This window comes from uncultured Oceanisphaera sp. (genome assembly GCF_947495715.1).
Taxonomy (GTDB): Bacteria; Pseudomonadota; Gammaproteobacteria; order Enterobacterales; family Aeromonadaceae; genus Oceanimonas; species Oceanimonas sediminis.
In genome coordinates this window covers 57672-114534 of record NZ_CANLZU010000017.1, presented here as the reverse complement: position 1 = coordinate 114534, position 56863 = coordinate 57672, and the positions used below count along the sequence as shown (strand labels likewise).

54 protein-coding genes, 2 tRNA genes and 1 other RNA gene (1 of these 57 running past the window's edge) are annotated in these 56863 nt (G+C 59.0%); 15 read left to right on the top strand and 42 right to left on the bottom strand.

Annotation, left to right across the window (positions count from 1 at the left end; all coding sequences use genetic code 11):
- The first annotated feature begins 150 nt into the window (after positions 1 to 150).
- The 3 genes from Q0753_RS12095 to Q0753_RS12085 all read left to right on the top strand — a co-directional run bounded on the left by Q0753_RS12095 (position 151) and on the right by Q0753_RS12085 (position 1352).
- Positions 151 to 236, top strand: a tRNA-Leu gene (locus Q0753_RS12095).
- 162 nt (positions 237 to 398) lie between these two features.
- Positions 399 to 692 carry a hypothetical protein gene (locus tag Q0753_RS12090; protein WP_298721192.1) on the top strand — a complete coding sequence of 98 codons (294 nt, stop codon included), beginning with the start codon at positions 399 to 401 and terminating at the stop codon, positions 690 to 692.
- Between the two features lie 99 nt (positions 693 to 791).
- Positions 792 to 1352: a CBS domain-containing protein gene (locus Q0753_RS12085; protein WP_298721189.1), complete on the top strand. Its 561-nt coding sequence runs from the start codon at positions 792 to 794 to the stop codon at positions 1350 to 1352.
- Between the two features lie 39 nt (positions 1353 to 1391).
- Here Q0753_RS12085 and Q0753_RS12080 read toward each other — a convergent pair whose 3' ends face one another.
- From Q0753_RS12080 to Q0753_RS12070, 3 genes are all read right to left on the bottom strand, one after another.
- The gene (locus Q0753_RS12080; RefSeq protein WP_298721186.1) at positions 1392 to 1592 is read right to left on the bottom strand and encodes a hypothetical protein; all 201 of its coding nucleotides are present in this window, start codon (positions 1590 to 1592) and stop codon (positions 1392 to 1394) included.
- Positions 1593 to 1654: 62 nt separating this feature from the next.
- Positions 1655 to 3001, bottom strand: a complete 1347-nt coding sequence (gene rlmD / locus Q0753_RS12075; protein WP_298721184.1) for a 23S rRNA (uracil(1939)-C(5))-methyltransferase RlmD — start codon at positions 2999 to 3001, stop codon at positions 1655 to 1657.
- 226 nt (positions 3002 to 3227) lie between these two features.
- Positions 3228 to 3312, bottom strand: a tRNA-Leu gene (locus tag Q0753_RS12070).
- 172 nt (positions 3313 to 3484) lie between these two features.
- Here Q0753_RS12070 and Q0753_RS12065 point away from each other — a divergent pair.
- Positions 3485 to 3979 carry an RDD family protein gene (locus Q0753_RS12065; protein ID WP_298721181.1) on the top strand — a complete coding sequence of 165 codons (495 nt, stop codon included), beginning with the start codon at positions 3485 to 3487 and terminating at the stop codon, positions 3977 to 3979.
- A gap of 90 nt (positions 3980 to 4069) precedes the next feature.
- Here Q0753_RS12065 and lptG read toward each other — a convergent pair whose 3' ends face one another.
- Together lptG and lptF are read right to left on the bottom strand one after the other, a co-directional pair.
- Positions 4070 to 5140 carry an LPS export ABC transporter permease LptG gene (gene lptG / locus Q0753_RS12060; RefSeq protein ID WP_298721178.1) on the bottom strand — a complete coding sequence of 357 codons (1071 nt, stop codon included), beginning with the start codon at positions 5138 to 5140 and terminating at the stop codon, positions 4070 to 4072.
- On the bottom strand, positions 5140 to 6249 hold the full coding sequence (lptF, locus tag Q0753_RS12055; RefSeq protein ID WP_298721175.1) for an LPS export ABC transporter permease LptF: 1110 nt from the start codon (positions 6247 to 6249) through the stop codon (positions 5140 to 5142). The genes lptG and lptF overlap by 1 nt, the downstream gene beginning before the upstream one ends.
- A gap of 161 nt (positions 6250 to 6410) precedes the next feature.
- Between lptF and pepA the strand changes: the two genes are divergently transcribed.
- The 3 genes from pepA to Q0753_RS12040 are packed head-to-tail and all read left to right on the top strand — an operon-like array spanning position 6411 to position 11228.
- The gene (gene pepA, locus Q0753_RS12050) at positions 6411 to 7922 is read left to right on the top strand and encodes a leucyl aminopeptidase (protein WP_298721173.1); all 1512 of its coding nucleotides are present in this window, start codon (positions 6411 to 6413) and stop codon (positions 7920 to 7922) included.
- 2 nt (positions 7923 to 7924) lie between these two features.
- Positions 7925 to 8371: a DNA polymerase III subunit chi gene (locus Q0753_RS12045; protein WP_298721170.1), complete on the top strand. Its 447-nt coding sequence runs from the start codon at positions 7925 to 7927 to the stop codon at positions 8369 to 8371.
- 4 nt (positions 8372 to 8375) lie between these two features.
- A complete protein-coding gene (locus Q0753_RS12040) occupies positions 8376 to 11228 on the top strand; it encodes a valine--tRNA ligase (protein WP_298721168.1) in 2853 nt (950 codons plus the stop codon).
- An 86-nt stretch (positions 11229 to 11314) separates the two neighbouring features.
- Here the strand turns inward: Q0753_RS12040 and Q0753_RS12035 are convergent, their stop codons facing one another.
- A complete protein-coding gene (locus tag Q0753_RS12035) occupies positions 11315 to 12613 on the bottom strand; it encodes a PAS domain-containing methyl-accepting chemotaxis protein (RefSeq protein WP_298721165.1) in 1299 nt (432 codons plus the stop codon).
- A 225-nt stretch (positions 12614 to 12838) separates the two neighbouring features.
- Between Q0753_RS12035 and Q0753_RS12030 the strand changes: the two genes are divergently transcribed.
- Positions 12839 to 13315: a CAP domain-containing protein gene (locus Q0753_RS12030; protein ID WP_298721162.1), complete on the top strand. Its 477-nt coding sequence runs from the start codon at positions 12839 to 12841 to the stop codon at positions 13313 to 13315.
- Positions 13316 to 13359: 44 nt separating this feature from the next.
- On the opposite strand, the gene Q0753_RS12025 is transcribed toward Q0753_RS12030, so the two are convergent.
- The 3 genes from Q0753_RS12025 to Q0753_RS12015 form a co-directional block, all read right to left on the bottom strand.
- Positions 13360 to 13587, bottom strand: a complete 228-nt coding sequence (locus Q0753_RS12025) for a glycine zipper 2TM domain-containing protein (protein ID WP_298721159.1) — start codon at positions 13585 to 13587, stop codon at positions 13360 to 13362.
- Between the two features lie 127 nt (positions 13588 to 13714).
- Positions 13715 to 14122, bottom strand: coding sequence for a hypothetical protein (locus Q0753_RS12020; protein WP_298721156.1), 408 nt, complete (start codon positions 14120 to 14122; stop codon positions 13715 to 13717).
- Positions 14123 to 14152: 30 nt separating this feature from the next.
- Positions 14153 to 16429: a DUF6351 family protein gene (locus Q0753_RS12015; RefSeq protein WP_298721153.1), complete on the bottom strand. Its 2277-nt coding sequence runs from the start codon at positions 16427 to 16429 to the stop codon at positions 14153 to 14155.
- A gap of 95 nt (positions 16430 to 16524) precedes the next feature.
- On the opposite strand from Q0753_RS12015, the gene Q0753_RS12010 reads away from it, so the two are divergent.
- Positions 16525 to 17058: a GNAT family N-acetyltransferase gene (locus Q0753_RS12010; RefSeq protein WP_298721150.1), complete on the top strand. Its 534-nt coding sequence runs from the start codon at positions 16525 to 16527 to the stop codon at positions 17056 to 17058.
- A 3-nt stretch (positions 17059 to 17061) separates the two neighbouring features.
- Here the strand turns inward: Q0753_RS12010 and rraB are convergent, their stop codons facing one another.
- The 23 genes from rraB to rsmI form a co-directional block, all read right to left on the bottom strand.
- Positions 17062 to 17406, bottom strand: coding sequence for a ribonuclease E inhibitor RraB (rraB, locus tag Q0753_RS12005; protein WP_298721147.1), 345 nt, complete (start codon positions 17404 to 17406; stop codon positions 17062 to 17064).
- Positions 17407 to 17438: 32 nt separating this feature from the next.
- The gene (locus Q0753_RS12000) at positions 17439 to 18158 is read right to left on the bottom strand and encodes a 1-acylglycerol-3-phosphate O-acyltransferase (protein ID WP_298721144.1); all 720 of its coding nucleotides are present in this window, start codon (positions 18156 to 18158) and stop codon (positions 17439 to 17441) included.
- Positions 18159 to 18323: 165 nt separating this feature from the next.
- A complete protein-coding gene (locus tag Q0753_RS11995; RefSeq protein WP_298721141.1) occupies positions 18324 to 19994 on the bottom strand; it encodes a methyl-accepting chemotaxis protein in 1671 nt (556 codons plus the stop codon).
- A 206-nt stretch (positions 19995 to 20200) separates the two neighbouring features.
- Positions 20201 to 22927 (bottom strand): preprotein translocase subunit SecA, encoded by a 2727-nt coding sequence (secA, locus tag Q0753_RS11990; protein WP_298721138.1) that lies wholly within the window; start codon positions 22925 to 22927, stop codon positions 20201 to 20203.
- 50 nt (positions 22928 to 22977) lie between these two features.
- Positions 22978 to 23835 (bottom strand): M23 family metallopeptidase, encoded by an 858-nt coding sequence (locus Q0753_RS11985; protein ID WP_298721135.1) that lies wholly within the window; start codon positions 23833 to 23835, stop codon positions 22978 to 22980.
- Between the two features lie 69 nt (positions 23836 to 23904).
- Positions 23905 to 24828 carry a UDP-3-O-acyl-N-acetylglucosamine deacetylase gene (lpxC, locus tag Q0753_RS11980; protein WP_298721130.1) on the bottom strand — a complete coding sequence of 308 codons (924 nt, stop codon included), beginning with the start codon at positions 24826 to 24828 and terminating at the stop codon, positions 23905 to 23907.
- A 96-nt stretch (positions 24829 to 24924) separates the two neighbouring features.
- Complete coding sequence (gene ftsZ / locus Q0753_RS11975; protein ID WP_298721209.1) at positions 24925 to 26067, bottom strand: cell division protein FtsZ; 1143 nt, start codon at positions 26065 to 26067, stop codon at positions 24925 to 24927.
- A gap of 49 nt (positions 26068 to 26116) precedes the next feature.
- Complete coding sequence (gene ftsA, locus Q0753_RS11970) at positions 26117 to 27373, bottom strand: cell division protein FtsA (RefSeq protein WP_298721127.1); 1257 nt, start codon at positions 27371 to 27373, stop codon at positions 26117 to 26119.
- Entirely contained in the window at positions 27333 to 28100 is a 768-nt protein-coding gene (locus Q0753_RS11965) for a cell division protein FtsQ/DivIB (protein WP_298721125.1), read from the bottom strand. Before Q0753_RS11965 ends, ftsA begins: the two co-directional genes overlap by 41 nt.
- A 1-nt stretch (position 28101) precedes the next feature.
- A complete protein-coding gene (locus tag Q0753_RS11960) occupies positions 28102 to 29019 on the bottom strand; it encodes a D-alanine--D-alanine ligase (protein ID WP_298721120.1) in 918 nt (305 codons plus the stop codon).
- Positions 29016 to 30479, bottom strand: coding sequence for a UDP-N-acetylmuramate--L-alanine ligase (gene murC, locus Q0753_RS11955; protein ID WP_298721113.1), 1464 nt, complete (start codon positions 30477 to 30479; stop codon positions 29016 to 29018). The genes Q0753_RS11960 and murC overlap by 4 nt, the downstream gene beginning before the upstream one ends.
- Before the next feature lie 14 nt (positions 30480 to 30493).
- Positions 30494 to 31567 carry an undecaprenyldiphospho-muramoylpentapeptide beta-N-acetylglucosaminyltransferase gene (gene murG, locus Q0753_RS11950; RefSeq protein WP_298721110.1) on the bottom strand — a complete coding sequence of 358 codons (1074 nt, stop codon included), beginning with the start codon at positions 31565 to 31567 and terminating at the stop codon, positions 30494 to 30496.
- Positions 31564 to 32739, bottom strand: coding sequence for a cell division protein FtsW (gene ftsW, locus Q0753_RS11945; protein WP_298721107.1), 1176 nt, complete (start codon positions 32737 to 32739; stop codon positions 31564 to 31566). Before ftsW ends, murG begins: the two co-directional genes overlap by 4 nt.
- The gene (gene murD, locus Q0753_RS11940) at positions 32736 to 34049 is read right to left on the bottom strand and encodes a UDP-N-acetylmuramoyl-L-alanine--D-glutamate ligase (RefSeq protein ID WP_298721105.1); all 1314 of its coding nucleotides are present in this window, start codon (positions 34047 to 34049) and stop codon (positions 32736 to 32738) included. Before murD ends, ftsW begins: the two co-directional genes overlap by 4 nt.
- 4 nt (positions 34050 to 34053) lie before the next feature.
- Positions 34054 to 35136 (bottom strand): phospho-N-acetylmuramoyl-pentapeptide-transferase, encoded by a 1083-nt coding sequence (mraY, locus tag Q0753_RS11935; RefSeq protein ID WP_298721102.1) that lies wholly within the window; start codon positions 35134 to 35136, stop codon positions 34054 to 34056.
- Positions 35130 to 36470, bottom strand: a complete 1341-nt coding sequence (murF, locus tag Q0753_RS11930; RefSeq protein WP_298721099.1) for a UDP-N-acetylmuramoyl-tripeptide--D-alanyl-D-alanine ligase — start codon at positions 36468 to 36470, stop codon at positions 35130 to 35132. The genes mraY and murF overlap by 7 nt, the downstream gene beginning before the upstream one ends.
- Positions 36467 to 37939 (bottom strand): UDP-N-acetylmuramoyl-L-alanyl-D-glutamate--2,6-diaminopimelate ligase, encoded by a 1473-nt coding sequence (gene murE / locus Q0753_RS11925; protein WP_298721096.1) that lies wholly within the window; start codon positions 37937 to 37939, stop codon positions 36467 to 36469. Before murE ends, murF begins: the two co-directional genes overlap by 4 nt.
- Positions 37923 to 39668, bottom strand: a complete 1746-nt coding sequence (locus Q0753_RS11920) for a penicillin-binding transpeptidase domain-containing protein (protein WP_298721094.1) — start codon at positions 39666 to 39668, stop codon at positions 37923 to 37925. Before Q0753_RS11920 ends, murE begins: the two co-directional genes overlap by 17 nt.
- Positions 39665 to 39979 carry a cell division protein FtsL gene (gene ftsL, locus Q0753_RS11915; protein WP_298721091.1) on the bottom strand — a complete coding sequence of 105 codons (315 nt, stop codon included), beginning with the start codon at positions 39977 to 39979 and terminating at the stop codon, positions 39665 to 39667. Before ftsL ends, Q0753_RS11920 begins: the two co-directional genes overlap by 4 nt.
- A complete protein-coding gene (rsmH, locus tag Q0753_RS11910; RefSeq protein WP_298721086.1) occupies positions 39976 to 40920 on the bottom strand; it encodes a 16S rRNA (cytosine(1402)-N(4))-methyltransferase RsmH in 945 nt (314 codons plus the stop codon). The genes ftsL and rsmH overlap by 4 nt, the downstream gene beginning before the upstream one ends.
- A gap of 1 nt (position 40921) precedes the next feature.
- Entirely contained in the window at positions 40922 to 41380 is a 459-nt protein-coding gene (gene mraZ, locus Q0753_RS11905) for a division/cell wall cluster transcriptional repressor MraZ (RefSeq protein WP_298721083.1), read from the bottom strand.
- 257 nt (positions 41381 to 41637) lie between these two features.
- Positions 41638 to 42021, bottom strand: an RNA gene (rnpB, locus tag Q0753_RS11900) — RNase P RNA component class A.
- 150 nt (positions 42022 to 42171) lie between these two features.
- Positions 42172 to 43014 carry a 16S rRNA (cytidine(1402)-2'-O)-methyltransferase gene (rsmI, locus tag Q0753_RS11895; protein ID WP_298721080.1) on the bottom strand — a complete coding sequence of 281 codons (843 nt, stop codon included), beginning with the start codon at positions 43012 to 43014 and terminating at the stop codon, positions 42172 to 42174.
- An 83-nt stretch (positions 43015 to 43097) separates the two neighbouring features.
- Between rsmI and Q0753_RS11890 the strand changes: the two genes are divergently transcribed.
- The 4 genes from Q0753_RS11890 to dolP are packed head-to-tail and all read left to right on the top strand — an operon-like array spanning position 43098 to position 46414.
- Complete coding sequence (locus tag Q0753_RS11890) at positions 43098 to 44915, top strand: penicillin-binding protein activator (RefSeq protein WP_298721077.1); 1818 nt, start codon at positions 43098 to 43100, stop codon at positions 44913 to 44915.
- Positions 44869 to 45234, top strand: coding sequence for a YraN family protein (locus tag Q0753_RS11885; protein WP_298721074.1), 366 nt, complete (start codon positions 44869 to 44871; stop codon positions 45232 to 45234). Before Q0753_RS11890 ends, Q0753_RS11885 begins: the two co-directional genes overlap by 47 nt.
- A gap of 8 nt (positions 45235 to 45242) precedes the next feature.
- Positions 45243 to 45836, top strand: a complete 594-nt coding sequence (locus tag Q0753_RS11880; RefSeq protein WP_298721071.1) for an SIS domain-containing protein — start codon at positions 45243 to 45245, stop codon at positions 45834 to 45836.
- Positions 45833 to 46414 (top strand): division/outer membrane stress-associated lipid-binding lipoprotein, encoded by a 582-nt coding sequence (dolP, locus tag Q0753_RS11875; RefSeq protein WP_298721068.1) that lies wholly within the window; start codon positions 45833 to 45835, stop codon positions 46412 to 46414. The genes Q0753_RS11880 and dolP overlap by 4 nt, the downstream gene beginning before the upstream one ends.
- A 79-nt stretch (positions 46415 to 46493) precedes the next feature.
- Here the strand turns inward: dolP and Q0753_RS11870 are convergent, their stop codons facing one another.
- From Q0753_RS11870 to zapE, 8 genes are all read right to left on the bottom strand, one after another.
- Positions 46494 to 46928 (bottom strand): ClpXP protease specificity-enhancing factor, encoded by a 435-nt coding sequence (locus Q0753_RS11870; RefSeq protein ID WP_298721206.1) that lies wholly within the window; start codon positions 46926 to 46928, stop codon positions 46494 to 46496.
- Positions 46929 to 46939: 11 nt separating this feature from the next.
- The gene (gene sspA / locus Q0753_RS11865) at positions 46940 to 47569 is read right to left on the bottom strand and encodes a stringent starvation protein SspA (RefSeq protein WP_298721065.1); all 630 of its coding nucleotides are present in this window, start codon (positions 47567 to 47569) and stop codon (positions 46940 to 46942) included.
- An 86-nt stretch (positions 47570 to 47655) separates the two neighbouring features.
- Positions 47656 to 48390, bottom strand: coding sequence for a cytochrome c1 (locus Q0753_RS11860; RefSeq protein ID WP_298721062.1), 735 nt, complete (start codon positions 48388 to 48390; stop codon positions 47656 to 47658).
- Positions 48387 to 49604 carry a cytochrome bc complex cytochrome b subunit gene (locus tag Q0753_RS11855; protein ID WP_298721058.1) on the bottom strand — a complete coding sequence of 406 codons (1218 nt, stop codon included), beginning with the start codon at positions 49602 to 49604 and terminating at the stop codon, positions 48387 to 48389. The genes Q0753_RS11860 and Q0753_RS11855 overlap by 4 nt, the downstream gene beginning before the upstream one ends.
- 2 nt (positions 49605 to 49606) lie before the next feature.
- Entirely contained in the window at positions 49607 to 50197 is a 591-nt protein-coding gene (gene petA, locus Q0753_RS11850; protein ID WP_298721055.1) for a ubiquinol-cytochrome c reductase iron-sulfur subunit, read from the bottom strand.
- 281 nt (positions 50198 to 50478) lie between these two features.
- Positions 50479 to 50871, bottom strand: a complete 393-nt coding sequence (gene rpsI, locus Q0753_RS11845; protein WP_298721054.1) for a 30S ribosomal protein S9 — start codon at positions 50869 to 50871, stop codon at positions 50479 to 50481.
- Between the two features lie 15 nt (positions 50872 to 50886).
- Positions 50887 to 51315, bottom strand: coding sequence for a 50S ribosomal protein L13 (gene rplM, locus Q0753_RS11840; RefSeq protein ID WP_298721049.1), 429 nt, complete (start codon positions 51313 to 51315; stop codon positions 50887 to 50889).
- A gap of 251 nt (positions 51316 to 51566) precedes the next feature.
- Positions 51567 to 52667, bottom strand: a complete 1101-nt coding sequence (zapE, locus tag Q0753_RS11835) for a cell division protein ZapE (RefSeq protein WP_298721046.1) — start codon at positions 52665 to 52667, stop codon at positions 51567 to 51569.
- Positions 52668 to 52881: 214 nt separating this feature from the next.
- Between zapE and Q0753_RS11830 the strand changes: the two genes are divergently transcribed.
- On the top strand, positions 52882 to 54240 hold the full coding sequence (locus Q0753_RS11830) for a Do family serine endopeptidase (protein ID WP_298721043.1): 1359 nt from the start codon (positions 52882 to 52884) through the stop codon (positions 54238 to 54240).
- Between the two features lie 102 nt (positions 54241 to 54342).
- Positions 54343 to 55440 (top strand): outer membrane-stress sensor serine endopeptidase DegS, encoded by a 1098-nt coding sequence (gene degS / locus Q0753_RS11825; protein ID WP_298721040.1) that lies wholly within the window; start codon positions 54343 to 54345, stop codon positions 55438 to 55440.
- Between the two features lie 81 nt (positions 55441 to 55521).
- Here the strand turns inward: degS and murA are convergent, their stop codons facing one another.
- Both murA and Q0753_RS11815 read right to left on the bottom strand, forming a co-directional pair.
- Positions 55522 to 56778, bottom strand: coding sequence for a UDP-N-acetylglucosamine 1-carboxyvinyltransferase (murA, locus tag Q0753_RS11820; RefSeq protein ID WP_298721034.1), 1257 nt, complete (start codon positions 56776 to 56778; stop codon positions 55522 to 55524).
- Between the two features lie 12 nt (positions 56779 to 56790).
- Positions 56791 to 56863: the 3' portion of a BolA family protein gene (locus tag Q0753_RS11815; protein ID WP_298721031.1), read on the bottom strand. 188 nt of this gene lie beyond the right edge of the window; 73 of the gene's 261 nt are visible here — the last part of the coding sequence; its start codon lies off the right edge, out of view; its stop codon occupies positions 56791 to 56793.

Below are 56863 nucleotides of genomic sequence, written 5' to 3'. Positions count from 1 at the left end.
GCGGAATTGGTAGACGCGCTAGCTTCAGGTGTTAGTGTCCTATGGATGTGGGGGTTCAAGTCCCCCCCTTCGCACCAGACTCCCAGGGTCTGTTAATATACTCAGATAAAAAGATGGTGGCTCATCTCAAATAGCCGAACAATCAGGTATGCGAGGGTGGCGGAATTGGTAGACGCGCTAGCTTCAGGTGTTAGTGTCCTATGGACGTGGGGGTTCAAGTCCCCCCCTTCGCACCACGATTGTTAATATTTCTCCGAAACTTCTCTTCTGCATTTCCCTATCCAGTTTATTTCTTCGCACTCTGCGGCCGATCGCAAAATTAACATCAATACTATTGCAATACAGCTCTGCTGGCGACATTATTGTAAAAGATGTTAATGAATTGTTTCTGGTGATCCATGCGTAAACTGTGCTGTGTGGTATATCTGCTGCTGCTGATGCAACCTGCTTTTGCTGCCGATATCAGCGCCGCAGGCAAGACCTTGACAGTGCTCGCTTCCCATAGCGACGACACAGGACTGCCACCACCGCTTTCCCTTGAGGATGATCCCGACTCCGGGCTGCCCTTGCCCGCCTTCAGCCATCCTGCACCGGCCCGGGAGCAAAGGCTCAACAGCAAAAACGACATTCCCAACCTCAGTGTCACCCGAGCGTTCCAGCCTCGTGCACCGCCTCATGCCTTCTTCGCCTAAACCATTCCGGCGCCGGCTGTTGCCGCACCGTCTGATTAAGTAACCTATTGAAATTCATAAGGCCCATAACGCAGCCTGTATGAAAGCGAGGAAGAAAAAATGAAAACACTGCCACTCTACGCGGTTGAAAATACCGATCATCTGGTACTGCCAAGCGACTTCGATGGCGCCGATTTGAATACACCGGCCCTTGAGCTGGTGAATGACTTCAAACACAGCGCGCCCGACATCATAGATGCCGACACGCCGGCATCCGATACGCTGGCCATGATGCAACACGAACACAGTCGGCTGAAACTGGTCGTGGATAGCAAAGGAAAGCTGGTGGGATTAATCGGGCTTGAGCAGTTATCCGGTCAAACCATCATGCGCCGGGTAGCCAATGGCGATCTGCGCCACGAAATTCTGGTGTCCGATCTAATGCGCCCTCGTGAGCAGCTTAAGGCCCTGGCGTATCAACAGTTACAGAGTTGCACTATCGCCGACGTGGTCGCCACCCTGCAGCACAGTGGTGAGTCTTATTGTCTGATTGTCGAACGGCATAGTCATCAGATCCGGGGAGTGATCTCGGCCGAGGATATCGCCGAACGATTGCATATACCGTTGAATATCAACAAGGCTCCCACATTTCTGAATATCTTCGATTCTCTGTCGTCCTGACACCATATAGCCGGTCCCGCCAGGCGTGACCGGCTATATTCACCAGTCGAAAGCCGGTAACAGCACCCCCGCCAGACCGGCCAGCCCGCCGACAGGCAGCCAGTACCAGTGACGGCTGACCGAGGGCATCAACAGCAGCAACGCAAACAGGGCGAAGCCTGTGCTAAGCCACAGGATAAGTGCCGAATGCGGCACCCACCACAACAGCAATAACCAACCCGATACCAATAGCGCCACCATAGGGCTTCCTCCCTCCCGAGTTGCTATCGATAATAATTATCATTAACTTTTATTGCAATCTCTTACTCGTCCTTTACCCGCGTCAGCAGCGCTACCGTTTCCACATGCATGGTATGAGGGAACATATCCACCGGTGTGGCCTGTTCCAGCTTGAAGCCATGCTCACACAACCAGGCCAGATCCCGGGCCAGGGTCTTGGGATTGCAGGACACGTACACCAGCCGTTCGGGCTGCATCTCGGCCAGGGTCGCCAGCAGCGCCGCATCACAGCCCTTGCGCGGCGGATCCACCACCACTACATCGGCGGTCACGCCCTCGGCATACAGCCGGGGCACCAGCTGCTCTGCCGCCCCCTGATGGAACTCGATATTGGTGATACCGTTCAATTCGGCATTGGCACGAGCGTCGGCAATGGCCTCGGGCACCAGCTCGATGCCGATCACCTGTCTGGCATGACGGGCCATAAACAGGCTGATGGTACCGATGCCGCAGTAAAGGTCGAACACCACTTCATTGCCCTGCAGCTTGGCCAGTCGCATCGCCTCCCGGTACAGCACCTCGGTCTGGCGTGGATTGACCTGATAGAAAGACAGCGGAGAAATGGCAAATTCCAGTCCATCCAGGCTATCGACGATCAGCTCTTTACCCCACAGTAGTCGGTTTTCCGGCCCCAGCACCCGATTGCCGACAGCCGCATTGATATTCAGCATCAGGCTGGCCAGCCCGGTAACGGACTCAAGCTCGGTTACCAGCTGGGCCAAGGCCTCATTCGAAGGGGCTTCGGCCACCACCAGTACCACCATCAGCTCACCGCTGTGAATGCCGTCACGCACCATGATATGGCGAACGCTGCCGCTGTGAGTGGCTTCGTTATAGGCCGATACGGCACAGCGGCGCATCCAGGCTCTTGTTCGTTGCACCACCTCGGTGGTTACCGGCGCCTGTACCCGACATTCATCGACTTCCACCAGCTGATGGCTGTGTTTGGCATAGAAGCCGACTTCGGGTCCGGGCTTTACCGCATATTGGGCCTTGTTGCGATAATGAAAGGGCTCGCTCATGCCCAGGGTATTTGCCACCGGGCAGTCCAGGCCTTTGGCCTGCAACACATCGACCAGCAGCCGGCGCTTCAGCTCGAGCTGAGCCTCATCGTTCATCACTCGCAGCTGGCAGCCGCCACAGGCGGTGTAGCGGCAAAAGTCCTCACGCCGCGCCGCCGCAGGCTGCAGTACCCGTACCAGGCTTCCCTGACAGAAGTTGGGCTTGACCAGATTCAGCTGCACCTCAACCTGTTCGTCGGGCAGCGCGCCTTCGATATACAAGGGCCGCCCTTCCAGAGTGGCGATGCCATCTCCTTTCTCGGTAAGGCTGTGAACGGAGACGCTAACCAACAGGCCGGGCTTTAACATGGCAATACACTCTAGGTAAGATGCAAAAAACAGCTCATTCTACGTGATCCCGCCGCTGGCGGGAATGGACCTTGAAAGGTCGCATGTCACCGGTCATCAGGGATAGGTGGACAGGACAGGATTAGCGCCGGCAATAGGCTGGAAACGGGTGTTTTACACGGTATCGAGCGGGAAGGTGAAGACCAGAAAGCAAAAAACCACCTCGCGGGTGGTTTTGATTATCAAGTGGTAGCGGTGGGCGGACTTGAACCGCCACGCCCGAAGGCAACGGATTTTGAATCCGTCGTGTATACCAATTTCACCACACCGCCTCTTGATAACTCACCTAGGTGAGCGGTTTGCATTATACGTATCCGCCGGCTGCCCGCAAGCAGATTATGACAACAAACGTCATGAATGCATATAAATTATGCAATCGAGTATCGATTACTCCCGGACACTGCATTTGCTAGAATACGGCCACTTTTCAGCAAACGGCGGATAATGGTAGTGAATTCTTATACGGGGCTGCCCAGGGCAGGTGTCATGCGGCGACTGGGTGCCTGGCTTTATGATTTACTGGTGGTGATATCGCTGCTGATGGTGGCGGGATTTATCTTCTTCGGCCTGACTGCGCTGGCCCTGAGTCAGGGTTGGATAACACTGGGGTCCTATCAGGATACCGCCGAGCTGCTCGGCGCCAACCGGCTGTACCAATTGTGCCTGCTGACTGTGGCGCTGGGCTTTTATTGCTGGTTCTGGCGTACCAGCGGTCAGACCATCGGCATGCGCGCCTGGCGCCTGCGGGTGCAGAATACCGATGGCAGTCGCCTGCGGCTGGCACAATGTATTATCCGCGCCGTCACTGCGCTACTGGGGCTGGGTAACTTCTGGATCTGGCTGAACCCGCGCACCAGACTGGCGCTGCAGGATAAAATCGCCGACTGCGAAATGGTGGTGATGAGCAAGGAGCTGAACAAGCAGCTGCTGGATAAATAAAAACATGTGAGGAGTGAGGAGTGAGAGGTTAACAATCAGCGAAGACACTCATTGCCCTTCCCCCTCACGCCTTACTCCTCACAATATCTGTTACGCCCGGCGGTTCAGCAAAAACAGCGCCACGCCGATAAACAGCAGGCTGGGACCCAGGGCCCCGATCACCGGCGGCACCTCATAGACCAGGCTGATGGGGCCAAACACTTCGTTGGCCACATAGAAACCGAACCCGAACAGAATCCCCATCAACAGTCGCGCCCCCATGGTCACGCTGCGCAAGGCGCCGAACACGAAGGAAGAGGCCAGCAACATCATGGCAATCACCATCACCGGCTGCAGTGCCTTGCGCCAGAATTCCAGTTCATAGAGGCTGCTGTCCTGACCGTTGTCTTCCAGATAGCCTCGGTACTCCCACAGGCCGCGCATCGACAATTCGCCCGGATCGATGGCCACCACCCCCAGTTTTTCCGGCGTCAGGCTGGAATGCCAGACCCGGCCGGCCTCTTGTTCGGTCTCGACGGACACGCCGGGGGTGAACAGGGTGTCGGTCACGCCGTTCAGCTGCCATTGCTGATCCTGATAAGTCGCACTGGCCGCCTGAGTGATACGGCTGAGTTGCATGTCATCGTTGAAGTAATAGAGAGTGATATTACTCAGGGTGCCGTCACGCCGGGCCTGGCCGATATTGATATAGGATTCGTTGTCCTTGGCCCAGACGCCGTTGACCGACAGCACCACCTGCCCGTTGGAGCGGGACTGGGTTCGCAGATCGTCCGCCGCCAGCTTGGTGGTCGGCACCGCATATTCGCCAATCAACATGATGATCAGCATCAGCGGCAAGGCCGTTTTAAGGGCGCTGGTGACGATATTGAAACGGGAGCTGCCGGAAGCCTGCATCACCACCAGCTCGCTGCTGCTGGCCAGCTGACCCAGTCCGATCAGGCCACCCAGCAAAGCCGCGATGGGAAAGAACAGCACGATTTCCTTGGGCATCGACAGCAGCACATAATAAAACGCCGTCAGCAGGGTATAGCTGCCCTCGCCCACGCTGCGCAACTGCTCCACATAACGAATAATGGCGGACAGCCCCACCAGCGTCAGTTCGCACAACAGCATGGACATCAGCACGGTACGGCCGATGTAACGATCGAGAATAGTCAGCATCAGGCCGCCTTGTTTCGTTTTAATTTTTCCCGGGTTCGGTTCCACCAGGCCGTTTCCAGCAAATTAAGCGGCACCGTCACCAGCAGCAAGAACAGCAGTGGCACCGTATAGAGACCGGGCAACACCGGCAGCTCCCCTCCCTCCACCGCCGAGCGGGAGGCACTCTGCAACAGAAAATAAGCCAGATACAGCAGTATGGCCGGCAGCAACTTGGCATAACGGCCCTGGCGCGGATTCACCACCGCCAACGGCACGACCGCCAGGGTCAGCACCAGCATCGACAGCGGCAACACCAGTCGCCACTGTAACTCGACCCTGTCCAGCAATGCGTCCGACTGCCAGAGAGAGGAGCTGTCTATCGACGCTTCTTTGCGCTCCGCTTCTCCGACCTCGGATGCACGAATATAGGCGCTGTATTCGTCGAACTCAGCCACATCAAACTCCCGGTTACCGGGAGTTCCGCTGTAGCGACGACCATCTTCGAGCGTCAGCCACTGACCGCCACTGCGCTCGTGCAAACGGCCGCCGTCGGCCACCACTATGCTGGGATCCTGCTGGGCCTGGCCCCGTTGCACCACAAACAGGCGATTAAGGCGGTTTCCCTCCTCTTCGGGCTCCAGCTCTTCCACATAGGCCACGATACGACCGCCGTCCAGGCTCATGAAGCGTGCTTCACGCAACACGGCAAAGCCCGGGTCGGCCTTCACCTCTTCCAGTAACTGATAGACTTGCGCCTTGGACCAGGGCGTGAGCCAGAGCGAGTTAAACAGCGCAACGCCGGTCCAGAACAAGGCCAGAATCATGGTGGCGCGCATGATTTTACCGGGGCCAATGCCCACCGCCCGCATCACCGTCATCTCGCTTTCGGCGTACAGGCGGCCGTGTGCAAACAGAATGCCGATAAAGAGGCTGATCGGCAGCATCAGCGTGGCCATGTCAGGCAGGTTAAGCAGCAGCAGTTTACCGACCAGAGCGCCGGGTATCTCGCCGTTGGCGGCGTTCCCCAAAACCTCGATAAAATTCTGGCTGACAAAGATCAGCAGCAGCACGAACAACACGGCCAGCTGAGTCTTCAGGGTTTCCCAAAACAAATAGCGGAATGCAATCACCGTTAATCCCAGTGTAAACTTGTCTTTTTAATGGAAACGCTTAAGAATAAGCGTAAAATTACGATTTTCGCATATTAAGTACGCGAAGTTCGGCGTCTTTTAGCGATGGCCACCATTATCGTTGATCTGACGCTCATTGTCTTCAAGCTGTAGGAGAATCCATGGAGTTCAGTGTTAAAAGTGGTAGCCCCGAAAAACAGCGCAGCGCCTGCATCGTGGTTGGCGTATTCGAACCCCGCCGTTTGTCTCCGGTCGCCGAACAGCTGGATAAAATCAGCGACGGTTACCTGAGTTCACTGTTGCGCCGCGGCGATCTGGAAGGCAAGGCCGGCCAGATGCTGTTGCTGCACCATGTGCCCGGCGTGCTGAGCGAACGCGTACTGCTCGTCGGTTGCGGCAAGGAACGAGAGCTCGACGAGCGCCAGTATAAACAGATCATCCGCAATACCATCAGCACCCTGAACGACACCGGCTCGATGGAAGCCGTCTGCTTTCTGACCGAGCTGCACGTCAAGGGCCGCGACACCTACTGGAAGGTACGCCAGGCGGTAGAAACCACCAAGGCCAGCCTCTATACCTTCGATCAGTTCAAGACCAACAAGGCCGAACCCCGTCGCCCGCTGCGCAAGCTGGTGTTCAACGTGCCCACCCGCCGGGAGCTGACCATCGGTGAACGCGCCATTACCCATGGTCTGGCCGTGGCCAGGGGCGTCAAGGTGTGCCGGGATGTGGCCAACATGCCGCCCAACGTATGCAACCCCGCCTACCTGGCGTCTCAGGCACGCCAGCTGGCCGACGCCTGGGACAACATCAGCACCCGGGTGATCGGCGAGGAAGAAATGGCCGAGCTGGGCATGAATGCCTATCTGGCCGTCGCCCGTGGCTCCCATAACGAAGCCATGATGTCGGTCATCGAGTACAAGGGGCACCCGGATCCCGAGGCGCGTCCCATCGCGCTGGTCGGCAAGGGCCTGACCTTCGATGCCGGCGGTATTTCACTCAAGCCCGCCGAAGGCATGGATGAAATGAAATACGACATGGGAGGCGCCGCCTCGGTGCTGGGCACCATGCAGGCGCTGGCCGAGCTGCAGTTGCCGGTGAACGTGGTCGCCATTCTCGCCGGCTGTGAAAACATGCCCGACGGCAATGCCTATCGTCCCGGTGACATTCTGACCAGCATGTCCGGCCAGACCATAGAGGTGCTCAATACCGATGCCGAAGGCCGACTGGTACTGTGCGATGCGCTGACCTTTGTCGAGCGGTTCGAACCGGAAGTGGTGGTCGATGTCGCCACCCTGACCGGCGCCTGCATCGTAGCACTGGGTCATCATACCTCCGCGCTGCTGGCCAACCACAATCCGCTGGCCCATGAGCTGCTCAATGCCTCGGAACAGGCCGGCGATCGCGCCTGGCGCCTGCCGATGGGCGACGAGTATCAGGAACAGCTGGAAAGCCCGTTTGCCGACATGGGCAACATCGGTGGCCGCGCGGCCGGTGCCATTACCGCCGCCTGCTTCCTCAGCCGCTTCACCAAGAAGTACAACTGGGCTCACCTGGATGTGGCCGGTACCGCCTGGAACAGCGGCAAAAACAAGGGTGCCACCGGTCGTCCGGTACCGCTGTTGACCCAGTTTCTGCTGAACCGGGCCGGCGTTAACAACATCGAAGAGTGAGCATGAGCCAGGGTTGTTTTTATCTGCTGCCGGACGCTTCCGGCCCCGAGCTGCTCGAGCAGCTGGTCTGTCGGCTTACCACCGACTGTTACCGCCAGGGGCTGGGTGTCTTCATTCATACCCGCGACCAGGCTCAGGCCGAAGCGCTGGATGAACGGCTGTGGCAACAGCCCGCCGACGGCTTTGTGGCGCACAATCTTCAGGGCGAAGGCCCCCGCCAGGGCGCCCCGGTGGTGATCAGCCATCAGGCGCCGCACAGCGGCCGCGCCGTGCTGATTAATCTGGCGCCCGAGGCTCCCGCCTTCGCCCGGCGTTTCAAGCAGCTGATTGACTTCGTGCCCTCCGATGAGGAGGGCAAGCAACAGGCTCGGGAACGCTTTAAAGCCTATCGTCAGGCCGGTTTTGAACTCACTACCGCCCCTGTACCACCCCAAACTCAAGACGAATAACATCATGGAAAAAACCTTTAATCCCAACGCCATCGAGCAGGCCCTGTACCAGCAATGGGAAAGCAGGGGTTACTTCAAGGCCCACGGCGACACCAGCAAAGACCCCTACAGCATCATGATACCGCCACCCAACGTGACCGGTAGCCTGCACATGGGCCATGCTTTCCAGGACTCCATCATGGATACCCTGATCCGTTACCAGCGCATGCAGGATAAAAACACCCTGTGGCAGGTAGGAACCGATCACGCCGGTATCGCCACCCAGATGGTGGTGGAACGCAAGATCGCCGCCGAAGAAGGCAAGAACCGTCACGATTACGGTCGCGAAGCCTTCATCAACAAGATCTGGGACTGGAAAAAAGAATCCGGCGGTACCATCACCAAGCAGTTGCGCCGTCTGGGCGCCTCGGTCGACTGGGAGCGCGAGCGCTTTACCATGGACGAAGGCTTGTCCAATGCGGTGAAGGAAGTGTTCGTACAGCTGTATGAAGACGATCTCATCTACCGTGGCAAACGCCTGGTGAACTGGGATCCCAAGCTGCACACCGCCATCTCCGATCTGGAAGTGGAAAACCGGGATGTAAAAGGCCACATGTGGCAATTCCGCTACCCGCTGGCCGACGGCGTCAACACCGCCGACGGCAAAGACTACCTGGTGGTGGCCACCACCCGTCCGGAAACCATGCTCGGCGATACCGCCGTGGCGGTAAACCCGGAAGATCCGCGTTATAAGGATCTGATCGGCAAGTTCATCATGCTGCCGCTGGTCAATCGCCGTATTCCCATCGTTGGCGACGAGCATGCCGACATGGAAAAAGGCACCGGTTGCGTGAAGATCACCCCGGCCCACGACTTCAACGATGCCGAGGTCGGCAAGCGCCACCAGTTGCCGCAGATCAACGTGCTGACCCTGAATGCCGACATTCGGGACCAAGCCGAAGTCTTTACCAGCAAGGGCGAGCCCAGCACCGTTTATTCCGCCGAGCTGCCGGCGCAGTTCCAGGGACTGGCGCGTTACGAGGCCCGCAAGGCCATCGTGAGTGCACTGGACGAACTGGGTCTGCTCGACGGCGTCAAGGATCACGATCTGACCGTGCCTTACGGCGATCGTGGCGGTGTGGTCATCGAACCCATGCTGACCGACCAGTGGTATGTACGTGCGGCCCCGCTGGCCAAGGTCGCCACCCAGGCGGTGGAAGACGGCGAAATCCAGTTTGTGCCCAAGCAGTACGAAAACATGTATTTTTCCTGGATGCGCGACATTCAGGACTGGTGTATCTCGCGCCAGCTGTGGTGGGGCCACCGTATTCCGGCCTGGTACGACACCGAAGGCAAGGTGTATGTGGGTCGTGACGAAGCCGAAGTGCGCGCCGCCAACCAGCTTGGCGACGAGGTGGTACTGAGCCAGGACAACGATGTGCTCGATACCTGGTTCAGCTCGGCGCTGTGGACCTTCTCCACCCTGGGCTGGCCGGAAAAGACCCCGGAGCTGGCCACCTTCCATCCGACCAGCGTGCTGGTCACCGGCTTCGACATCATCTTCTTCTGGGTGGCGCGCATGATCATGATGACCATGCACTTCATCAAGGACGAAAACGGCAAGCCACAGGTTCCGTTCAAAACCGTTTACGTCACCGGTCTGATCCGTGACGAAAACGGCGACAAGATGTCCAAGTCCAAGGGCAACGTGCTGGATCCGCTGGACATGATCGACGGCATCGACCTGGAATCGCTGGTGACCAAGCGTACCGGCAACATGATGCAACCCCAGCTGGCGGCCAAAATCGAAAAGGCCACCCGCAAGGAATTTGCCGACGGTATTGAAGCGCACGGTACCGATGCCCTGCGCTTTACCCTGGCGGCCATGGCCTCGACCGGTCGTGACATCAACTGGGACATGAAGCGTCTCGACGGCTACCGCAATTTCTGCAACAAGCTGTGGAACGCTTCCCGCTATGTGCTGATGAGCACCGAAGAGCAGGATTGCGGCCTGAAGGGCGGCGAGCTCAAGTACTCGCTGGCAGACCGCTGGATTCAGGCGCAACTGCAGGTCACCATCAAGGACGTACGCGACGCACTGGACAGCTATCGCTTCGACCGGGCCGCCAATGCGCTGTACGAGTTTATCTGGAACCAGTTCTGCGACTGGTATCTGGAGCTGACCAAGCCGGTGCTGTGGCACGGCACCGAAGCCGAGCAGCGCGCTACCCGCAAGACCCTGATCGAGGTGCTGGAAACCCTGCTGCGTCTGGCTCACCCCATCATGCCCTTCATCACCGAAGAGATCTGGCAGCGCGTGGCTCCGCTGGCCGGTCGTGGTGGCGACAGCATCATGCTGGCCGCTTATCCGGAGGTCGATGCCGCGCTGGAAGACGATGCCGCCATGGCCGATCTGGAATGGGTGAAACGCTTTATCGTGTCTATCCGCAACCTGCGGGCCGAAATGAACATTCCGCCCAGCCAGGCATTGAATGTGCTGTTGCGCCCGGCCGGTGACGACAGCCGTCGCGCTACCGACAACGACGCCTTCCTCAAGGCCATGGCCAAGCTGGACACCATTACCCAGCTGGCGGCAGACGAAGAAGCGCCCACCTCCAGCAAGCAGCTGATCGGTGATACCGAACTGCTGCTGCCGATGGCGGGCATCATCGACAAGGATGCCGAGCTGGCCCGGCTGCAGAAGGAACTGGGCAAGGTAGGCGGTGAGATCAAGCGGCTGGAAGGCAAGCTGAACAACGCCGGCTTCGTCGCCAAGGCGCCCGCCGAGGTGGTGGAAAAAGAGCAGGAAAAGCTGGCCGACTACCAGGCCACCCTGGTCAAGCTGCAGCAGCAGCAGGAGCAGATAGCCAATCTGTAATACTTCATCGGGTACCAGACGCCCGACATGGAGTAAGAAGCCGGCTCGAGAGCCGGCTTTTTTATCGGTGAAAAACGTAACGGAAATTAAGCCAGGCCGGCCACCGCCCGTTGTACCGCCAAGGCTCCCTGATGGATTTCATCCATGATGGCCTCCACTTCCTGTACCTGCAGTTTTCCCTGTTCAGCCACCCCGGAAACGTCGGTGATCGCGGTCGAAACCTGTGCCGTCAGCTCCCGGTTCTGCTGCACCACCTGACCTATTTCTGCCGTCGCCCGGCTGGTACGCCCGGCCAACTGTCTGACTTCATCGGCAACCACCGCAAAGCCACGCCCCTGCTCACCGGCTCGGGCCGCCTCAATGGCCGCATTCAAGGCCAGCAAATTGGTCTGATCCGCCACACTGCTGATGGTCGCGACTATATCTTCGATATTACGTGCCCGTTCGTTGAGACGTTCGATCAGCTGCATCGCCTGCGCGAGATCACCGGCGATACGGGATGAGGTATTTACCGATGCCAGCAAGGAGCCGGCACCTCGTTCGGCGATATGTGAGGTTTGTATCGCCGTTACGCTGGCCAGTTCCGACGCTTCCCGGGCTTGCTGGGCCTGTTGTACCCGAGTGGTAATATCGGAGGCAAACTTGACGACCCGCGCCACCTTGCCCCGCGCATCCAGAATCGGGTTATAGGTGGCTTCCAGCCAAAGCTCGCGCCCGGCCGCATCAAACCGCTTGAAACGCCCCGACTTGTGCTCTCCCCCCGCCAACTCTTGCCAGAAACCGGGATTATCACGATGAAAATTGTCTTCACAAAAGAGTCGGTGGTGTTTGCCGGTCAATTGCTCGAGTCGGTAACTCATGGTGGTCAGAAAATTCTCGTTGGCACTGATAATGGTGCCATCGGGCATGAACTCGATCACCGCCATGGACTTGTGCAGCGAGTCCAGTACCGCCTGTTGGGATTCCAGTTGTCGCTGTTTGACCGTGATATCACTCGCCAGCTTCAGCACCTTGATGACGGTACCGTTTTGATCGCACACCGGAAAATAATTGGCTTCCAGCCAGATGGGGTCTCCCTGGCGGTTACGACGGGAGAAGGTTCCGCTCTGCCCCCGTCCCTGCTGCAGTTGCTGCCAGAAACGGCGATACTCGGCCGACTGAACCAGGACCGGATCGCAGAACAGGCGATGATTTTCTCTTTGCAGCTCCGCCAGCGAATAACCGACAACAGACAGAAACGCCGGGTTGGCATCCAGAATGTCGCCATTGGGGGTGAATTCGATCACCGCCATATGATTTTTAATTGCACTCTGCTGTGCCAGTACTTGCTCGTACAGATCTTGATAATGAGCGGCCTGCTGCTTCAGTTTTCTGCTACCGAGCATGATGTTTCAATCTCCTGACATCTATCATATTAAATAAAAAGGGGCATTGCGGAGTAGTGACCCGAGAACAGAGGTTTTATTTTCATCTGATGCGGTCATGAGAGCCGATAACTGCGCCATCGGATTGGATCCGACTTCTACGCCGATAGGAAAGGAATGCAATAAAAAGTTGTACTCAATGAGAGCCGGTCAGCATTATTACCATACAACCTGAAGGGAAAAGCCATGAATCCTCACGCCTTGCTCGTTTCTCTGCTGCTCGGCCTGCCATCGGTGATGGACGACAACACGCTTTCAGCGCAGCTATTGCAGGCCCACAATCAAATTCGCGCCGAGGTGCGGGCACCTCCGCTCGTTTGGTCTGATCTCGCCGAAGCGCAGGCACGGCGCTGGGCCCGTGAGCTGGCCCGGCGCTGCGACATAGAACACAGCCAGGGCTCAGACTTCGGCGAGAACCTGTTTATGGGCACGCTCGGGTATTATGACGAACTGGATGGCATCAAGGCCTGGGAGGAGGAAAAGCGGAATTATAACGGGCAGCCACTGAGCCGCAGCCTGGTTCCCAGCGTCGGTCATTATACCCAGATGATCTGGCCTCAGACCCGCGAGCTGGGCTGTGCCACCTCGGTCTGCAACAACAACCTGATACTGGTGTGCAACTATTATCCGCCGGGTAACTATCTGGGTGAGTCGGCCTATTAAAACGGAAGGCTCGACCGCGCCTTCCGTTTTGGGGCATGGCGTTATTATTTCTTGTCTTTGTCTACCTGGTTGCCGATGACGCCACCGACCACGGCACCGCCAATGGTGCCCATGGTGCTGCCACCGGTAAGCACCGAGCCGGCAACACCGCCGGCGCCGGCGCCGATGGCGGTGTTGCGATCCCGGTCCGACATGTTGCTACAGGCCGACAAGCCCAGCAGCAGAACGGCGGTCACGCCCACAGCCCCTATTTTGCCATTGTTCGTTTTCATGATTGCCTCGACTGAATAAATACTCGCCACATGTATACACACTTATTAGTGTAATCCCTTTACTCACCGGCGGCGCGTCGTCGAAGCGGGTCTGTGTCTGATGCTGTCGCCCGCCGGACCGGACACATCAGGCACCCGTCCCAAGCCATAACAAGCGCACCACCGCCACGTTGGCGATGCTGACCAGCAGCAGAAAACCGACATAGGTCATGACCAGGTAACGAAAATAGTTGTGCCGGCTGTGCCTGATCAGCCCCAGTTTTTCCTGATGCGCACGGTGAGACACGGCTATCTTGGCAAACAGCGCCAGCTCGAAGTGCATCAGCACCAGGCTGATCAGCGTCAGCACGGTACCGAGCAGCGGCGCTATCAGGATCCAGCCTTTCAGCACCTGGGTAATCTCGGGCTTCAGATAGGGCACAGCCCCCAGCAGCACCACGGCGATGGTGATCTGAAACAGTTTTTGCCAGATGTGATCGTGGCGATATTTGTATTCATCCCACAGCTGCGCATGCGGGTCGTACGGGTGACACATCCGAGAGCTCCTGATCTCCAGTTTGCGCCACTATAGCATGGGACTCAGGCCCAGCTCTGCATCCTCGGGCCGGGCCATGTCTCCCTGCCGATAATCGCAAACGCCATCGGGGAACACCGCCTCCAGCATGGCGGTATAGGGTTCCACTTCCTGGGGCTGATAAAAGCCCAACGCCACCGCCTCGGCCACCGGCACCCGCGCGCATTTGAACAGATCGCCGGTCAGCGGACTGCCGGCGGCATTGCGCGGAGAGCGGTAGGCCGGATAACGGTTAAGGCAGGCGCCAATATCTACATCTCCTCTCCAGGTGCCGTTCCAGACGTTGCTTCCTTCGGCAATCAAGTCGCCCTGATCGGTCCAGCAGGCGTCTTTCGCCGCCGCCGGCCGTTGGCCCGTGGTCAGCCACTCGTCGAGCAGCACGAAGGCGCGATCACTGGGATCATAGGGTTTGCCACTTTGCCAGATAATCATGTTATCCGTATTACCCCGAGCCTGACGGATACGCAGCCAGGATGACAGGGTGGCGTAGGAGTGGTGCATGTCGAGCTGGTTATCCAGATAGTGGCGCAGATCGATCACCGGAATATCGGTGTTGCCGAGGAAAACATGGCCGGAATAGTAGGTTGCCGCCATGGCGCCGATATGCCCCTGACTGCGGGGCGCCGTCTTGATAAGCTCGACCTGATTGCGTTCGAACACTCGCAACGGCACCGGACTGCCCGGCGTCTTCTGCATGTTATGGTCACTCCAGATGGACACCTCCGCCAGGCTGTCGTCTCCGCTCAACACCCACAGTTTTTCCTGCGCCATGTCTTTTGGTGCCTTCCAGCTGCCGATATTGGCGTTGAGGTGCAGAAACTCGGCCATGCTGATCTGCCCCAACCTCAGGGCTTCCAGCCCATACTGCACCCCGACGTTATCATGGGTACGATGAGCAAAACCGTCTTCACCGACGCCATAGAAAGCGGCCAGATCGTGCCAGTGGCTGAAGCGGTCGGTGCCGGCCACGGCCGGTGCATAATGATTGGCCCGATGAAAATAACGGGGATTGTTGGTCAGCGGCGCCAGCCCGCGCCAACTCTTGGAGCATTCGTTGGCTCCCGGCGGCAGGGCCGGCAAGGTCAGCCCCAGGCCGGCAACCCGGGCCCAGCGATAATATTTCTTGAACTCGTGCTCCACATCACTGCTGGCTGCGACGCCCATCACCTGGCCCCGGTTTTCCTGCACCCGCCAGCGTGGATTATCCCGTGCGGTGACGTCGAAATAGTATTCCAGCAGCTCGCAATCCAGTGCCCAGATGCTCTGGGTAATCATGTCCGGATAACTGTATTGGGGAATGATGGCGTCGAGCAGACCGGGTTTGTTCTGGGCAATCAGATACTGCTGTACCGCCCCGCCGGAGCCACCGATGCCGACCGTATAGTCCGGCTTGCCGTAGCGGGCCACAAACTGCGCCTTGACCATCTCGGCGGTGTTGGCCGCCAGCCACACGTTATAGTGATTGCTGGTCATGTTGCCGCTGGACCCGGCCAGGGCGTAGCCCTGTGCCAGCTGTTCGGTCAGACGGGAGGCAATGCGCCCCAGACTCATCTTGCCCTGGCGCTTGCCGATGCCCACGCCACCCTTGAAGTGATAGATAAGCTTTTGGTTCCAGTAAGGACTGCGGGTTTCGGTCACCGGCGCCGCGGGATCGACCAGCATGGCGATCACATAGATAAAGCGGTTGATGGTGCCGCGCTCCACTCGCAGCACGAAGGGAATCGACCTGCCCTGCCAGTCAAGCCAGGCCAGGTCGGCCGGCTCGCCATTCTCGGGCCAGAGGTGATAGTCGTCCCGCCCTTCTACCTTGTAGAAATAGTCGACCCGCGTCGGTAGCAGACAGTCCTGACTGTGGCCAAGCAGCCGGGTCTTGTCTTTCACGCCATCGAGCTCCGCATACACAGGGGTGCCGATGCCCAGGCGGTTATCCACCAGCGGCTGGCCCAGCCCGACTTCTTCGGTATTACAGGCGAAGGGGTATTGCAGCGGGCCGAGAGAGGTATCCACCGGGCCCGTTTGACCGAGACCGACAGGAAAGTCGAAAACGGACAGGTCCAGCGGCACCCGGGAGGCATGGGGGCCCTGATAGACGGGTCTCGGCGCGGCAGGATCATAACCGGGTGGCAGCGCCTCCACCACCAGCTCGGGAGGATCCGATAACAGATGACGTCCCAGCCTCGCCTGTAACTGCGGCCAGCTCGCCAGCAGCCCCAACAACACCACCACCAGTGGCAACAACCACCACCAACGTCTGCTTTTTATGTTCATATCGCGTCACCTCTGAGCTAAGCATAGCGGAGAGAAAAAGCGTTGCATCTCTCATTAAAGCGGTTATGGTCACGCCGATGAGAAGGAGAGGATTGATGATTGAAACATCGAAAAACGGAGCAAGCGCCTACAGATGGCCCCCGACTCTCGGCAGAATAATGCCGCTGGAATCCCGGCATGATGGCGGGCTGGCAGCACTAATTCGGACGGTATTGGCAGAGTATGGCCTGACCGCCGATAAGGGCTTCAGCGTGGCCGATCCCGATCTCGACCGTCTGAGTCAGGTGTATCGGCAGCACGGCGCCGGATACTGGGTAGTGGAAGATGGTGAGGGGCGCCTACTGGGCGGTGCGGGTCTGGGCCCGATGCCGAAAGATAACGCCGTATGCGAACTGCAGAAAATGTATCTGGACTCAACAGCCAGAGGCAAGGGGCTGGGCAGAGAGCTGGCACTGTATGTGTTGCAACAGGCCCGTATCTTGGGTTACCGACACTGCTATCTGGAAACCACGGCTGTCCTGCCCGAGGCACTGGCGCTTTATCGAAAGCTGGGGTTCCTGCCCTGCGAACGACGGGGCAACACCGGGCATCATGACTGTGAAATCACCCTGATGCTGCCCCTCGGCTAGCCATTACTCTTCGAAGTAGGTGCCCCAGCCGTCGTACTCGATACCGTATTTCCGGGCTATCGGCAGCAGTTGTTCAATCTGCGCCATGATGGCCTCTTCGGCCAGGGGCCCTTCCTTGATGGCATCAAAACACAAAATGGTCTGGCCTCGCTCCAGGGTCAGCTCTTCCGCATCGGTCACCTCGAATTCCGCCTTGAAACAGTCAACCGCGGCCTTTTCGAGCCGGTTGAAGTCCTGGCCGGAAAAGTGATGTTCTATGGTGTATTCCGCATCCGGGTTACTGCCATCTTCCAGCAGAGAGGTAATAATTTCACGGGTCTCTTCCCGCCAGTTTTGCTGTTCAGTCATGAGTGGCTCCTTGGCCGGATAACGGTATGGGTTCAGGGACGGCGGGCTTCGCTGTCCAGTTCGGCAATGCGCTCGGCAATCAACTGACGACTGTGCTTGAGCAGATCCCGAATCTGATTGGGTGCATAACCCTCAATCGAAATCGGCGGCATGATCTCGACGATCAGCTCACCGTTGTCCCAGCGGTTCAGATCCACCTGACCGAAATAGCTGGAGCAGGCGATGGGCACGATGGGAACGCCGGCCTGCAGGGCAATATGAAAGGCCCCGGTCTTGAACGGCAACAGCCCCTTGCCCTTGCTGCGAGTGCCTTCGGGAAACATCCAGATCGACATGTTGCGCTGGCGAATCTTGTCCACCACCTTGCCGATGGTGCTGGCAGCCTTGGCCTTGTTCTCGCGGTTGATCAGCAGGTTGCCACTCAGCCAGAACAATTGCCCGAACAGCGGTATCCAGAACAGACTGTTTTTGCCGATGGCCACGGTGCGCGGCATTACGGCACCGGGCAGGGCGATAATATCCCAGTTGCTCTGGTGGTTGGCGATATACACCGCCGAGTGCAAATCCTTGACATGCTCATAGCCCCGAAAAGTCACCTTGAGCCCCACCAGCGGGCAGGCCTTGTTGAACAGACGCCCCAGCAGATGGACGTTATTGGGGTGACGGGGGCGCAGCAGGCACATCAGGGTACCGAGTACAAAGACCATCACCATGGCCAGGGCCAGCAAGAACAGCCGCAACAGCTTTAACATGAACAAACCTCGCGTTTTGAGAGACGGCAGTATACTGAGCAGACCCACAAGGAACAAGGCCCGGTCGCTGATCGACAGCGGCCGGGCCCTGGGTGCTTGTGCTCGAAATGATTGAAGCTAAAACATCAGCACCTTGCCATTTTCATCGTACTCTTCACATCGATATCAACGCCGATAGCCAGGCGCATCCGACTCCAGCCTGAAGCCCTGTACCAGCTGTTGCAGCCCGGCGGCCAGTTCCGACAGCTCACGGCTGGCGCTGGCGGTCTGTTCGGCGCCGGCGGCGGTTTCACCGCCCATTTCGTGAATACCGGTGAGATTACGACTGATGTCTTCGGTGACCGTCGCCTGCTCTTCCACCGCGGTCGCAATCTGGGTGTTCATATCGTGAATGGTCTGTACCGCCGCGCTGATCAGCTCCAGCGCCTGTTCGGCTTCACGCGCCTGGGTCACGGTCAGCTCCGCCTGCTGGCGACCGCCGTTCATGGCGGCCATCGCCTGCTCCGCATCGGCCTGCAGCTTGGTAATGGTAGAAACAATCTCCTGGGAAGAATGCTGGGTCTGCTCCGCCAGGTTGCGCACCTCGGAGGCCACCACCGCAAAGCCCCGCCCCTGCTCGCCGGCCCGCGCCGCCTCGATGGCCGCATTCAACGCCAGCAGATTGGTTCTGTCGGCGATTTCCTGAATCACCTGCACCACCGAGCTTATCCGGGTGCTGCTGTCGGCCAGTGACTGCACCACCAGGCCGGTAGAGGCCACATCATCCGCCAGTCGCGTAATGGAAGAGACCGTCTGCTGTACCACCTTCTTGCCCTGCTCCGCCGCCTCGTTGGCAGAGCGGGCTGACGCGGCCGCCAGGCTGGTATTCTGGGATACTTCCTGCACCGTGGCCGACATTTCGTTGATGGCGGCCGCCACCTGATCGGTATCCTGCTGCTGGCGACTCAGGTTGGCACTGGTCTGCAACGATACTGCCGAGGTTTCTTCCGCCGCCGCCGACAGACTGGTACTGGACTGATGAATATGCCCGATAAGCTCACGCAGCTTGTCGGTCATATTGTGCAACTTGCCATAGACCCCCTGGGTATTGGCGCCGAAACTCAGGCTCAGATCCCCATCGGCAATGCGGGAGGCTACCTGCTCCATCTCGCTCGGCTCGGCCCCCAGCGGCTGCAACACCATGCGTTTGAGCGCCCAGCCCAGCAACAGGCTGAGTCCCACCAGCAGCAGCACCAGCGACACCATCAATACCACCATCTGCTGGTTTTGTTGTTCTTCGGCTTGCAGTTGCTCGGATTCGCGGGCAAGCAACAGAGAAACGAATTTTTCAACCGAGCTGTTCAACGCCATTCGAGCTCTGTCGTATTCAGCCCCCATCACCCGCTGCTGGGCTTCGTCCAGTCTTCCCTGCCTTACCAGCTCAAGCCCCTCTTGTTCCAGCCTGGTCATGCTCAAGGTGTTCTGGTGGGCCTGCTCCAGCAATGCCACTTCATTCGGCATCAATTGCATTGCCGCGATCATGTCTTCGTCGGAAATGCTGCGACCGTTGGCTCTGGGTGCCTTGCCCTGAGTAATATCCATCACTTTATGATAGGCATCCAGCTTTTCCCGGTTACCGGTCACCACATAATTACGAATATGGGTCGACAACTCGGTCGAATACATGCGCAGCATATTGCTGGCATTGAAGTATTGGTAGCGCTCTTCATGCGCCTGGCTTACCCCCTGCTGGGACTGCAGCAACAGATACAGTGCCCCACCCAGCGTCAGCGCGAGCGCCAGCACCACCAGAAACACCAGGCGTATTACCGCCTTTAAGGTCAGGTTTTCAAACATAGGGCACTCCCGTTGCCAAAATCGTATCGCATAAAAACAAGACGCCATTGTATATGATGTATGTCACAAGAATGAAATAAATGACTGAGTAAGCGAAATTTAAATCATCATTCAAAGACAGGAAAAAAGAGAGCCTTTCTTCCTGTTGATCCAACATAAAAAAACCGCCCCGATAGGGCGGTTTTGGCTTCAGAAAATAAAAATGTTCAGCTCAACTTGCCGTGGCATTGCTTGTACTTCTTGCCCGAACCACAGGGACAGGGATCGTTACGCCCCACCTTCTGGCCTTCGCGCACGAAGGGGGCGGCATCGCCGGTAGCCGCCGCCGCGCCTTCTTCTTCCAGCAGGCTGTCCGCCACCGCATGGCTGTAGCTCTGGGGCAGACTTTCTGCCGCTTCACGCCGTTTTTCTTCCGCCGCTTCCACTTCTTCCTGGCTCTGTACCCGTACCCGGCTCAGTATGCTGACCACTTCCCGCTTGAGGTTGTCCAGCAGCTGGGTAAACAGCTCGTAAGACTCGCGCTTGTACTCCTGCTTGGGGTTTTTCTGGGCATAACCGCGCAGATGAATGCCCTGACGCAGATGATCCATGGCCGCCAGATGCTCTTTCCACAGGGTATCCAGCGTCTGCAGCATCACGGAGGTCTCGAACTGGCGCAGCACCTCGGCGCCGACCACCGCTTCTTTCTCGGCATAGGCGTTGGCGGCGGCTTCCAGTATCTGCTCGCGCAACTGTTCGTCGTGCAGTTTTTCGTTCTCTTTCAGCCAGGCGCCGACCGGCACATCCAGACCAAAGTCGGCCTGCAACCGTTGCTCCAGCCCGGGCACATCCCACATCTCTTCCAGCGACTGGGGCGGAATGTACTCGTCGATAATGCCGTTCAGCACATCTTCGCGGATCACCGTGATGGTGTCGCTGATATCGCCGGAGTCGAGCAGCTCGTTGCGCTGCTCGTATACCACCTTGCGCTGATCGTTGGCGACGTCATCGAATTCCAGCAGGTTCTTACGAATATCGAAGTTGCGGGTTTCCACCTTGCGCTGGGCGTTTTCAATGGCCCGGCTCACCCAGGGATGCTCGATGGCCTCGCCTTCTTCCATGCCCAGCTTCTTCATCATGCCGGTGACCCGATCCGAGGCGAAAATACGCATCAGCGCATCTTCCATCGACAGATAGAAACGGCTGGAGCCCGGATCGCCCTGACGGCCGGAGCGACCGCGCAGCTGGTTATCGATACGGCGGGATTCGTGGCGTTCGGTACCTATGATATGCAGACCACCGGCGGCAATCACCTCGTCGTGACGCAGCTTCCACGCGGCCTTGATGGCGGCAATCTGCTCCGCACTCGGGTTGTCCAGCGCTTCGATTTCGGCCTGCCAGTTGCCACCGAGCACGATGTCGGTACCGCGACCGGCCATGTTGGTGGCAATGGTTATCACGCCGGACTGGCCCGCCTGAGCGATGATTTCCGCCTCGCTGGCGTGGAACTTGGCGTTCAGTACGCGATGCGCTATGCCTTCTTTATCGAGGATACCCGACAGCAACTCGGAGTTTTCGATGGAGACGGTGCCGACCAGTACCGGCTGGCCCCGCTCCACGCAATCCTTGATATCCGCCACTATGGCCTGGTATTTCTCGGCGGCGGTCAGGTAGACCAGATCGCCCATGTCCTTGCGCACCATCGGCTTGTTGGTGGGGATCACCACCGTATCCAGGCCGTAGATGTGCTGGAATTCGAAGGCTTCGGTATCGGCGGTGCCGGTCATGCCCGCCAGCTTGTCGTACAGCCGGAAGAAGTTCTGGAAGGTAATGGAAGCCAGGGTCTGGTTTTCGTTCTGGATTTTTGCCCCTTCCTTGGCCTCCACCGCCTGATGCAGGCCTTCGGACCAGCGACGGCCCGGCATGGTACGGCCGGTGTGCTCGTCGACGATGATTACCTCGTTGTCCTGCACTATGTAGTCGACATTGCGCTCGAACAGGGTATGCGCCCGCAGGCCGGCGTTGACGTGCGCCAGCAGGGTGATATTGCCGGCAGAGAACAGCGAGTCTTCCTGTTGCAACAGCCCCATGCGCTTCAGCTCTTCTTCCACGAAGATCTGGCCGTTTTCGGTCAGCAGCGCCTGCTTGTTTTTCTCGTCTACCGTGTAATGGCCGTCACCGGTGTACTCTTCGGTGTCTTCCTGATCCTGCTTGACCAGCTTGGGGATCAGGGTATTGATGCGGGTGTAGAGCTCGGAGCTGTCTTCTGCCGGACCCGAGATAATCAGCGGAGTACGGGCTTCATCGATCAGCACCGAATCCACTTCATCCACCAGCGCATAGTACAGCGGCCGCTGTACCCGTTGCTGGGGCGAGAACGCCATGTTGTCGCGCAGATAGTCGAAACCGAATTCATTGTTGGTGCCGTAGGTGATATCGGCGGCATAGGCGGCGTGCTTTTGTGCCGAATCCATGCCCGGCAGGTTGCAGTCGACGGTCAGCCCCAGAAACTCGAACAGGGGCCGGTTGGCTTCCGCATCACGACGGGCCAGATAATCATTCACCGTCACCACGTGCACGCCGCGTCCGGTCAGGGCATTCAGGTACACCGGCAGGGTACCGGTCAGGGTCTTGCCCTCACCTGTCTTCATCTCGGCGATCTGATTATTGTGCAGCACCATGCCGCCAATCAGCTGCACGTCGAAGTGACGCATCTCGAACACCCGGCGGGAGGCTTCGCGTACCGTGGCGAAGGCTTCCGGCAACAGCTGATCCAGAGTTTCGCCCTGCTCCAGCCGACTGCGAAACTCGACGGTCTTGGCCTGCAGTTCGGCATCGGACAGCGCCTCGAACTTCGGCTCCATCGCATTGATTTCATTTACAACTTTACGTAGCCGCTTGAGCGTTCTGTCGTTACGGCTACCGATTATCATGGTAAAAAGTTTAGTAATCATGTTTGGCCAATAATGATGATGGAAGATAAAACCCCGTGTGGGGCCGAACTCTAATTAGGCAAAAAACGGGCCGGATCCAGCTGTTTATTCCCTTTTAATACTTCGTAATGCAAATGGACGCCGGTCGCCCGACCGGTTCGCCCCATCAGGGCAATATACTGCCCCTTGTCGACTCGCTCACCAACCTGAACCAGTTGCGTATTCAGATGAGCATACCGGGTTGTCCAGCCCCGGCCATGATTAATCTCGACCAGGCCGCCAAAATCCGGATGCTGTTCAACCACACTGACCACCCCGGCCGCCGTCGCCACTATGGGCTGGCCCTGCTTGCCGGTGAAATCCAGCCCCCGGTGCCAGCGCGTGCGACCGGTAAAGGGATCACGACGCTGGCCAAAGCTGGAGTTTATTCGGCTGTGCCCCGGAACCGGAGATCCCTGAATCTGGGTAATTTCATTGATATGGAGACTAAGCAATAAAGATTCAAGAGCCGCCAGCGTCATGCCATAGGCCCGGGTCTGCTCCGACACCTGCGTCAGGGCAAGATGCAGATCGGCAAAACCGTTGAAGGGCCGCTGCAGCAGGTTGGCGTCGAGCCGCTGCACCGGCAATTCATCAACCAGATCGTAATCTCTGACCAGCCGCTGCCCCACGGCACTCAATTGCCCCAGCTCGGCCTGCAGCTGGCCCAGACGCTGGCCAATACGGCTCAGCTGACGCTGCTGACTGCGCTGTTGCTGCTCCAGTTGACGGCCGAGCTGCCATTGTTGTTGCTCGGCATCTTGCCATTGACTGTACAGATACAGTATCACCGGCAACTGCAGTACAACCAGCAGCAACAGCAACAGCAGTCGGTAATCGAACAGATGAAACCTGGCGTTGGCGCCGGCAAGGGATGCGGGACGGGTCATGGGGCACGCTATGGAAAAGAAAATAAAACACGCCGGCGCGGAGAGGATACCGGCGTGTTTTCAATGGGTTCAGGCGGGGCTGAACGCGGTATCGTAGTAACGAATCGGCGACTCGGCACCCTGTTCACCGAAGGTGACGATTTCCCAGGCTTCGGTATTGGCCAGCATGGCGCGCAGCAGGGTGTTGTTCAGGGCATGACCGGTTTTATAGGCACAAAACTCGCCCAGAATGCTGTGGTTGCACATGTAGAGATCACCGATGGCATCCAGCATCTTGTGCTTGACGAACTCGTTGGGGTAACGCAGCCCGTCGTCGTTCAGTACCTTGTAGTCATCCAGTACCACGGCGTTTTCCAGGCTGCCGCCCAGTGCCAGGTTCTGGGAATGCAGATATTCGATATCGCGCATAAACCCGAAGGTCCTGGCCCGGCTCAGCTCCTTGACGAAGGCGGCACCGGAAAAGTCCAGCACCAGATGCTGACTCTGGCCTTCAAACACCGGATGTTTGAAGTCGATGGTCAGATCCATCTTGAAGCCACCGCGATAAGGCCGGAATTCCGCCCACTTGTCGCCGTCTTCTACCCGTACCGGCTGTTTGATGCGAATGAAGCGCTTGAGTGCGTTCAGCTCGCGAATGCCACCGGATTGCAGCAGATAGATAAAGGGGTGTGAACTGCCGTCCATTACCGGCACCTCGGGAGCATCGACCTCGATAACGAGGTTATCGATGCCCAACCCCGCCAACGCGGCGGACAGGTGCTCTATGGTCGACACCCGCACGCCCTGCTCGTTGACCAGCGCAGTGCAGAGCATGGTGTCCTTGACCAGGGCGGCATCGGCCCGAATGTCGACCTGCGGGTCCAGATCGGTACGACGAAACACAATACCTGTGTTAGCCGGCGCCGGTACAAATGTCATTTGCACCTTGTGGCCGGAGTGCAGGCCGATTCCGGTGGCCTGTACTGTATTTTTCAACGTTCGCTGTCTAATCATAAGGTTACCCGCAAGTAAAAAGGCCCGATTCGAACCGAATTCAAATGGTCCGATATGTTAGCACAATAATCCACCGTCGCCAATTGAGAGCCTTTCTCAGTCTGCCTGCTTACGCAAAAATGCCGGAATATCCAGGTAATCCATATCGGACTTGGCCTGGGTGGCGTCGCCATTGACCGCCAGCTTGCCGGGCTGCTCTTCGCGCTGGGTTTCCACCTGACGCATGCCGTTGTCGTCCCGGTTGCTGGAGCCGGACTTGACCAGGGTGATGTCCGGCTTGCGCTCGGCACCGATACCGGTGGCCACCACGGTCACCCGCAGTTCGTCGCTGATGTCCGGATCCAGTACCGTACCCACCACCACGGTGGCGTTTTCGGAAGCGAAGGCCTTGACCGCATTACCCACGGTTTCAAACTCTTCGATGGTCATGTCCAGACCGGCGGTGATGTTGACCAGGATGCCGCGGGCACCGGCCAGATCCACGTCTTCCAGCAGCGGGCTGGAAATCGCTTTTTCGGCGGCTTCTTCGGCTCTGTCTTCACCGGTGGCGTGGCCGGTCCCCATCATGGCGGTGCCCATTTCACGCATCACGGTACGCACATCGGCGAAATCGACGTTGATCAGACCCGGACGGGTGATCAGCTCGGCGATACCCTGTACCGCACCCAGCAGCACGTCGTTGGCGGCCTTGAAGGCGTCGAGCAGGGAAATACCCCGGCCCAGCACTTTCAACAGCTTGTCGTTGGGAATGGTGATCAGGGAGTCGACGTGCTTGGCCAGCTCGTTGATGCCCTGCTGGGCGTAGTTCATCCGCTTCTTGCCTTCGAAGGCAAACGGCTTGGTGACCACGGCCACCGTCAGAATACCCAGCTCCTTGGCCACTTCCGCAACCACGGGAGCCGCACCGGTACCGGTGCCGCCGCCCATGCCGGCCGCGATAAACACCATGTCGGCACCATCCAGCAGGTCACGGATCGCGTCTCTGTCTTCCAGCGCCGCGTCGCGGCCCACTTCCGGGTTGGCGCCGGCGCCCAGTCCCTTGGTGATATCGCCACCCACCTGCAGAGTACGGGAAGCGCTGGAGTTGCGCAGCGCCTGGGCATCGGTATTGATGGCCAGAAACTCGACCCCTTCCAGGTTTTCACGCACCATGTGCTCGACGGCATTACCGCCGCCGCCGCCAACACCCACCACTTTAATGACGGCTTCCTGCTCGTGATCATTCATCAATTCAAATATATTACTCATAAGAGTCTCTCCACTTTGCTCTTGGTTATGGGTGCCAAGCTTAAAATTCGCCACGCAACCAGTTACCGATCCGTTTCAGCAGTCCGGTGACACTGGATTTGTTGTTATAGTCCTGTTGAGGCATCGATTGATGCTCCTTGCCGTAATGCAACAAGCCGACGGCGGTGGAGTACACCGGTGTTTCAACGTAATCCGACAAACCTTTTACTCCGTCCGGCTGGCCGATACGCACCTGACACTGGAAAATCTGTTCGGCACATTCCACCAGGCCTTCTATCTGCGCGGCACCGCCGGTCAGTACCAGACCCGCCGCCAGCTGATGCTTGACCCCGGCTTTCTTCAATTCGCCCTGAACCTTGCTCAGCTCCTGATTGATCATGCCAAGCAGCTCGCTGTAGCGCGGCTCTATCACCTCGGCCAGGGTCTGACGCTGCAAACTGCGCGCCGGGCGCCCCCCCACGCTGGGCACTTCTATGGTGTCTTCCTTGCTGACCAGCCGGCTGAAGGCGCCACCGTGGCGCACCTTGATCGCTTCCGCATCGAGCGGAGGCGTGCCAAAAGCATAGGCGATGTCGCTGGTGACCGTGCTGCCCGCATAGGGAATCACCTTGGTGTGACGCAGGGCGCCACCGGTAAACACCGCCATGTCCATGGTGCCACCGCCGATATCCACGACGCAGACACCCAGTTCTTTCTCATCATCGGTCAACACCGCATAACTCGATGCCAGAGCGCTGAAAATCAACTGATCGACCCGTAATCCCAGACGTTCGACGCATTTTTCGATGTTGCGTGCCATGTCGTTGTGGCAGGTGATCAGGTGTACCTTGGCGTGCATGCGCACCCCGGACAGCCCGATGGGATTCTTGATCCCCTCCTGAAAATCGATGGAGTATTCCTGCGGCAACACATGCAGCACCCGGTGCTCATCGGACAGTCGTACCGACTTGGCGGTATGGATCACGCTGTCCACGTCTTCCTGGCTGACTTCCTCGTCCGAAATCGGCACCATGCCGGTTTCGTTGCGGCATTCGATATGCTTGCCCGACAAGCCCAGGTAGACGGAGGTGATCTGGCAATCCGCCATCATCTCGGCTTCGTCCACCGCCCGCTTCAGCGACTTGACCACCGACTCGAGGTCGTTGACGCCGCCCTTGTCCATTCCCTTCGAGGAATGGCTGCCAAGCCCGATGATATTCAGATCGCCATCCGGTAACACTTCCCCTACCAGGGCCGTGACCTTAGCCGTGCCGATATCAAGCCCGACGATCAGATTTCGTTCCGCGCTTTTTGTCATTATCTGTCTCTTCGTCCTGCTTCCATCCCACTGCCAGCCCGGTATCGTAGCGCAAATCGAGATAAGCCACTCGCTCCCGCTCCGCAATGCCCGGATAGACATCAATAAATCGTTGCAGGCGCGCCTCAAGATCCTCGCGCCCCAGCAACAGCGTAACCCCGTCCGACAGGGTCAGTTCCCAGGAACGTCGAGGGGTCAGATGAACCCGCTCTATTCGATAGCCCCTGGGCTGTAACAATGTTCGTACACTGCGATATTCTTCCAGTACCCGCTTCGACTCTTCATCCGGCCCCGACAGCGAGACCAGTTCGGGGTCGTCGTGACGAACCCGGAAAATCTCGCCATGGGTGTTCACCATGGCGTCCTGATTCCAGCGCGCCGCCACCGGCTGCTCCACAATGTAAACCCGCAGAATATCGGGCCATTGCTTGCGCACCGACGCCTGATAGACCCAGGGCAACGACTGCAGTTGCCGCTGCACCCGGTCCACCTCCAGGGTGAAGAAGTTGCCGACTTCCGGTAACGCCAGCACCGACTCGCGCACCTGGTCCCGGCTGAGGTAATGATGTTCGCCCTGAATCATCAGGCTGTTGACCGGTACCTGATTGGCCGTCGTCATCCATATCATCAAGGACCACAGCCCCCACAGCAGCGCCGACAACACCACCAAAAAAAAGCTCAGTCCGCCGATAAAGGCCAGCCGGGTACGGATCGCGACAGCGCTCATATCAGCGCGCCATCTCCAGTACCGCGACCACCAATTCGTCAAATGACAGGCCGGCGACCCGTGCCGACTTGGGCACCAGACTGGTTTCTGTCATGCCCGGCACCGTATTCACCTCCAGCAGCCACCAGCGGCCCTGCCGGTCCAGCATCAGATCGACCCGGCCCCAGCCGGTGGCGGCCACCGCCTTGAAGGCGGCCAGGCTCAAGGCACCCAGCGCCTGCTCATCGGCCTCGTTCAGACCACAGGGGCACAGGTATTCGGTATCGCCGGACTGATACTTGGCCGAATAGTCATAAAAATCATGGGTCGTACGCAACCGAATGGCCGGCAGTGCCTGCTCCCCCAGGATGCTGACCGTATATTCGTCACCTTCGATGAAGCGCTCGACCAGCACCTCGTCGTCGAAGGTGAACGCCTCAACCACCGCCCGGGCCAGGGTCTCGGCATCCGCCGCCTTGGTCATGCCGATGCTGGAGCCTTCGTGCGAGGGTTTGACGAACACGGGGCCGTCAAACTGTGCCAGCAGCGCCGCCGCGTCTTCGGCCTTGAAGCTGCTTTTATGCACCACACGAAAATCGGCGGTGGGCAGGCCCATCGCCTGCCACACCTGCTTGGTGCGAACCTTGTCCATCGCCAGTGCCGCGCCCAGCACGCGGGAGCCGGTATAGGGCAGCCCCAGGTGTTCCAGCGCGCCCTGCAGAGTACCGTCTTCACCACCACGGCCGTGAACCACGATAAAGGCCCGCTCGAAGGCGTCTTCCTTCAGCCGCGCCAGGGGATAATCGCGGGTATCTATGCCGTGGGCGTCCACCCCGGCCCGCTGCAGGCCGGACAGAACCGCCGCACCGGAACGCAGCGACACTTCCCGCTCGGCGGAGTGACCGCCGAACAATACCGCGACTTTACCGAACTGTGTCATGCCTGCTCTCCCTGTTGCTTCATCGCTTCAATCGATAGCTGTAGCTGGCCCAGCTTGCGGGCCAGTCCCCCCACGTTGCCGGCGCCCTGGGTCAGTACCAGATCGCCATCCTGCAGCAGCTCGGCCAATACCTGCGGCACCTCGTCGGGGGTGGCCACATAAATAGGCTCCATATGACCTCGACTGCGAATGGAGCGGCACAGAGCACGACTGTCGGCACCGGGGATGGCTGCTTCGCCGGCACTGTACACCTCGAGCAGGATCAGTACATCGGTTTTCGACAGCACGTCGACAAAATCTTCATACAGATCCCGGGTGCGGCTGTAACGATGGGGCTGATAGATGGTCACCAGGCGACGTTCGGGCCAGCCGGCGCGTACCGCATTCAGGGTGGCACGCACTTCACTCGGGTGGTGGCCGTAGTCATCCACCAGCTTGGCCAGGCCGCGACCGGTCTCGAATTCGCCATATTGCTGAAAACGACGGCCGACACCCTCGAATTTCATCAGCGCCGTCCGTATGGCGTCGTCGGCCACGCCGTCTTCACAGGCCACGGCAATGGCGGCGGCGGCATTCTGGGCATTATGCCGACCGGGCAGATTGAGCTGCACGTCCAGGCAGCTGCCGTCGGGACGGCACACCTTGAAGTGGCTGTGATCCCGCTGCTGGCTGAATGCCTCGATCCGGTAGTCCGCATCTTCGGCAAAACCGTAGGTAACAAACTGGCGCCCGATACGCGGTATCAGCTCGCGCACCACCTCGTCGTCGACACAGAGCACCGCCAGGCCATAAAACGGCAAATTGTGCAGAAAATCGACGAAAGTGCCTTCCAGCTTGCTGAAGTCGCCGCCGTAGGTGTCCATGTGATCCGCTTCGATATTGGTGACAATGGACACCATCGGCTGCAGGTGCAGGAAGGAGGCGTCGCTTTCGTCGGCCTCGGCGATCAGGTAACGGCTGGATCCCAGGCGGGCGTTACAGCCGGCACCGTTGAGCAGGCCGCCGATAACAAAGGTCGGATCCATGCCCGCTTCACCATAGATGCTGGCGACCAGGCTGGTGGTGGTGGTCTTGCCATGAGTACCGGCTACCGCCACACCGTGGCGAAAACGCATCAACTCGGCCAGCATTTCGGCCCGGCGCACCACCGGAATACGCAGATCGCGGGCCGCGATCAGCTCGGGGTTGTCGGCCTTGATGGCGGTAGACACCACCACCACACTGACGTCGGCAACCTGTTCCGGCGCATGGCCCAGGTAAATGGTGGCGCCCATCGCCGCCAGCCGGTCGGTGACCGGGTTATAGGCGATATCGGAGCCGGAAATGGCATAGCCCTCGTTGGCCAGCACCTCGGCAATACCGCCCATACCGGCACCGCCGATGCCGATAAAGTGGATGCGTCGTACCCGTCTCATCTCGGGTACCATGCTTCTGAGTTTTGCCAGTTCAACCTTGGTCATGCCATTCTCTCGTTTTATTTCGCCACGGCGCAGAGGCACTCGGCCACCCGCTCTGCGGCATCGGTAATCGCCAGCGACCGGGCCCGGCTGGCCATGGCCAGCAATTGCGCCCGGTTATCGCCAAGTTGTTTCAATTGCGCCGCCAACCCCTGAGGCGTCAGTTCGGACTGGGGCAGCAACACCGCCGCACCGCTGTCGGACAGGGTGCGGGCATTTTTGGTCTGGTGGTCATCCACCGCATGGGGCAGCGGCACAAACAGCGCACCCACACCGGCGGCGGCCACTTCGGACACCGTCAGCGCGCCGGCGCGACAGACCACCAGATCCGCCGCGCCGTAGGCTGCCGCCATGTCGTCGATAAAATCGCTCACCTCGGCCTCGATACCCAGCGCAAGATAGGCCTGGCGCACCGCCTCGGCGTTGCCCTTGCCGGTTTGATGGCGCACCTTGATGTTGCCGGCCAGCGCCACCGCCTCGGGCACGGTTTGGTTCAGTATTCTGGCGCCCAGGCTGCCGCCCACCACCAGCAGCCGCAGCGGCTGAGGCTCGGTCGCAATGCGCTCGGCAGGCACCGGCAGCGCCAGCACGTCGGCCCGCACCGGGTTGCCCACCACGGCGGTGTTCTCACCCTCGGCAAAGGCACCGGGAAAGGCCATCAACACTCTGCTGGCGATGCGGGCCAGCAGTCGGTTGGTCATGCCGGCGGCGGCATTCTGCTCGTGCAGCACCAGCGGAATGCCCGCTAGTCTGGCCGCCACGCCACCGGGGCCGGCGGCAAAGCCGCCCATGCCCAGCACCACCTGCGGCTGCACCTGACGCAACACCCGCCGCGCCTGCCATACCGCCTTCAGGATCTGAACCGGTGCCAGCAGCTTTCGTTTGAGGCCGTTACCGCGCACACCGGCGATATTGATGGTATGCAGCGGGTAGCCGTGCTTCGGTACCAACTGAGCTTCCATTCGCTCGGCGGTGCCCAGCCAGTGAATATTCCAGCCCTGCTCCCGCAGCCGGTCCGCTACCGCCAGACCGGGAAAAACATGGCCCCCGGTGCCACCGGCCATCACCAGCAGGGTTTTGGACTCGCTCATGTTACCTCCCGCTGTCGTGCCTGCATATGGTCCCGCCGCCACTCGAAGTCGATGCGCACCAGAATGCACACGGCGGTAGTGATCACCAGCAAACTGGAACCGCCGTAACTGACCAGCGGCAGGGTCAGGCCTTTGGTGGGCAACATGCCCGAGGCCGCGCCCACGTTGACCACCGTCTGAAAGCTGAACCAGATGCCGATCCCCATGGCCAGATAACCCTCATACTGACGACCGCCCAGCAGCACCTTCTGGCCGATATGCAACGCCTTGAACGCCAGCCAGGCCTGCAGCAGCAGTACCAGCAGCACGCCGGTAAAGCCCAGCTCTTCGCCGAGAATGGCGAACACGAAGTCGGTATGGGCCTCGGGCAGGTATTCCAGCTTCTGAATGGAATTGCCCAGCCCCTCGCCAAACCAGCCGCCCCGGCCGAAGGCCATCAGCGACTGGGTCAGCTGATAGCCGCTGCCGAACGGATCTTCCCAGGGATTGAGAAAGGAGGTCACCCGCCGAACACGGTAGGGGGCGCTGATGATCAGAAATACCAGCAGGCCGGCTCCCAGCGCAACCAGACTCAAGAACTGGCTGAGCCGGGCGCCGGCCAGAAACAGCATGCCCAGGGTGGTGACAAACAAGACCACCACAGATCCCAGATCCGGCTGTTTCAGCAACAACAGCGACATCAGGCCCATCACCGCCAGCGGCTTGAGAAAACCCTTCCACTGGCCGCGCACCTCGTCCTGACGGCGCACCAGATAACCGGCCAGAAAGGTAAACAGCGCCAGCTTGGCGATTTCCGCCGGCTGCACGTTCAGCGGCCCCAGTGGCAACCAGCGCTGACTGCCATTGATTTCGCGACCAATAATCAGCACCACCACCAGCAGCACGATCGCCAGCACCAGAAAACCGGTGTTGAATTGCTGCCAGCGCGCCATGGGCACCTGCAGCATCAGGCTGGACAGCATCAGGCAAATCAGCAGAAAAGCGCCGTGGCGCTTGACGAAATAGAAGGGATCATCGCCCAGATTGATGCCCTCGGCAATGGAGGCCGACGACACCATCACCAGGCCGATGGCCATCAGCGACAGCGACAATATCACCAGTTGCCGATCGTAGATCAGCCCCTGAGAGGGCCGTAGCAACCAACCGCTACCAAAAGAAGGCCACCACGTCATAGCGCCTCCACCAGGGCGATAAAATGCTCGCCCCGCTTCTGATAGCTGGGATACATATCCAGGCTGGCACAGGCCGGGGCCAGCAATACCCAGTCACCCGGTTGAGTCTGCTCACTGCACCAGGTCACCGCCTCGTCCAGCGTCGCCACCTCATGGGTGTTGTCTGCCAGCGCAAGCAACTGCTTGCTGTCCTGACCAAAGCAGACCATGCCAGCCACGGTACCGTTCAGCAAGGGTACCAGGGGGCCGAAGTCCTGCCCCTTGCCCTGGCCGCCGGCAATCAGCCACAGCCGCCCGGTCACCGCCTCGCCAATACCGGCAATGGCCGCCAGGGTGGCGCCGACATTGGTGGCCTTGGTGTCGTTAACCCAACGCACACCGTTTTTCTCGGCCACAAATTGACAACGATGCGCCAGTCCACCGAAGCGACGCAACACCCTGAGCTGAGCGTCCGGGGCAATGCCTGCCTGGTCCGCCAGCGCCATCGCCGCCAGGGCGTTGAGCTGATTATGCGCGCCGAGTATCTTCAGTGCCGATACCGGCAACAGCGGCTCGCCAAAACGACTGAGCCAGAGTTCGCCGTCATGCTTCATGCGGCCATACTCGATGTCATCGAGACCGAAGCTGACTGACGCCTGTTCCTGCTGCGGCCGGGTCTCGCCGTCTTCCCGGTTGTATACCGCAAGCGCGGCACCGTTATAAATTCCCAGCTTGGTATCCCGGTAATGGGCCAGCGAGTCGTAGCGATCCAGATGATCTTCACTGATGTTGAGCACGGTGGCAGCAACCGCCCGCAGGCCGGGCGTGGTTTCCAGCTGAAAGCTCGACAGCTCCAGTACCGCCAGCTCCAGCGGCGGTTCCGCGCTATCCTGCGACAACAGGTCCAGCGCCGGGGTACCGATATTGCCGCCCACGCCAACCGTCATGCCCGCCTGTGCCGCCATCTCGCCCACCAGGGTGGTGACGGTGCTCTTGCCGTTGGAGCCGGTAATGGCGACGATGGGGGCGCTGCACTCGCGCACGAACAGCTCGACATCACCGATAACCTCGATGCCGGCGGCCAGCGCCTGCTGCAATTCGGGGGTGGCCAGCGCCACGCCGGGGCTGGCGATAATCAGCTCGGCCGCCAGTATCGGCGCCAGCGCAAGGCCACCGAAATGACGCTCAATCTGCGCGGGCAGCTGCTCTGCGCCCGGCGGCCGGGCACGGGTATCCATCACCACGGGGCTGACGCCTCGTTGCAGGCAGTAACGCAGACAGGAAAGTCCGGTCTGCCCCAGGCCAATAATCAGGATACGCTCGGGTAACATGCGCTTATCTCACCTTCAGGGTGGCCAGGCCAATCAGCACCAGCATCAGGGTAATGATCCAGAAACGCACTATCACCCGCGGCTCGGGCCAGCCCTTCAGCTCGTAATGATGGTGAATGGGGGCCATGCGGAAAATCCGCTGGCCACGCAACTTGTAGGAGCCCACCTGCAGGATCACCGACAGGGTTTCGATCACGAAGATGCCGCCCATGATCACCAGCAGAAATTCCTGCCGCACCAGCACGGCGATGGCGCCCAGCGCCGCCCCCAGTGCCAGGGAGCCCACATCGCCCATGAACACCTGGGCCGGAAAGGTATTGAACCAGAGAAAGCCCAGCCCCGCGCCCACCATGGCGGTACACACCACGGTCAGCTCACCCGCATGCGCCACATAGGGAATGTGAAGGTAAGCGGCAAAGTTGACGTTACCGGTCGCCCAGGCCACCAGTGCAAAGCCCGCCGCCACCATGACGGTGGGCATGATCGCCAGACCGTCCAGACCGTCGGTCAGGTTGACCGCATTGCTGGAGCCGACGATGACGAAGTAACTGAGCACAATGAACAACAGGCCGAGCTGGGGCATGACGTCCTTGAAAAAAGGCACCACCAGCTGGGTCTGGGCCGGATCCTTGGCGATCCAGTACACAAAAACCGCCGCCGCCAATGCCGCCGCCGATTGCCAGAAATACTTCCAGCGCGCCACCAGGCCGTCGGTGTTCTTGCGCACCACCTTGCGATAATCATCGACAAAGCCGATGGCACCAAAGGCGCCCAGCACGAACAGCACCACCCACACATAGGGGTTGTCCAGCCGCGCCCACAGCAACACCGAAACGAAGATGGCGATCAGTATCATCAGGCCGCCCATGGTAGGCGTGCCGGCCTTGCTGAAATGGGACTCGGGGCCGTCGTTGCGTACCACCTGGCCGATTTGCAACGCCTGTAACCGGCGGATCAGGCGCGGGCCTATCCACAGGCTGACCACCAGGCCGGTAAGTATGGAAATAACCGCCCTGAAGGTCAGATAGGAGAAAACGTTAAGAAAGCTGAAATGAGGCGTCAGCCACTCCGCCAGCCAGACTAGCATGCCTCACTCTCCTGAATCGCCCGGACGATCTCTTCCATCCGGGCACTGCGCGCGCCCTTGATCAAAACGACTACCTTATTGTGTTGTGACAGCGCCTCGAAAAGAACGGGCTGCAATTGTTGTTTCTGTTCAAAGTGCCGGCCCTGGGCCGCACTCGCCGTATGTTTGCTGTCTCGACCCACGGTCAAGACTCGATCTATGCCCAGCTTGCGGGCATGTTCACCAACCTGTGTATGCATCTCTTTGCTGTAGTCACCCAGCTCGGCCATGTCACCGAACACGAAGATCCGGTAACCGGGCAGACTGGCCAGGGTATCCAGCCCCGCCAGTACCGAGGCGACGCTGGCGTTATATGTATCATCCAGTACCGTCAGACCGGGTCGCGTCCAGACCTGCAGTCGTCCTGCAGGCGACCCGAACTGACTCAGGCCGGCGGCAATCTCTTCCAGCGTCGCGCCCAGCACCTCGGTACCGGCGGCGGCGGCCAGCGCATTGGCCACATTATGTTTACCGGGTATCGGCAAACGAACGTCGACTTCTCCCAAAGGGGTCAGCAGGCGAAAGTGAGCGCAGCCGGACTTGTCGAGGCTGACTTGCCGGGCCTGATACTCCCGCTGCTCACCGAAATACACCAGCTCATGCTGCTGGCGCCACAGGCTGCAGAAGGCGCTGTCCCCATTGGCGATGGCCACGCCGCCGTCAGCCAGGCCGTCATATATTTCGCCCTTGGCCCGGGCCACACCGTCGAGTGAGCCGAAGCCTTCCAAGTGAGAAGCTGCCACGTTGTTGATCAGGGCCGCATGGGGCCTTACCAGCGAGCTGGTCCAGGCTATCTCGCCGATGTGATTGGCACCCAGCTCGACCACCGCGTATTCGGTATCGGCTGTCAGTTCGCACAGGGTCAGCGGCACCCCGATTTCGTTGTTGAGGTTGCCACGGGTGGCCAGCACCTTGCCTTTTTGACGCAGAATCGACGCCGCCATTTCCTTGACCGTGGTCTTGCCACAGCTGCCGGTAATGGCCAGCACCCGGGCCGGACTCAGTTCCCGCACCAGACCACCGAGCACCCCCAGTGCCAAACGGGAGTCCGCCACCCTGATCTGGGGCACATCCAGTTCCAGCCAGCGCTCTACCAGCAGGGCGGTCGCGCCCTGCTGCTGTGCCGCGGCGGCGAAGTCATGGCCATTGAAGCGTTCGCCACTCAGGGCCACGAACAGGCCGCCGTCGGGCAGCGGCTGTCGGCTGTCGGTGGTGACCGCCATGATGAGGCCATCGGCACCGCGCAGTTCACCGCCGGAGGCCTGAGCCAGCTGCTCGAGACTGAGCGGTATCATGTATTCAGCCCCAACAGGCCGGACACGGTTTCGCGGTCGCTGTAATGCATTTTGTCAGTACCCACTATCTGATAATCCTCATGGCCCTTGCCGGCCACCAAAATAATATCTTCCGCCGCCGCCTGCTCGATGGCATGAGCAATGGCCTTCGCTCGCCGGTGGATCACCTGCACGGCATCGGGCTCGTTCAAGCCCCGCTTCATGTCTGCCACTATGGCCTCGGCCGACTCGGTGCGCGGGTTGTCGTCGGTCAGTATCACCCGGTCGGCACCGGCCTCTGCCGCCGCCGCCATCAGCGGTCGCTTGCCCTTGTCACGGTCGCCGCCGCATCCGGTCAGGCACCACAGGCGGCCCTTGCAGTGCTGGCGCAAGGCCTGCAATGCCTGCTCGAGCGCATCGGGGGTATGGGCATAATCCACCACCACCAGCGGCTGGCCGGGGGCGGAAAAGGGTTCCATGCGTCCGATTACGCCAGCCAGCTGCGGCGCCGTGGCCAGCAGCCGTTCAAAGGGTTCACCCAGCGCCAGCAGGGCGGCCATGGCCGCCAGCAGGTTGGACACATTGAAGCGGCCCATCAGGGGGGCGGATAATACACCATTCCCCCAGTCGGAGTTAATGGTCACTTTCAACCCGTCGCCATAAAAATGAACGGTTTCCGCCACCAGCTGGCGGCCGCTGAAATCACCCAGTCGACCATGCAGGCCATAGGCGATGGCATCGGGATACTGATTGAGCCAACGCCGCCCGAGCGGGTCGTCGGCATTGATGATGCGCGCCTGGCGACCCTGCTCGAACAGCTGCCGTTTGGCCTCGCCGTAGGCGGCCATGGTGCCGTGATAATCCAGGTGATCCCGGCTGAGATTGGTGAACACCGCCACGTCAAAATTCAACGCAGCCACTCTATGCTGACTCAGGCCATGGGAAGAGACTTCCATCGCCAGCCGCCGGGCACCGGCCCGGCGTTGCTCGGCCAGCTGATGCTGAACCTCCAGTGCCGAGCCTGTGGTATTGATCGCCTCCTGCAGCTGGCCATAAAGGCCATTACCCAGGGTGCCCATGATGCCGGCCCGAGTGCCCAGCAGGCAGCTCCAGTTGGCAACAAGCTGGGTCACTGTGCTCTTGCCATTGGTGCCGGTCACGCCTATCAGTTGCAGTTCGGTAGACGGCTCGCCGTAAAACAGCCCGGCCAGCAGCGACAGACTCTCGGGCAGACGGTACACCCCAAGCCTGCGGTGATCCCGATGATCCAGGCCGGACTGCTCCGGGCTGTCCACCTCGAACAGCACCGCCGCCGCGCCCTTGTTCAGCGCGGATTCAATATACTGACGACCGTCGACACTATGACCTTTAACGGCAACAAACAAAGCGCCGGGCGTCACGGCCCGGCTGTCGAGGGTCATGGCATCAATGGCGATAGCCGGGGCTGACAGGCCCAGTGGTACCGCCAGATCTCTAAGTGTGAGGGACACGTTTTTCCTCCTGTCCGGCCAGCTGGAACTGTTCCTCTGTCGCGCCATCCGGACGAATATTCAATAATTGCAGGGCTCCGCTCATGACCTCGGCAAACACCGGGGCCGCCACGTCGCCGCCGTAGTATTTGTCACCCTGAGGTTCGTTCATCACCACCACCATGGCCAGACGCGGATTGCTGGCCGGCGCCATGCCGGCGAACAGTCCCACGTAGTCGCTGCCGTAGCCGCCGGCAATGGCCTTGCGCGAGGTGCCGGTCTTGCCGGCCACCCGGTAACCGGGAATAGCGGCCTTGCGCGCGGTGCCGCCGGGACCTATGACACTTTCCAGCATATGTAGTACCGCATCCGCATGTTGTTTCGGCACCACCTGTTCGCCTACCGGAGGCTTGCTGCGTTTGATAATACTGAGCGGATAGCGTACGCCGCCATTGGCCAGCACCGCATAAGACTGGGCCAGCTGCAGCGGGGTCACGGTCAGGCCGTAACCGAACGACAGCGTGGCCCGTTCAATATCGGACCAGCGCCGACGCTGGGGCACCAGGCCGGTGCTCTCACCCACCAGCCCCATGCCGGAGTCGATACCCAGCCCGAAGCGATACAGGGTATCGAGCAGCTGTTCCGGCGTTTCCTGCAGTGCCATGCGCGCCATGCCCATATTGGACGAGCGCTGCAGTATGGTTTGCACGCTGATGGGACCCAGGTTGCGATGGTCGGCTACCCGCTTGCCGCCGAGACGCATCCAGCCGGGGCTGGTATCGACGATGGAGTCGGCGTTGACTACGCCGTTTTCCAGCGCGCTGACCACGATCAACGGCTTGATGGTAGAGCCGGGTTCATAGGTATCGGTGACCGCCCGGTTGCGCGCCCGAAAGCTTTGATACTGACTGCGATTGTTGGGATTGAAGGAGGGGCTGTTGACGATGGCCAGCACTTCGCCGGCTTTCACGTCGATCATCACCAGCGACGCAGAAGTGGCACGATAATATTCGGTGGCCCGCTTGAGTGAACGGTAGGCCAGCGCCTGAATACGCTGATCGATGGTCAACTGGATATTGTTGGCCTGCCGCGCTTCCGACACCACGCCCAGATCCTCGATCACCCGCCCGTTTCTGTCCTTGCGCACCCGGCGCTCGCCGGCCTGAGCGGTCAGCCACTCGTTGAAGCCCCGCTCTATGCCTTCGATGCCGTTGCCATCGATGTTGGTCAACCCCACCAGATGGGCGTTGATTTCACCGGTAGGATAGAAACGGCGCTCTTCCGGGCGCAGGTGCACCCCGGGCAGGCGCAGCTTGCGAATATACTCCGCCACCGCAGGAGTGACCTGACGCTGCAGATAGACGAAGCGACGTTGAGGGTTTTCGACCCGTTTCATCAAGGTTTGATGCGGAACGCCCAGCACATCGGCCAGCGCCTGCCAGGCCTGGCCTTTTTCCAGGCTCAGCTCGGTGTGCACCTGTTTGGGATCGGCCCATACCGCCTGTACCGGCACCGACACCGCCAGCTCTTCACCGTTACGATCCATGATCATGCCACGGGTGGTACTGGTGACTGTGGTGCGCAGCGAGCGCATGTCGCCTTCCAGCCGCAGCCGATCCGGAGATACCACCTGAATCCAGGCCGCCCGGGCAAACAGGGCAACAAAGGCAAACAGGATCACCCCGCAGACGGTCAGAAAACGCCAACCGGTCAGCATGGGTTCTTTTTTATTCTGCCTGCGCCGTCTCATCGTTGCGTCACCAGTTTTTCCTGAGCCGGGGCCGGCCGTTGCATGCCCAGCTTGTCGCGGGCCAGCGCCTCGATACGGCTGTGCTCCATCAGGGTGCTTTGCTCCAGCAGCAAATGCCGCCACTCGATGTCCAGCCGGTCCTGCTCTGCCATCAATTCGTTGTATTCACTGGTCAGCTGGCGAGTGCCCTGGGTGATGACGATCACCAGCAGGGCCGAACTCAGGGTCACCAGCGTCAGCAGCAATTGCCACTTGTGCCGCAGCAGATCCTGGCCAATTTCTTTGGCCAGGTTGATGCGCCCGGCTATCACGCCGGTGTATCCAGCCGCTCGGCGACGCGCAACACCGAGCTGCGTGAACGCGGATTGGCTTCCACCTCGGCGGCCGACGGCTTTTGCGCCTTGCCAACACTCTTCAACAGGCGGCCACCGGACAGCTGGGCCTCGGTCAACGGCAGACCGGGCGGAACTTCGGGGCCCTTTTCCTGTTTACGGATGAAGTGCTTGACCAGCCGGTCTTCCAGCGAATGGAAGCTGATCACCGATAAGCGCCCACCCGTGGCCAGCACCTTCAAGGAACCGTTCAACGCCTGCTCGATTTCTTCCAGCTCGCTGTTGATATAGATACGAATGGCCTGAAAGCTGCGGGTGGCCGCGTGCTTGTTTTTTTCCCGGCTGGGGCTGACCCGGGCAATCATTTCCGCCAGAGGCCGGGTACGGGTATAGGGTTCGGTGACTCTGTCATGCACGATGGCGCGGGCTATTTTCTTGGCAAATTTTTCTTCACCGAAGGTCTTCAGTACCCAGGCGATATCATCCACATCGGCACGGGCCAGCCACTCGGCGGCACTCTGGCCACTGGTGGGATCCATGCGCATATCAAGCGGGCCGTCTTTCTGAAAACTGAAGCCGCGTTCGGCCTGATCCAGCTGGGGCGAAGAGACACCCAGATCGAGCAGGACGCCATCGATGCGCCCCGTCAATCCAAGCTCTTCCACCATCTCGGCCAGGCGGGAGAAAGGACCGTGCAGTATCTGAAAACGCGGGTCGTCAATCTTGCCCGCTTCGGCGATGGCCTGAGGATCCCTGTCGATCGCCAGTAGGCGCCCCTCGGGACCCAATTGGGAAAGAATATGACGGGAATGTCCGCCGCGGCCGAAGGTACCGTCCACGTAGATGCCATTCGGCTTGATCTTCAAGCCGTCCACGGCTTCGTGCAGCAGTACTGTGATATGTGTCTGTTGTTGACTCATGTTATAGCGCGAAGTCCCGCAGTCGTTCCGATGACTCCCAGCCTTCCCGAGGAAGCGCCAGCAAGTCATCGCTGATTTGTTGTTGCCAGCGGGTGTCATCCCATAATTCGAATTTGTTGAGTTGCCCCACCAGCATGATTTTTTTTTCGAGTCCCGCATGTTGCCTGAGTGGACCGGGTATTAAACATCGGCCCTGAGCATCCAGCTCACACTCCGCAGCATGTCCCAGTAATACTCGTTGCAGGCGCCGCTCCACCGGATTGGTGCTCGACAGGGCCTGCAATTTTTTCTCGATCAATTCCCATTCGGCGAGGGGGTAAAGCAGCAGACAGGGATTGCCGATATCTATGGTGCAGATCAGTAGTCCGTCACATTCTTCACGTAACGCATCGCGAAATCGTGTCGGTATTGCCAACCGGCCCTTGCTGTCCAGGCTGATGGCGTGAGCACCACGCAGCATGCCAAGCCCTCAAGATCTACTTTATTCCACAAAAAACCACTTTTTCCCACCCCGCCCAAGTGTAAGGAGCGGACACAAGCTTTTCAAGCGAGCAAAGAAGAGAAAGTTGATGTTCGGGCCGGTACCGAATATTAAGCGCGTTATAAATGGCGGTCTAAACGGAGATAAAGTCAAAAGAAGGGGAATAAATAACGCGGTGCGCCCTGTAGGCGAACAGCCTAAACAAAAAACGCAGCCGAAGCTGCGTTTTAAAGAATAGTGGGAGTTGGCCTGTAAGCCGGGTTCTGTATCGAGCAAGCTCGATTAGTAATCATTCCTCTAGGCCAGCAATCGCTCACTGGCTCCAGCAACCTACCCGCCTCCAGCGCGGGCCGCGCCTGTAGGAGGCCTATTTGGTCTTGCTCCGGGTGGAGTTTACCATGCCACGAACTGTTGCCAGTCGCGCGGTGCGCTCTTACCGCACCCTTTCACCCTTACCTGTGCCCGAAGGCCATCGGCGGTTTACTCTCTGCTGCACTGGTCGTGGGCTCGCGCCCCCCAGGCGTTACCTGGCACCCTGCCCTGTGGAGCCCGGACTTTCCTCCCCTCCGCCCGTATGCCCGAAGACACAACGACGAAGCAGCGATTACCCGGCCAACTCCGCGGCGGAGTGTACACCAGTCACCGACGTGACACCAGCCCCACCGATACTCGCATGGTGCACGAATGTAGTCGCGCGCTTTAGCCGCGAAATCCAGCAACGCTGGATCTGATGCACAATGCCTACCTTAGCCTCTTAGAGCCAATAGCCCTTAAAGCCCATTCTCGAGTCCGTATTTATAGAGGGCGTTTTTCTTGACCCCGTGGATCTCGGCGGTGAGCGCCGCCGCCTTCTTCAACGGCAGCTCGCCGCGCAGCAGGGTCAGGGTGCGCAGCACCTCGGCCGACAGCTCATCATCGCCGGCGGGGCGATATCCGGCCACCATGAGTACGATTTCCCCCCGGCTGCGATTGCTGTCCTGCTGCAGCCAGACCAGCATCTCGGCGGCGGGCAGGCTGTGAATGGTTTCAAAGGTCTTGGTCAGCTCCCGCGCCACCACAATACGACGATCGTCGCCCAGCACCGCCACCAGTGCGGCCACGCTGTCGAGCAGGCGGCGGGGAGACTCGTAGAACACCAGAGTACGGGGTTCGTCCTTCAGGCTTTCAATCTTGTCCAGCCGCGCCTTTTCCTTCGCCGGTAAAAAACCTTCGAATGCAAAGCGATCCGTGGGCAGGCCGGCAGCAGACAATGCCGTTACCGCCGCACAGGGGCCGGGCAGAGCAATGACCGGTACACCCGCGTCACGACAGCTGTTGACCAGATGATAACCCGGATCGCTGATCAGGGGAGTACCGGCATCCGATACCAGTGCCACCGACTGACCGTTCAGCAGGCGTGTGACCAGCTGCTCGGACTTATATTGCTCATTATGGTCATGTAGCGCCCAGGTTGAGGTACTAATCTGGTAATGAGATAGCAGTTTCGCTGTATGACGGGTATCTTCACAGGCAATTAAATCAACCTGTTGTAATGTGTCCAGTGCACGCTGGCTGATATCATTCAGGTTGCCGATAGGGGTAGGCACAATATAAAGTGCAGCCGCTTGGCTCATAGGGACTCCTGTGTAAGCAATTGTTTCACCGTCATGGCCCTATTACACTTAGGGCCAGAATGACACAGCTTGGGATAAAGGGATTGGCGACACAAATTCAACGTAATAGTCTAACACGACTGTTGTGCACCCTGGTGCTTTCATCGGTCCTGATGGCCTGTGGTATCGGTCCTCTGCAAAAGGCGCCGTTGGAGCCGGCGCCGGACATGTTCGGCATCACAGACCGTAGTGCCGAGCAATATCTGGCCCGGGCCGAGCAAGCTCCCGAGCCGGATGCCTTTTCCTGGCGGGTGCTGGCCATTCGCGCCTGGCTGCAACAGGGCAATGTAGCCGCCGCCGAGCCCCAACTGGAGCGCCTGCGACAGCAAGCCACGCTGGCACAGCTGCCGTTGCTCACCCTGCTCGAGGGTGCCACCGCCCTGGCAGCCGGTAATACCGGCCTGGCCGGTCAGCGACTGGCCGCCGTGGATACCAAGGCACTGGCGCCCGACGCGGCCGGCTATTACCTGTTGCTGCAAGCCAATCGGTTTGAACAGCAGCAGCCGATCGACGCCGCCAAAATGCTGATTGAACGCCATGACACCCTGGCCGGCCAGGAGCAAAACGCCGGCCTGGAGCGTATTTATCAGTTGCTGACGCAAGCGTCGCCACTGGCCCTGCGCCAGGCTCAGAATGACGACAACAGTGAGGCGGTCAATGGCTGGCTGCGACTGATGGCGATTCTGAACGACACCCATGCCCAACCCGGCCAGCGTCGCTGGCAGTTGCAGTCCTGGCGCAAGGCCTACCCGAATCACCCCGGACACCGTTATCTGTCCGACAGCGCCGAACCCGCCGCTCGCCTCGACGCCTACCAGCCGGCTCATATTGCCGTGTTATTGCCGCTTGGCGGCCAGCTGGCAGAGCAGGCCGACGCCATTCGTAACGGTATGCTCAGCGCCCATCAGGGCCAGGCATCACGCCTCAGCTTCTTCGACACCAATGGCCGGGACATGGCCCGTTTGTATCAGGACATTCAGCAGGCCGGCGTCGACTTTATTCTGGGTCCGCTGCTGAAAGAAAATATCGATGCCCTGACCAGCCTGGATCCTGCCCTGCCGGTGTTCGCCCTCAACCGGCCCGCTCATCAGCCGGTGCTGCCGCATCGCTATTATTTCTCGCTGTCACCGGAAGCGGAAGCGGCCGAAGCGGCTTATCACATGTGGGAACAGGGCCACCATCAGCCGCTGGTCTTCGCTCCCGGTAACGAACTGGGTCGGCGAGTCGCGGCCGAGTTCAATAACCAATGGCAACGGCTGAGCGGCCAGCAGGCCCGGTTGGCCTATTTCAATAACCAGCAGTCCATCGAGTCCGACGTACGCCGTGCCCTGAATAGCGGCAACCCGGCCGTGGCCGGTGTCGGCGTGATCAGAGGCAGCAGCGAGGTCGCGCTACCGGCAGGCCCCATCGATTCGGTATTCATGGTGAGCAATACCACCGAAACCCGCTTTATTCTGCCCTATTTCGATTTCGTTCGAGACAGCCGCGCCGCCCGCTTGCCGACCTATGTCACCTCGCGCAGCTATGTGCCCGGCGGCGAGCCGCCGATGAGTGAACTGAACGGCCTGCAACTGGCCGACATGCCCTGGCTGTTCGGCGGCGCGCCGCAGTTGATGGAAGAAGTAGAGACCCTGTGGCCCACCGTTGGCTCAAGCTGGTTGCGGCTGTTCGCCTTTGGTTATGATGCCCTGACTCTGATTCCGCAACTGACCCAGCTGAGAGAGGGTGCGCCCCCGGTACCGGCTCTGAGTGGCCTGCTGAGTCTGGGTGAAGACGGCGTGGTACAGCGCCGACTGCAATGGATGGAGTATCGTGATGGCGAATGGCAGTCAGGAAACGAACAGCCGGTCCCGGGGGAATGAGTTCGAACGCCGGGCCGAACGGTATTTACTCGAGCAGGGGCTTCGCCTGCTCGAGCGCAACTATCAGTGCAAACTCGGTGAAATCGATCTGGTCATGAGCCAGGGTCCCACCCTGGTTTTTGTCGAGGTGCGTTATCGCAAAAACAGCCTCTTCGGCGGTGCCGCCGCCTCGGTGACCCCGACCAAGCAGCAGCGCCTGCGCCGGGCCGCCCACAGTTACATGCAATCAAAAGGACTGAATGAATCACAACAGTCCTGTCGATTCGATTTGGTCGCCTGTGAAGGAAGCCATGTTCACTGGATACCCAACGCCTTTTAAGGAATCCCATGCAGGAAGAAATCAAAGCCAGTTTTACCGAAAGCATTCAAACCAAAATCGCCGCCGCCGAGGCGCTGCCGGACGATATTCTGGCCGCCGCCCAGATGATGGTGATGTGCCTGCTCAACGGCAACAAGCTACTGGCCTGTGGCAACGGGGGCTCCAATGCCCTGGCGCAGCTGTTTGTCAGCGAGCTGATGAACCGCTACGAAACCGAGCGCCCGGCCTTGCCCGCCCTTTGCCTGACCCTGGATACCAGCAGCATCAGCGCCATTGCGGTCGATCAGCATTTCGACGAGGCCTATGCCCGCCAGATCCGCGCCCTGGGCCAGACCGGCGACGTCTTGGTGGTGATCTCCACCAGTGGCAACAGCCGTAACCTGATCAAGGCCGCCGAAGCCGCGCTCAGCCGGGACATGACCATAGTGGCATTGAGCGGCGGTGACGGCGGCGAGCTCGCCGGCCTGCTGGGCCCCAACGACGTGGAAATCCGGGTACCGGCGCTGCGGGCACCGCGCATTCACGAGGTTAACCTGCTGACCCTGCATTGCCTGTGCGATCTGATCGATCGCACGCTGTTCCCTCAACAGGAAGATGAATGATGAAACGAGGATATACGCTGATACTGGCTTCAACGCTGCTGCTGCAAGGCTGTGCCGGCGTCATGCTGGCCGGCGCCGGCACCGGCGTCAATTCCGCCACCGACCGTCGAACCCTGGGCACGCAGCTCAGCGATCAGACCATCGATATGCGTGCCCTGCACCGGCTCGGCGCCACCAAACCCTTGTGGGATGACAGCCGGCTCGCGCTGATCACCACCAACGGCAAGGCACTGCTGATCGGCCAGACGCCAACCGAAGCTTATCGTCAACAGGCGGAAGAAATCGTCCGGGGCGTCCCCGGGGTTGCCGAAGTATTCAACGAGGTGCGTATCGGCAAGCCGGTCGAGCTGGCGGGCCGCAGTCAGGACACCTGGCTGACCTCCAAGGTCAAAAGCACCCTGCTGGCCGAAAAAAATATCGACGGTACCAAAATCAAGGTAGTGACCGAAAATGGCGAGGTGTTTCTGATCGGCCTGGTTACCCAGAAGGAAGCCGACATCTCGGTGCAGCTGACCCGCAATATCAGCGGCGTGAAACGGGTGATTACCGTGTTCGAATTTGTGCAGGCGGCGCCTTAGACCACCTGAGGAGTGAAGAGGATGCCTCCTCTTCCTGTCACGCAGACATAAAAAAACGCAGCCAATTGGCTGCGTTTTTTTATTTAATCACCCGAAGGGTGGGCTTGCCTTTCTTCGGTGCAGAAGCACCAGGCTCCGGTGCCGGTGGCGTATCGGCTTCATCTGCCGTTACCTCGTCGGCAGCAGCCAACCAGGCTTCATAGGCCGGCTCCGGCGGGAAAAAGGTGCCGGCACCGTTTTCCCGCGCCTGAATCGACATCACGGCCGCCATCGGCACATATACCTGGAACGGCGAGCCGCCGAAACGGGCACTGAAGGTGACCGCGTCGTTGTCCATGTGCAGGCCGACCACCGCCTGAGGGGCGATACTCAACACTATCTGTCCGTCCTGCACATACTGGTGCGGCACCGTGGTGTGAGCCACTTCGGCATTGACCAGCAGATGCGGCGTCAGTTCGTTATCCAGCAGCCAGTCATAGAAAGCGCGCAGCAAATAGGGCCGGCTGGGCGTCATCTCATCCATACTCAGACCTTACCGCCGATATCACGTTCGTCTTCGGTCAGCGAAGCCTGGAAGGAATCACGCTCGAACAGACGGATCATGTAACCCTTCAGCTCTTTGGCGCCACGACCGGACAGCTCGATACCCAGAGACGGCAAACGCCACAGCAGGGGAGCCATGTAGCAATCTACCAGGCTGAACTCCTCGCTCATGAAGTAGGGATACTCGGCAAATACCGGCGCGATGGCCAACAGGGCTTCACGCAGTTCCTTACGGGCATCGTCCGCCTTTTCATTACGCTGAATGCGCTTGACCAGCGAGTACCAGTCTTGCTGTATACGATGCATCATCAGGCGGCTGGTGCCACGAGCAACCGGATATACCGGCATCAGGGGCGGATGAGGAAAACGCTCATCCAGATATTCCATGATGATATGAGATTCGTAAAGCACCAACTCCCGGTCGACCAGGGTCGGCAGAGTGCCGTAAGGGTTCAGCTCCAGCATATCCTCGGGCAGGTTGTCAGGTTCAACATGGCTGATCTCGACACTCACCCCTTTTTCTGCCAGGACGATACGTACTTGGTGGCTGTAAATATCTTCAGCCCCTGAAAACAGCGTCATGATGGAACGCTTATTAGCTGCAACTGCCATTGAATCCTCCGCAAATCATAAATAGGAACGGCAATGGAACATATTGCCCCATTGCCGTTCCCCTGCCTAGCTTAGACGACGCTTAATCAGTGTACGTCACGCCAGTATTCTTTCTTCAGCATGTAGGCAAAGATGAAGAAGATAACCAGGAAACCCAGCACCCAGTAGCCCAGGCGCTGACGTTCCAGCTTCATCGGCTCACCGGAATAGACCAGGAAGTTGACAATATCCAGTACCGCATTGTCGTACTCGCCGGGGGTCAGCTCACCGTTACCTTCACTTTCGATACCCACGGGTGTTGCCACCTCATGGCCGTCCACTGTGTGCATTTCGGTTTTCAGATTGGCACTACCCTGCAGCGGCTCCAGAACATGGGGCATGCCCACGGACGGGAACACCAGGTTGTTCACCCCGAACGGACGGCTGTCGTCCTTGTAGAAGGAACGCAGATAGGTATACAGCCAGTCGGCACCACGAACCCGGGCGACCAGAGTCAGGTCGGGCGGCGGTGCGCCAAACCAGTTGGCCGCGTCTTTCTCGGGTATGGCATTTTCCATCAGTTCACCGATACCGACACCGGTGAAATTCAGGTTGGCCTGCATGATCTCTTCCGGAATACCCAGATCCTCGGCCACCCGGTTATAACGCTGATACTGGGTGCTGTGACAGCCGGAGCAATAGTTCATGAACAACTTGGCACCGTTTTGCAGTGATGCCTTGTCGCTCAGATCATAGTCGGCCTTGTCCAGATGAACATTTCCACCCGCGGCCATGGCCAGTGCCGGCAAAAAGGCAAATACAGCAATGATTAACTTCTTCATTTGAATGTGACCCTCTCTGGCAGCGGCTTGGTTTTCTCGTTTTTGCTGTAGAAGAACAGCAGTACAAAGAAGGCGAAATAGCCAAACGAACAAATCTGGGCCAGCAGCGTCAGCAGCGTGGTAGACGGCAGAGCCCCCAACACACCCAGAACGATGAAGCAGATCACGAACTGAATGATGTTCAGCAGGTGCAGCTTGCTGCGGTAGCGGAATGAACGCACCTTGCAGCGATCCAGCCAGGGCAGTACGAACAGCACGGCAATCGACAGACCCATCAGGATAACGCCGATCAACTTGTCGGGTACGGCGCGCAAAATGGCGTAGAAGGGAGTGAAGTACCATACCGGTGCAATATGCTCCGGGGTCTTCAGACCGTTGGCCGCTTCGAAGTTAGGCGCTTCCAGGAAGTAACCGCCACCTTCAGGCATGAAGAAAATCACGAAGGCAAACAGGAACAGGAAGCCTGCCACGCCCACCACATCCTTGACGGTGTAGTACGGGTGGAACGGAATAGCGTCTTTCGGCCAGCCGTTTTCGTCTTTGTTTTTCTTGATGTCGATGCCGTCGGGGTTGTTGGAACCCACTTCGTGCAGCGCAACGATGTGCAGGAACACCAGAATCACCAGTACCAGCGGCAAGGCAATCACGTGCAGCGCAAAGAAGCGGTTCAGGGTGGCACCGGAAATGACGTAATCACCCCGAATCCACAGGGTCAGATCGTCACCGATGACCGGAATGGCACCGAACAACGAGATGATAACCTGAGCACCCCAGTAGGACATCTGACCCCAGGGCAGCAGATAACCCATGAAGGCCTCGGCCATCAGCACCAGGAAAATCAGCATGCCGAACAGCCACAGCAGCTCACGAGGCTTCTGATAAGAGCCGTAGATCAAACCACGGAACATGTGCAGATACACCACCACGAAGAAGGCGGACGCCCCGGTGGAGTGCATGTAGCGCAGCAACCAGCCGTAATCCACATCACGCATGATGTATTCGACAGAGGCGAAGGCGCCCTCGCCGGACGGGTTGTAGTTCATGGTCAGCCAGATACCGGTCAGGATCTGGTTGACCAGTACCAGCATGGCCAGAGAGCCAAAGAAGTACCAGAAGTTGAAGTTTTTCGGTGCCGGATACTGACCTACGTGCTTGTTGTAGGTCGCCGTCATCGGAATCCGTTCATCGATCCAGGCTACGAGTTTACCCAGCATGATTAGGCTCCTTCCTTGTCGGCACCAACCAGAATGGTGGCGTCATTGACATAGTAATAAGGGGGGATCACCAGGTTCAGCGGAGCGGGTACGCTTTGAAAAACGCGGCCGGCCATATCGAACTTGGAGCCATGACAGGGGCAGAAGAAACCGGAACTGACACCCTGAACCTGTTCGCCGAAAGAATCCGGCAGGTAGGTAGGTGAACAGCCCAGATGGGTGCAGAGCCCCACCGCCACAAACAGTTCGGGTTTAATCGAGCGGTAGCCATTCTGGGCATAGCCGGGTTGTTGCGGCTGCTCGGAAGCAGGATCACGCAACTGGTCATCATGCTTCGGCAGGGCATCCAGGATTTCCTGGGGGCGGCGAACTATCCAGACGGGTTTCCCCCGCCACTCTACCCGGATCAACTGACCGGGTTCGATTTTACTGACATCTACTTCCACCGGGGCCCCTGCCGCTTTCGCTTTTGCGCTGGGATTCCATGAAGTAATAAAAGGCACAGCGGCAAACGCAGCTCCAACCCCACCCACTGCTGTGGTTGACCAGGTCAGAAATCTGCGGCGACCGGTATCAACTGGCGCATTGCTCATCCAAAAACTCTCCCATTTTGGTCTCCGCGCGTTATTGTTCGTTCCATGCATCGAGACGGCTGTGACAACTGCGGCGGATATTATGGTTTCAATTGTCACAAAAACCCCGAAATTCTAAAGAAAATCGCGGTCGTTTACAAGGACGGGTAAAATATCAACAAACATTATTTCGCAGCAAAACCTGTTTTAAAACAAAGAATTGCCTGAGAAACTGTTCTATTTCCTTTAAAGATAAAAAAAGCCCGGGTAAACCCGGGCTTTGATGTAAAACGCAATCCCAATTAACGCTTGGAGAACTGAGGGCGCTTACGTGCTTTATGCAGACCGACTTTCTTACGTTCAACGCGACGAGCGTCACGAGTAACGAAGCCAGCCTTGCGCAGCGAACCGCGCAGGGTTTCGTCGTATTGCATCAGGGCACGAGTAATGCCGTGACGAATAGCGCCGGCCTGACCGGAAATGCCACCACCGGAAACGGTGATGTACAGATCGAAGTTTTCGGTCATCTCGACCAGTTCCAGCGGCTGACGTACCACCATGCGGGCGGTCTCGCGGCCAAAGTACTGTTCCAGTGAGCGCTTGTTGATAACGATGTTACCGCTGCCCTGCTTCACGAATACACGTGCAGTAGAGCTTTTGCGACGACCGGTACCGTAGTATTGAGTTTCTGCCATTTGCCTAATCCCGCCTTAGATGTCCAGTACTTGAGGTTGTTGCGCAGCGTGGTTGTGCTGGCCGCCGACAAAGACTTTCATCTTGCGGAACATAGCACGACCCAGGGGGCCACGGGGCAGCATGCCGCGAACGGCAGACTCAATTACCATCTCGGGCTTGCGTACAATCAGCTTCTCGAAGCTGATGGACTTGATGCCACCCGGAAAACCGGAGTGAGAGTAGTAGATTTTGCCTTCGGCTTTATTGCCGGTTACCTGAATTTTCTCGGCGTTGATCACGACGATGTAATCGCCACAGTCAACGTGCGGAGTAAATTCCGGCTTGTGCTTACCGCGCAGGCGATGAGCAATCTCGGTGGCCAAACGACCCAGAGTTTTGCCCTCTGCATCAACAACATACCAGTCACGCTTTACGGTTTCTGGCTTAGCAACAAAAGTTTTCATGGATAAACCCAAATTACTTAAAATGAATTATACACTTGCGCACATGCGCAAAACACGACAAGACCTGTACCCCTTCGAGCACCAGTCTGTTTACAGTGATGCTGTCTTATCGACAGCTGTGTAACGTGGGCCGAGCGATTATAGGTAAAGTTGCCTTAAAAATCACCTGCTAATTTTAATGCCCATTAAAATTAATCGGTCCGCCCGCCCCTTCCCGGCATCATGCCCGAATACCGGGGCGGGTATTGTGACTAAGGAAGGTGCTCTCTGGCAAGATATTCGTGGGATTGCATTTCAGTCAGTCGCGACAGGCAGCGCTTGAACTCGAAATCGAGCCGCCCCCGACCGTAGAGTTGGGTCATCGGCACCGCCGCCGAGATGATCAACTTGACGTGTCGCTCGTAGAATTCATCCACCATGGCGATAAAACGGCGGGCCGCATCGTCGCTGTCCTGCCCCATGGGCACCACGTTGGCCAGCAGCACCGAATGATAGCACCGTGCCAGCTCGATATAATCGAGCTGGGAGCGCGCCGTGCAACACAACTGCTGAAAGTCGATATGGAGCACACCATCGCCTTCGGCCAGGGTCTTGAGCCGGCGATGGTTGATTTCAATCTCGGCTCCCCGGGTACCGGGCACACTGGTCAGGCTGTCGAAATACCGTTCGAGGTTGGTTTTAGCCTCGGCATCGAGCGGTGAATGATAGATTTCGGCCTGCTCCAGAGTACGCAGTCGGTAATCCACCCCCGAGTCGACGTTGACCACCTCGCAATGCTGCTTGATAAGCGCGATGGCCGGCAGAAAACGAGCCCGCTGCAGCCCGTTGCGATACAGCTCATCGGGAGGAATGTTGGAGGTCGCCACCAGAATCACCCCGTGGCCGAACAGGTACTGGAACAGGGTACCCAGTATCATGGCGTCGGTGATATCGGACACGAAAAACTCGTCGAAACAGATCACCCGGGCCTCACCGGCCAGGCGCTCGGCCACCAGCTTGAGCGGATCCGCCTGCCCCTTCAGGCTCTGCAGCTCGTCATGCACCCGCACCATGAAGCGGTGAAAATGGACCCTGAGCTTGTTATCGAACGGCAGACAGTCGTAGAAGGTGTCCACCAGATAGGTCTTGCCTCGACCGACTCCCCCCCAGAAGTAAAGCCCCTGAATCGACTTCACCGGCTCCGGCTTGTTACCGGTCAGCTTCTGCCAAAGGCTGAGTCGCGGCTGGGCCGTAGGGGGTGCCATCAGCTCGTCAAACAGCCGTTGCAGGTGCGATACCGCCAGGGCCTGAGCCGGATCGTGGACAAAGTCGTGACGGCTGAGATCAGCCTGGTATTTTTTACTCGGGGTCATTAGGGTATATAACAACTTGGCTAAACACGAATGATGACCGCCAGTGTAAATGCCTCTTCACTGCCCGGGCAAGCGCTGCCGGTTACCGGGACTTGATCTCGCCAGCAAAAACCACAATAAATAATGCAGGCCGTATCGGAACTCTTTTTCCCCGACGAGGGTCAGAATGAACTCTTTCTTTTCTTCAAGAATCCATCGATTTAGGAGCATCCGCATGAAACGTCGACTCCCCCTGGTCTCCGCCCTGGCTCTGAGCCTGGGTCTGGCTATGCTGCCCCAGGCTCACGCCGCCCTGCCATTCGGTGCCGGTAGCGACATTCGCAGCCTGGCTCCGGTGCTGGAAAAAGTCACCCCCGGCGTGGTCAATATTTCGGTGTCCGGCAGCAAGGTCAGCCGTCAGGCGCTGCCCGAGCCCTTTCGCTTTTTCTTCGGCCCCAATATTCCCGGCGAACAATTGCAGGAAAGGCCCTTTCAGGCGCTGGGCTCGGGCGTGATCATCGATGCGAAGAAAGGCTATGTGATCACCAATAACCACGTGATCGACGACGCCGATAAAATCATCATCACCCTGATTGACGGCCAGGAATACGAAGCCGAGTTAATCGGCACCGATAAACAGAGCGACATCGCGCTGCTGAAAGTCGAGGCCAAAAATTTGGTCGAAGTCGAATTTGCCGACTCCGACCAGCTCAGGGTCGGAGACTTTGCCATCGCCATCGGCAATCCCTTCGGCCTGGGGCAGACCGTCACTTCCGGTATCATCAGCGCCCTGGGTCGTTCCGGCCTGAACGTGGAGAATCTTGAAAACTTCATTCAGACCGATGCCGCCATCAACTCCGGTAACTCCGGCGGTGCCCTGCTGGATCTGGACGGCAAGCTGGTCGGCATCAATACCGCCATCCTCGGCCCGGGCGGCGGTAACATCGGCATCGGCTTCGCCATTCCCGCCAACATGGTCAAGAACCTGGCCGAGCAAATCCTGGAATACGGCGAGGTCCGCCGCGGGGTGCTGGGAGTGATGGGGGGAGAACTGACCTCGGAGCTGGCGCGTACCTTCGGCTATCGCAGCCAGCACGGCGCCTTTGTCAGTCAGGTACTGGAAAACTCCTCGGCCGACAAAGCCGGGCTGAAAGCCGGTGATATCATCATCAGTCTGGATGACAAGCCCATTCGCTCCTTCGGCGAATTGCGCGCCAAGGTGGCCACCATGGGTGCCGATAAAACCGTCACCCTGGGGCTGTTTCGCGATGGCAAGGAACAGCAGGTCGAAGTGACCCTGTCCCGGGCCGACGAAGAGAACATTCAGGCCAATACCCTGAATGAATCGCTGGAAGGTGCCGAGCTGGCCCAGACCGGCGGTGAAGACAAGATACAGGGCGTCAAGGTAACCGAGGTGACCCCCCGCTCTCCCGCCGCCATGTCCGGCCTGGAAAAAGGTGACATCATTATCGGCGTCAATCGCCAGCGGGTAAAAGACCTGAATGATTTACGCCAGATAGTGCAGAACAAGCCGGAAGTCTTGGCGCTGAATATACAGCGCGGCAACTCCTCAATTTATCTGGTACTCAGATAACTCGGCAAGGCGTGAGGGGTCTTTACCCCTCACGCCTCACCTCTCACTCCTCATGACCCTGTATGTTATGCTGTAGTCATTCGACAACAATCACGACATTCCATGCGGCTAGCCTCTTCTCTCAAGTTTCTGCTTCAGGCCGGGGCCTTCGGCGTCCTGATGGCTCTGATCCTGCTATTGCTGTTTCCGCAACTCAAGACCCAGCCTTTCGAGCACTGGTGGCGTAACCAGCAGGTGGGTGTGTCCAGCTTTTCCTATGCCGCCAGCCGGGCGGGCCCCGCCGTGGTCAATATTTATACCCGCAGCTTTCAACGGGGCAGCGAGTCACCCGAACTCAGCGCCACCGGCCTGGGATCCGGCGTCATCATGTCGGATAAAGGCTATGTACTCACCAATTACCATGTGATTGCCGATGCGGATCAGGTCATCGTTGCCCTGCAGGATGGCCGCATTCTCGCCGGTGACGTCACCGGTTTTGATGTACCCACGGATCTGGCGGTACTGAAAATTACCGCCGGCCAGTTGCCGGAGATCCCTCAGGATAATGAACTCTCGCCTCAGGTCGGCGACATAGTGCTGGCCATCGGTAATCCGTATAACGTGGGCCAGACCATTACTCAGGGCATTATCAGTGCCACCGGCCGCACCGGTTTATCCAGCATGGGGCCGGACAGCAACGGCCGCCAGGATTTGCTGCAGACCGACGCCGCCATCAACGCCGGTAACTCCGGCGGTGCTCTGGTCAACGTCTATGGCGAGATGGTCGGCATCAATACCGCGTCTTTTCAGAGCCTTGCCCACCAAGAAAGCTACGGCATCAACTTCGCCATTCCCTATGCCCTGGCCCACCGCATCATGCAGGAGCTGATTATCAACGGCCGGGTGATCCGCGGCTATCTCGGCATCAGTGGCGCCGATATTCCGCCGATGATGGCACAACTGCTGAAACTGGAAGATCGCAGCGGTATCTATGTGGAAGCGGTCAACGAGCAGGGGCCCGCGGCCAAGGCCGGCATTACCCAGGAAGATGTACTGATGAATATCGATGGCAAGGCCATTCGCAATATGCGCCATGCCATGGACATGATTGCCGAAACCCGTCCCGGCAGCGAAATACAGATAACCCTGCTGCGAGACGGCAAGATACTGACGCTACCGGTGATGATTGAAGAAGATAGCCGCTTTCAGCGCTTGCGGTAAGAGAAAGTGAGGGGTGAGGGGTGAAGGGTGAGGCAAGGATGGTTGACACCTCTCTCCTTACACCTCACCCCTCACAATCAGTTACGCCTTGATACGCGCTATCTTGCCGCCCAGGGCGGACAGCTTGTCTTCGATAAACTCGTAACCCCGGTCGATATGATAGATGCGATCCACTGTTGTGGTGCCCTCGGCCACGAAACCGGCCAGTACCAGGCTGGCAGACGCCCGCAGATCGGTGGCCATCACGGTGGCGCCGGTCAGCTGTTCGGTGTCGTCACAGATCGCCAGGTTGCCGTTCAGCTCGATATGAGCGCCCATGCGATTCAGCTCGGGTACGTGCATGAAGCGGTTTTCGAAGATGGTCTCGGTCACCCTGCCCACCCCCTTGGCCACCGCGTTGAGCACGGTGAACTGGGCCTGCATGTCGGTCGGAAAGGCCGGATACGGCGCCGTCTTGATATCGACCGGCTTCAGTGTGCGACCGGTCATATCCAGGCGAATCCAGTCTTCGCCGGTTTCCACCAGCGCACCCGCATCCTTGAGCTTGACCAGTACCGCTTCCAGCAGGTGCGGGTCGGTATTGCGACAGGTGACATCACCGCCGGTAACCGCCGCGCCGACCAGAAAGGTGCCGGTTTCAATGCGGTCGGGCTGAACCCGATACTCGCCGCCGTGCAACGCCTCGACACCATCGATGATCAGCGTGTCCTGGCCAATGCCCTGAATTCTGGCGCCCAGCGCATTGAGGAAGTTGGCCAGATCGACCACTTCCGGCTCGCGGGCGGCATTTTCGATGATGGTACGGCCTTCGGCCAGCACCGCCGCCATCATCAGGTTTTCGGTACCGGTCACGCTGACCATGTCCATCAGGATATGCGCGCCCTGCAGGCGGCCGTCGACCCGCGCCTTGATGTAACCGTCTTCCACCCGGATCTCGGCCCCCATCTGCTCCAGACCGTGAATATGCAGGTTCACCGGCCGGGCACCGATGGCGCAGCCACCGGGTAGAGAGACGTCGGCCTGGCCAAAGCGGGCCACCAGGGGACCCAGTGCCAGGATGGAGGCACGCATGGTGCGCACCAGCTCGTAAGGCGCTATGTGGCTGTTCACCGCCCCGGAAATAACGATAACGCCATCCTGCTCGCCGACCTTGAGGCCCATGGAGGCCAGCAGCTGCAGCGTGGTGTCCACGTCTTTCAGCTTGGGCACGTTGGACAGGTGCACCGCTTCATCACACAGCAGGGTACCAAAGAGTATCGGCAGCGCGGCATTCTTGGCGCCGGAGATGGTCACTTCGCCGGCAAGCCGGCAAGGTCCCTGAATTTCAAATTTATCCATTTCGGTTCCTGCTCAGGAAGGCATTATAAATTTTCGTTCCCGCGCCCATTGCTCGGGAGTAAAGGTCTTCACGGTCAACGCATGG

Excerpts from the sequence above, each read along its gene's own strand:
- Q0753_RS12090 (WP_298721192.1), top strand. The coding sequence starts at position 399 with ATGCGTAAACTGTGCTGTGTGGTATATCTGCTGCTGCTGATGCAACCT.
- Q0753_RS12085 (WP_298721189.1), top strand. The coding sequence starts at position 792 with ATGAAAACACTGCCACTCTACGCGGTTGAAAATACCGATCATCTGGTA.
- Q0753_RS12080 (WP_298721186.1), bottom strand. The coding sequence starts at position 1,592 with ATGGTGGCGCTATTGGTATCGGGTTGGTTATTGCTGTTGTGGTGGGTG.
- rlmD (WP_298721184.1), bottom strand. The coding sequence starts at position 3,001 with ATGTTAAAGCCCGGCCTGTTGGTTAGCGTCTCCGTTCACAGCCTTACC.
- Q0753_RS12065 (WP_298721181.1), top strand. The coding sequence starts at position 3,485 with ATGGTAGTGAATTCTTATACGGGGCTGCCCAGGGCAGGTGTCATGCGG.
- lptG (WP_298721178.1), bottom strand. The coding sequence starts at position 5,140 with ATGCTGACTATTCTCGATCGTTACATCGGCCGTACCGTGCTGATGTCC.
- pepA (WP_298721173.1), top strand. The coding sequence starts at position 6,411 with ATGGAGTTCAGTGTTAAAAGTGGTAGCCCCGAAAAACAGCGCAGCGCC.
- Q0753_RS12045 (WP_298721170.1), top strand. The coding sequence starts at position 7,925 with ATGAGCCAGGGTTGTTTTTATCTGCTGCCGGACGCTTCCGGCCCCGAG.
- Q0753_RS12040 (WP_298721168.1), top strand. The coding sequence starts at position 8,376 with ATGGAAAAAACCTTTAATCCCAACGCCATCGAGCAGGCCCTGTACCAG.
- Q0753_RS12035 (WP_298721165.1), bottom strand. The coding sequence starts at position 12,613 with ATGCTCGGTAGCAGAAAACTGAAGCAGCAGGCCGCTCATTATCAAGAT.
- Q0753_RS12030 (WP_298721162.1), top strand. The coding sequence starts at position 12,839 with ATGAATCCTCACGCCTTGCTCGTTTCTCTGCTGCTCGGCCTGCCATCG.
- Q0753_RS12025 (WP_298721159.1), bottom strand. The coding sequence starts at position 13,587 with ATGAAAACGAACAATGGCAAAATAGGGGCTGTGGGCGTGACCGCCGTT.
- Q0753_RS12020 (WP_298721156.1), bottom strand. The coding sequence starts at position 14,122 with ATGTGTCACCCGTACGACCCGCATGCGCAGCTGTGGGATGAATACAAA.
- Q0753_RS12015 (WP_298721153.1), bottom strand. The coding sequence starts at position 16,429 with ATGAACATAAAAAGCAGACGTTGGTGGTGGTTGTTGCCACTGGTGGTG.
- Q0753_RS12010 (WP_298721150.1), top strand. The coding sequence starts at position 16,525 with ATGATTGAAACATCGAAAAACGGAGCAAGCGCCTACAGATGGCCCCCG.
- rraB (WP_298721147.1), bottom strand. The coding sequence starts at position 17,406 with ATGACTGAACAGCAAAACTGGCGGGAAGAGACCCGTGAAATTATTACC.
- Q0753_RS12000 (WP_298721144.1), bottom strand. The coding sequence starts at position 18,158 with ATGTTAAAGCTGTTGCGGCTGTTCTTGCTGGCCCTGGCCATGGTGATG.
- Q0753_RS11995 (WP_298721141.1), bottom strand. The coding sequence starts at position 19,994 with ATGTTTGAAAACCTGACCTTAAAGGCGGTAATACGCCTGGTGTTTCTG.
- secA (WP_298721138.1), bottom strand. The coding sequence starts at position 22,927 with ATGATTACTAAACTTTTTACCATGATAATCGGTAGCCGTAACGACAGA.
- Q0753_RS11985 (WP_298721135.1), bottom strand. The coding sequence starts at position 23,835 with ATGACCCGTCCCGCATCCCTTGCCGGCGCCAACGCCAGGTTTCATCTG.
- lpxC (WP_298721130.1), bottom strand. The coding sequence starts at position 24,828 with ATGATTAGACAGCGAACGTTGAAAAATACAGTACAGGCCACCGGAATC.
- ftsA (WP_298721127.1), bottom strand. The coding sequence starts at position 27,373 with ATGACAAAAAGCGCGGAACGAAATCTGATCGTCGGGCTTGATATCGGC.
- Q0753_RS11965 (WP_298721125.1), bottom strand. The coding sequence starts at position 28,100 with ATGAGCGCTGTCGCGATCCGTACCCGGCTGGCCTTTATCGGCGGACTG.
- Q0753_RS11960 (WP_298721120.1), bottom strand. The coding sequence starts at position 29,019 with ATGACACAGTTCGGTAAAGTCGCGGTATTGTTCGGCGGTCACTCCGCC.
- murC (WP_298721113.1), bottom strand. The coding sequence starts at position 30,479 with ATGACCAAGGTTGAACTGGCAAAACTCAGAAGCATGGTACCCGAGATG.
- murG (WP_298721110.1), bottom strand. The coding sequence starts at position 31,567 with ATGAGCGAGTCCAAAACCCTGCTGGTGATGGCCGGTGGCACCGGGGGC.
- ftsW (WP_298721107.1), bottom strand. The coding sequence starts at position 32,739 with ATGACGTGGTGGCCTTCTTTTGGTAGCGGTTGGTTGCTACGGCCCTCT.
- murD (WP_298721105.1), bottom strand. The coding sequence starts at position 34,049 with ATGTTACCCGAGCGTATCCTGATTATTGGCCTGGGGCAGACCGGACTT.
- mraY (WP_298721102.1), bottom strand. The coding sequence starts at position 35,136 with ATGCTAGTCTGGCTGGCGGAGTGGCTGACGCCTCATTTCAGCTTTCTT.
- murF (WP_298721099.1), bottom strand. The coding sequence starts at position 36,470 with ATGATACCGCTCAGTCTCGAGCAGCTGGCTCAGGCCTCCGGCGGTGAA.
- Q0753_RS11920 (WP_298721094.1), bottom strand. The coding sequence starts at position 39,668 with ATGAGACGGCGCAGGCAGAATAAAAAAGAACCCATGCTGACCGGTTGG.
- rsmH (WP_298721086.1), bottom strand. The coding sequence starts at position 40,920 with ATGAGTCAACAACAGACACATATCACAGTACTGCTGCACGAAGCCGTG.
- mraZ (WP_298721083.1), bottom strand. The coding sequence starts at position 41,380 with ATGCTGCGTGGTGCTCACGCCATCAGCCTGGACAGCAAGGGCCGGTTG.
- rsmI (WP_298721080.1), bottom strand. The coding sequence starts at position 43,014 with ATGAGCCAAGCGGCTGCACTTTATATTGTGCCTACCCCTATCGGCAAC.
- Q0753_RS11885 (WP_298721074.1), top strand. The coding sequence starts at position 44,869 with ATGGCGAATGGCAGTCAGGAAACGAACAGCCGGTCCCGGGGGAATGAG.
- Q0753_RS11880 (WP_298721071.1), top strand. The coding sequence starts at position 45,243 with ATGCAGGAAGAAATCAAAGCCAGTTTTACCGAAAGCATTCAAACCAAA.
- dolP (WP_298721068.1), top strand. The coding sequence starts at position 45,833 with ATGATGAAACGAGGATATACGCTGATACTGGCTTCAACGCTGCTGCTG.
- Q0753_RS11870 (WP_298721206.1), bottom strand. The coding sequence starts at position 46,928 with ATGACGCCCAGCCGGCCCTATTTGCTGCGCGCTTTCTATGACTGGCTG.
- sspA (WP_298721065.1), bottom strand. The coding sequence starts at position 47,569 with ATGGCAGTTGCAGCTAATAAGCGTTCCATCATGACGCTGTTTTCAGGG.
- Q0753_RS11860 (WP_298721062.1), bottom strand. The coding sequence starts at position 48,390 with ATGAAGAAGTTAATCATTGCTGTATTTGCCTTTTTGCCGGCACTGGCC.
- Q0753_RS11855 (WP_298721058.1), bottom strand. The coding sequence starts at position 49,604 with ATGCTGGGTAAACTCGTAGCCTGGATCGATGAACGGATTCCGATGACG.
- petA (WP_298721055.1), bottom strand. The coding sequence starts at position 50,197 with ATGAGCAATGCGCCAGTTGATACCGGTCGCCGCAGATTTCTGACCTGG.
- rpsI (WP_298721054.1), bottom strand. The coding sequence starts at position 50,871 with ATGGCAGAAACTCAATACTACGGTACCGGTCGTCGCAAAAGCTCTACT.
- rplM (WP_298721049.1), bottom strand. The coding sequence starts at position 51,315 with ATGAAAACTTTTGTTGCTAAGCCAGAAACCGTAAAGCGTGACTGGTAT.
- zapE (WP_298721046.1), bottom strand. The coding sequence starts at position 52,667 with ATGACCCCGAGTAAAAAATACCAGGCTGATCTCAGCCGTCACGACTTT.
- Q0753_RS11830 (WP_298721043.1), top strand. The coding sequence starts at position 52,882 with ATGAAACGTCGACTCCCCCTGGTCTCCGCCCTGGCTCTGAGCCTGGGT.
- degS (WP_298721040.1), top strand. The coding sequence starts at position 54,343 with ATGCGGCTAGCCTCTTCTCTCAAGTTTCTGCTTCAGGCCGGGGCCTTC.
- murA (WP_298721034.1), bottom strand. The coding sequence starts at position 56,778 with ATGGATAAATTTGAAATTCAGGGACCTTGCCGGCTTGCCGGCGAAGTG.